The 56,537-nt window shown below is 72.6% G+C and carries 52 protein-coding genes and 2 tRNA genes (2 of these 54 only partly in view); 40 read left to right on the top strand and 14 right to left on the bottom strand.

Features of this window, described 5'->3' with window-relative positions; all coding sequences use genetic code 11:
* Positions 1–563, top strand: the 3' portion of a protein-coding gene (locus ABXS69_RS07510; RefSeq protein WP_366180095.1) for a LysM peptidoglycan-binding domain-containing protein. The gene continues 244 nt to the left of window position 1, outside the view; only the last 563 of its 807 coding nucleotides appear in the window; the start codon falls outside the window, past its left edge; the stop codon is at positions 561–563.
* Between the two features lie 106 nt (positions 564–669).
* Positions 670–1,119 carry a transcriptional regulator NrdR gene (gene nrdR, locus ABXS69_RS07505; protein ID WP_366180094.1) on the top strand — a complete coding sequence of 150 codons (450 nt, stop codon included), beginning with the start codon at positions 670–672 and terminating at the stop codon, positions 1,117–1,119.
* A gap of 66 nt (positions 1,120–1,185) precedes the next feature.
* On the opposite strand, the gene ABXS69_RS07500 is transcribed toward nrdR, so the two are convergent.
* The 3 genes from ABXS69_RS07500 to ABXS69_RS07490 form a co-directional block, all read right to left on the bottom strand.
* The gene (locus ABXS69_RS07500) at positions 1,186–2,325 is read right to left on the bottom strand and encodes a glycosyltransferase family 4 protein (RefSeq protein ID WP_366180093.1); all 1,140 of its coding nucleotides are present in this window, start codon (positions 2,323–2,325) and stop codon (positions 1,186–1,188) included.
* Positions 2,326–2,441: 116 nt separating this feature from the next.
* Positions 2,442–2,606 carry a hypothetical protein gene (locus tag ABXS69_RS07495; RefSeq protein WP_366180092.1) on the bottom strand — a complete coding sequence of 55 codons (165 nt, stop codon included), beginning with the start codon at positions 2,604–2,606 and terminating at the stop codon, positions 2,442–2,444.
* Between the two features lie 12 nt (positions 2,607–2,618).
* Positions 2,619–2,807 (bottom strand): hypothetical protein, encoded by a 189-nt coding sequence (locus ABXS69_RS07490; protein ID WP_366180091.1) that lies wholly within the window; start codon positions 2,805–2,807, stop codon positions 2,619–2,621.
* Positions 2,808–3,003: 196 nt separating this feature from the next.
* Between ABXS69_RS07490 and ABXS69_RS07485 the strand changes: the two genes are divergently transcribed.
* Positions 3,004–3,297, top strand: a complete 294-nt coding sequence (locus ABXS69_RS07485; RefSeq protein WP_366180090.1) for a hypothetical protein — start codon at positions 3,004–3,006, stop codon at positions 3,295–3,297.
* A 104-nt stretch (positions 3,298–3,401) separates the two neighbouring features.
* Here ABXS69_RS07485 and ABXS69_RS07480 read toward each other — a convergent pair whose 3' ends face one another.
* Positions 3,402–4,142, bottom strand: a complete 741-nt coding sequence (locus tag ABXS69_RS07480; protein WP_366180089.1) for an IclR family transcriptional regulator — start codon at positions 4,140–4,142, stop codon at positions 3,402–3,404.
* Between the two features lie 128 nt (positions 4,143–4,270).
* On the opposite strand from ABXS69_RS07480, the gene leuC reads away from it, so the two are divergent.
* The 5 genes from leuC to ABXS69_RS07455 all read left to right on the top strand — a co-directional run bounded on the left by leuC (position 4,271) and on the right by ABXS69_RS07455 (position 9,779).
* The gene (gene leuC, locus ABXS69_RS07475; protein WP_366180088.1) at positions 4,271–5,713 is read left to right on the top strand and encodes a 3-isopropylmalate dehydratase large subunit; all 1,443 of its coding nucleotides are present in this window, start codon (positions 4,271–4,273) and stop codon (positions 5,711–5,713) included.
* Positions 5,714–5,748: 35 nt separating this feature from the next.
* The gene (leuD, locus tag ABXS69_RS07470; protein ID WP_366180087.1) at positions 5,749–6,402 is read left to right on the top strand and encodes a 3-isopropylmalate dehydratase small subunit; all 654 of its coding nucleotides are present in this window, start codon (positions 5,749–5,751) and stop codon (positions 6,400–6,402) included.
* Positions 6,403–6,503: 101 nt separating this feature from the next.
* Positions 6,504–7,826 (top strand): UDP-N-acetylglucosamine 1-carboxyvinyltransferase, encoded by a 1,323-nt coding sequence (murA, locus tag ABXS69_RS07465; RefSeq protein ID WP_366180086.1) that lies wholly within the window; start codon positions 6,504–6,506, stop codon positions 7,824–7,826.
* An 88-nt stretch (positions 7,827–7,914) separates the two neighbouring features.
* Entirely contained in the window at positions 7,915–8,748 is an 834-nt protein-coding gene (locus tag ABXS69_RS07460; RefSeq protein ID WP_366181566.1) for a lysophospholipid acyltransferase family protein, read from the top strand.
* A complete protein-coding gene (locus ABXS69_RS07455) occupies positions 8,745–9,779 on the top strand; it encodes an NAD(P)H-dependent glycerol-3-phosphate dehydrogenase (protein WP_366180085.1) in 1,035 nt (344 codons plus the stop codon). The genes ABXS69_RS07460 and ABXS69_RS07455 overlap by 4 nt, the downstream gene beginning before the upstream one ends.
* A 54-nt stretch (positions 9,780–9,833) precedes the next feature.
* On the opposite strand, the gene ABXS69_RS07450 is transcribed toward ABXS69_RS07455, so the two are convergent.
* Complete coding sequence (locus tag ABXS69_RS07450) at positions 9,834–10,508, bottom strand: hypothetical protein (RefSeq protein ID WP_366180084.1); 675 nt, start codon at positions 10,506–10,508, stop codon at positions 9,834–9,836.
* A 397-nt stretch (positions 10,509–10,905) separates the two neighbouring features.
* Between ABXS69_RS07450 and ABXS69_RS07445 the strand changes: the two genes are divergently transcribed.
* From ABXS69_RS07445 to thiL, 3 genes are read left to right on the top strand one after another with little or no spacing between them, the layout of a single operon-like run.
* Positions 10,906–13,188 (top strand): Ig-like domain-containing protein, encoded by a 2,283-nt coding sequence (locus ABXS69_RS07445; protein ID WP_366180083.1) that lies wholly within the window; start codon positions 10,906–10,908, stop codon positions 13,186–13,188.
* A gap of 37 nt (positions 13,189–13,225) precedes the next feature.
* Positions 13,226–14,437 (top strand): D-alanine--D-alanine ligase family protein, encoded by a 1,212-nt coding sequence (locus ABXS69_RS07440; RefSeq protein ID WP_366180082.1) that lies wholly within the window; start codon positions 13,226–13,228, stop codon positions 14,435–14,437.
* On the top strand, positions 14,424–15,599 hold the full coding sequence (gene thiL / locus ABXS69_RS07435) for a thiamine-phosphate kinase (RefSeq protein WP_366180081.1): 1,176 nt from the start codon (positions 14,424–14,426) through the stop codon (positions 15,597–15,599). The genes ABXS69_RS07440 and thiL overlap by 14 nt, the downstream gene beginning before the upstream one ends.
* Positions 15,600–15,753: 154 nt before the next feature.
* On the opposite strand, the gene rpmB is transcribed toward thiL, so the two are convergent.
* The gene (gene rpmB, locus ABXS69_RS07430) at positions 15,754–15,945 is read right to left on the bottom strand and encodes a 50S ribosomal protein L28 (protein ID WP_017178316.1); all 192 of its coding nucleotides are present in this window, start codon (positions 15,943–15,945) and stop codon (positions 15,754–15,756) included.
* A gap of 228 nt (positions 15,946–16,173) precedes the next feature.
* Between rpmB and ABXS69_RS07425 the strand changes: the two genes are divergently transcribed.
* Together ABXS69_RS07425 and ABXS69_RS07420 are read left to right on the top strand one after the other, a co-directional pair.
* Positions 16,174–18,003 carry a DAK2 domain-containing protein gene (locus ABXS69_RS07425; protein WP_366180080.1) on the top strand — a complete coding sequence of 610 codons (1,830 nt, stop codon included), beginning with the start codon at positions 16,174–16,176 and terminating at the stop codon, positions 18,001–18,003.
* A gap of 108 nt (positions 18,004–18,111) precedes the next feature.
* A complete protein-coding gene (locus ABXS69_RS07420; protein WP_366181565.1) occupies positions 18,112–20,391 on the top strand; it encodes an ATP-dependent DNA helicase RecG in 2,280 nt (759 codons plus the stop codon).
* 200 nt (positions 20,392–20,591) lie between these two features.
* On the opposite strand, the gene rsmD is transcribed toward ABXS69_RS07420, so the two are convergent.
* The gene (rsmD, locus tag ABXS69_RS07415; RefSeq protein WP_366180079.1) at positions 20,592–21,164 is read right to left on the bottom strand and encodes a 16S rRNA (guanine(966)-N(2))-methyltransferase RsmD; all 573 of its coding nucleotides are present in this window, start codon (positions 21,162–21,164) and stop codon (positions 20,592–20,594) included.
* Positions 21,165–21,261: 97 nt separating this feature from the next.
* On the opposite strand from rsmD, the gene coaD reads away from it, so the two are divergent.
* The 6 genes from coaD (at position 21,262) to ABXS69_RS07385 (ending at position 25,636) form a co-directional block, all read left to right on the top strand.
* A complete protein-coding gene (coaD, locus tag ABXS69_RS07410; protein WP_366180078.1) occupies positions 21,262–21,810 on the top strand; it encodes a pantetheine-phosphate adenylyltransferase in 549 nt (182 codons plus the stop codon).
* A 57-nt stretch (positions 21,811–21,867) separates the two neighbouring features.
* Complete coding sequence (locus ABXS69_RS07405; RefSeq protein ID WP_366180077.1) at positions 21,868–22,401, top strand: ATPase; 534 nt, start codon at positions 21,868–21,870, stop codon at positions 22,399–22,401.
* A 106-nt stretch (positions 22,402–22,507) separates the two neighbouring features.
* On the top strand, positions 22,508–23,065 hold the full coding sequence (locus tag ABXS69_RS07400) for a DUF177 domain-containing protein (RefSeq protein WP_366180076.1): 558 nt from the start codon (positions 22,508–22,510) through the stop codon (positions 23,063–23,065).
* Positions 23,062–23,895 carry a ribonuclease III gene (gene rnc / locus ABXS69_RS07395; protein WP_366181564.1) on the top strand — a complete coding sequence of 278 codons (834 nt, stop codon included), beginning with the start codon at positions 23,062–23,064 and terminating at the stop codon, positions 23,893–23,895. The genes ABXS69_RS07400 and rnc overlap by 4 nt, the downstream gene beginning before the upstream one ends.
* A 4-nt stretch (positions 23,896–23,899) precedes the next feature.
* Positions 23,900–24,922 (top strand): bifunctional DNA-formamidopyrimidine glycosylase/DNA-(apurinic or apyrimidinic site) lyase, encoded by a 1,023-nt coding sequence (mutM, locus tag ABXS69_RS07390; RefSeq protein WP_366180075.1) that lies wholly within the window; start codon positions 23,900–23,902, stop codon positions 24,920–24,922.
* 57 nt (positions 24,923–24,979) lie between these two features.
* Positions 24,980–25,636, top strand: coding sequence for a response regulator transcription factor (locus ABXS69_RS07385; protein WP_366180074.1), 657 nt, complete (start codon positions 24,980–24,982; stop codon positions 25,634–25,636).
* Positions 25,637–25,672: 36 nt separating this feature from the next.
* On the opposite strand, the gene ABXS69_RS07380 is transcribed toward ABXS69_RS07385, so the two are convergent.
* From ABXS69_RS07380 to ABXS69_RS07360, 5 genes are all read right to left on the bottom strand, one after another.
* The gene (locus ABXS69_RS07380) at positions 25,673–27,577 is read right to left on the bottom strand and encodes a GAF domain-containing protein (protein ID WP_366180073.1); all 1,905 of its coding nucleotides are present in this window, start codon (positions 27,575–27,577) and stop codon (positions 25,673–25,675) included.
* A complete protein-coding gene (gene cydC, locus ABXS69_RS07375; protein WP_366180072.1) occupies positions 27,570–29,381 on the bottom strand; it encodes a thiol reductant ABC exporter subunit CydC in 1,812 nt (603 codons plus the stop codon). Before cydC ends, ABXS69_RS07380 begins: the two co-directional genes overlap by 8 nt.
* A complete protein-coding gene (gene cydD / locus ABXS69_RS07370) occupies positions 29,378–31,147 on the bottom strand; it encodes a thiol reductant ABC exporter subunit CydD (protein ID WP_366180071.1) in 1,770 nt (589 codons plus the stop codon). Before cydD ends, cydC begins: the two co-directional genes overlap by 4 nt.
* 181 nt (positions 31,148–31,328) lie before the next feature.
* Positions 31,329–32,462: a cytochrome d ubiquinol oxidase subunit II gene (gene cydB / locus ABXS69_RS07365; protein WP_366180070.1), complete on the bottom strand. Its 1,134-nt coding sequence runs from the start codon at positions 32,460–32,462 to the stop codon at positions 31,329–31,331.
* Between the two features lie 23 nt (positions 32,463–32,485).
* The gene (locus tag ABXS69_RS07360; RefSeq protein ID WP_366180069.1) at positions 32,486–34,000 is read right to left on the bottom strand and encodes a cytochrome ubiquinol oxidase subunit I; all 1,515 of its coding nucleotides are present in this window, start codon (positions 33,998–34,000) and stop codon (positions 32,486–32,488) included.
* Positions 34,001–34,515: 515 nt separating this feature from the next.
* Between ABXS69_RS07360 and ABXS69_RS07355 the strand changes: the two genes are divergently transcribed.
* From ABXS69_RS07355 to proB, 13 genes are all read left to right on the top strand, one after another.
* On the top strand, positions 34,516–37,134 hold the full coding sequence (locus tag ABXS69_RS07355; RefSeq protein ID WP_366180068.1) for an Rne/Rng family ribonuclease: 2,619 nt from the start codon (positions 34,516–34,518) through the stop codon (positions 37,132–37,134).
* 191 nt (positions 37,135–37,325) lie between these two features.
* Positions 37,326–37,805 (top strand): cytochrome c nitrite reductase small subunit, encoded by a 480-nt coding sequence (nrfH, locus tag ABXS69_RS07350; RefSeq protein WP_366180067.1) that lies wholly within the window; start codon positions 37,326–37,328, stop codon positions 37,803–37,805.
* A 13-nt stretch (positions 37,806–37,818) separates the two neighbouring features.
* Entirely contained in the window at positions 37,819–38,490 is a 672-nt protein-coding gene (locus ABXS69_RS07345; RefSeq protein WP_366180066.1) for an ammonia-forming cytochrome c nitrite reductase subunit c552, read from the top strand.
* Between the two features lie 4 nt (positions 38,491–38,494).
* The gene (locus tag ABXS69_RS07340; RefSeq protein ID WP_366180065.1) at positions 38,495–39,394 is read left to right on the top strand and encodes an ammonia-forming cytochrome c nitrite reductase subunit c552; all 900 of its coding nucleotides are present in this window, start codon (positions 38,495–38,497) and stop codon (positions 39,392–39,394) included.
* Positions 39,395–39,435: 41 nt separating this feature from the next.
* Positions 39,436–40,317 (top strand): tetratricopeptide repeat protein, encoded by an 882-nt coding sequence (locus tag ABXS69_RS07335; protein ID WP_366180064.1) that lies wholly within the window; start codon positions 39,436–39,438, stop codon positions 40,315–40,317.
* A complete protein-coding gene (locus ABXS69_RS07330) occupies positions 40,314–41,138 on the top strand; it encodes a cytochrome c biogenesis protein CcdA (RefSeq protein ID WP_366180063.1) in 825 nt (274 codons plus the stop codon). The genes ABXS69_RS07335 and ABXS69_RS07330 overlap by 4 nt, the downstream gene beginning before the upstream one ends.
* A 10-nt stretch (positions 41,139–41,148) precedes the next feature.
* Positions 41,149–42,696, top strand: a complete 1,548-nt coding sequence (locus ABXS69_RS07325) for a cytochrome c biogenesis protein ResB (RefSeq protein WP_366180062.1) — start codon at positions 41,149–41,151, stop codon at positions 42,694–42,696.
* On the top strand, positions 42,689–43,633 hold the full coding sequence (gene ccsB / locus ABXS69_RS07320) for a c-type cytochrome biogenesis protein CcsB (protein WP_366180061.1): 945 nt from the start codon (positions 42,689–42,691) through the stop codon (positions 43,631–43,633). The genes ABXS69_RS07325 and ccsB overlap by 8 nt, the downstream gene beginning before the upstream one ends.
* Positions 43,626–44,339, top strand: coding sequence for a TlpA disulfide reductase family protein (locus ABXS69_RS07315; RefSeq protein WP_366180060.1), 714 nt, complete (start codon positions 43,626–43,628; stop codon positions 44,337–44,339). Before ccsB ends, ABXS69_RS07315 begins: the two co-directional genes overlap by 8 nt.
* 182 nt (positions 44,340–44,521) lie before the next feature.
* The gene (gene rplU / locus ABXS69_RS07310; RefSeq protein ID WP_080463079.1) at positions 44,522–44,842 is read left to right on the top strand and encodes a 50S ribosomal protein L21; all 321 of its coding nucleotides are present in this window, start codon (positions 44,522–44,524) and stop codon (positions 44,840–44,842) included.
* A gap of 51 nt (positions 44,843–44,893) precedes the next feature.
* Complete coding sequence (gene rpmA, locus ABXS69_RS07305) at positions 44,894–45,151, top strand: 50S ribosomal protein L27 (protein WP_366180059.1); 258 nt, start codon at positions 44,894–44,896, stop codon at positions 45,149–45,151.
* Positions 45,152–45,279: 128 nt separating this feature from the next.
* Entirely contained in the window at positions 45,280–46,890 is a 1,611-nt protein-coding gene (gene obgE, locus ABXS69_RS07300) for a GTPase ObgE (protein ID WP_366180058.1), read from the top strand.
* On the top strand, positions 46,887–48,017 hold the full coding sequence (proB, locus tag ABXS69_RS07295; RefSeq protein ID WP_366180057.1) for a glutamate 5-kinase: 1,131 nt from the start codon (positions 46,887–46,889) through the stop codon (positions 48,015–48,017). Before obgE ends, proB begins: the two co-directional genes overlap by 4 nt.
* Before the next feature lie 12 nt (positions 48,018–48,029).
* Here proB and ABXS69_RS07290 read toward each other — a convergent pair whose 3' ends face one another.
* Positions 48,030–48,710, bottom strand: a complete 681-nt coding sequence (locus ABXS69_RS07290) for a hypothetical protein (RefSeq protein WP_366180056.1) — start codon at positions 48,708–48,710, stop codon at positions 48,030–48,032.
* Positions 48,711–48,943: 233 nt separating this feature from the next.
* On the opposite strand from ABXS69_RS07290, the gene ABXS69_RS07285 reads away from it, so the two are divergent.
* Positions 48,944–50,275 (top strand): glutamate-5-semialdehyde dehydrogenase, encoded by a 1,332-nt coding sequence (locus tag ABXS69_RS07285; protein ID WP_366180055.1) that lies wholly within the window; start codon positions 48,944–48,946, stop codon positions 50,273–50,275.
* A gap of 6 nt (positions 50,276–50,281) precedes the next feature.
* On the opposite strand, the gene ABXS69_RS07280 is transcribed toward ABXS69_RS07285, so the two are convergent.
* Positions 50,282–51,058, bottom strand: coding sequence for a DeoR/GlpR family DNA-binding transcription regulator (locus ABXS69_RS07280; protein ID WP_366180054.1), 777 nt, complete (start codon positions 51,056–51,058; stop codon positions 50,282–50,284).
* Positions 51,059–51,364: 306 nt separating this feature from the next.
* Between ABXS69_RS07280 and nadD the strand changes: the two genes are divergently transcribed.
* The 7 genes from nadD to ABXS69_RS07245 form a co-directional block, all read left to right on the top strand.
* Positions 51,365–52,087 (top strand): nicotinate-nucleotide adenylyltransferase, encoded by a 723-nt coding sequence (gene nadD, locus ABXS69_RS07275; protein WP_366180053.1) that lies wholly within the window; start codon positions 51,365–51,367, stop codon positions 52,085–52,087.
* Entirely contained in the window at positions 52,068–53,999 is a 1,932-nt protein-coding gene (locus tag ABXS69_RS07270) for a hypothetical protein (RefSeq protein ID WP_366180052.1), read from the top strand. The genes nadD and ABXS69_RS07270 overlap by 20 nt, the downstream gene beginning before the upstream one ends.
* Before the next feature lie 74 nt (positions 54,000–54,073).
* Positions 54,074–54,478, top strand: a complete 405-nt coding sequence (gene rsfS, locus ABXS69_RS07265) for a ribosome silencing factor (RefSeq protein ID WP_366180051.1) — start codon at positions 54,074–54,076, stop codon at positions 54,476–54,478.
* 13 nt (positions 54,479–54,491) lie between these two features.
* The gene (locus ABXS69_RS07260) at positions 54,492–55,271 is read left to right on the top strand and encodes a histidine phosphatase family protein (protein ID WP_366180050.1); all 780 of its coding nucleotides are present in this window, start codon (positions 54,492–54,494) and stop codon (positions 55,269–55,271) included.
* Positions 55,272–55,344: transfer RNA gene (locus ABXS69_RS07255), tRNA-Ala, on the top strand.
* Between the two features lie 35 nt (positions 55,345–55,379).
* Positions 55,380–55,452, top strand: a tRNA-Ala gene (locus ABXS69_RS07250).
* Between the two features lie 367 nt (positions 55,453–55,819).
* Positions 55,820–56,537, top strand: partial view of a hypothetical protein gene (locus ABXS69_RS07245; protein WP_366180049.1) — the 5' portion only. It continues 185 nt past the right edge of the window; the window shows 718 of its 903 coding nt (coding positions 1–718); it begins with the start codon at positions 55,820–55,822; its stop codon lies beyond the right edge, outside the window.

Genomic DNA, 56,537 nt, shown 5'->3' with positions numbered 1-56,537 from the left:
CCCGTCCGCGCCCCGCCTCGGGCGCTCGCCGGACCGCCGCGCCCGGGGCGTCTGAGCCGCGCTCCCGCGTGGGGCTCGCCGAGCTCGCGAGCCTCGCGCCGACCCATCCCTCCATCAGCGGCGCCCAGAGGCGCGCCACCGCGGGGAGGCCGGCCCAGGCCGGGCCCGCGCGGTGGGTGGGGCGGCCAGGGGCCTCCAGGCGGGGCGGGGCCGTCTCGCGCGCCGGGAGTGATGAGCGCGCTGGGGACGCCGCGCGCGCTGCGAGGGGGGCCTCTCGGGGAACGCTCGCCTCGTTGCCGGCGCCGATGCGCCGGGGCGTCGTCTCGATGATGGTCGTCGTCCTACTCGCCCTGGTCGCCGCCGCGGGGATCATCGGCAGTGGCCTCATGGCCCCCGTGGAGACCTCCACGGCAACGGTCCAGGCGGGCCAGTCCCTGTGGGACGTCGCCGCCGCCACAGGCGCCCCGGACGTGTCCAAGGCCGTGGCCCAGATCGTGGACCTCAATGGCCTCGACTCCTCAACGATCCACCCGGGACAGCGCCTCGTCGTCCCCGTCCACTGACGAATCGCCCAGAGGGGCGATCGCTGGGACTGCGGCTCCTTGCGGTGACGGGGATGGGCGCCTAGGCTCCACGTCACAGGCCATGCTTCAACCCCGAGGAGCCCGCGTGCACTGTCCCTTCTGCCGCCACGACGGCTCCCGTGTGGTCGACTCCCGGACCTCCGATGACGGCCTGGCCATCCGGCGCCGCCGAGAGTGCCCCGCCTGCGGTCGGCGCTACACGACCATCGAGACGGCCAGCCTGTCCATCCGCAAGCGCTCCGGCGCCGTCGAGCCCTTCTCCCGGGACAAGGTGATCGTGGGCGTGCGCCGTGCCTGCCAGGGCCGTCCCGTCTCCAATGACGACCTCGCGCTCCTGGCCCACAAGGTGGAGGAGACCATTCGCGCCACCGGGCACGCCATCGTCGACTCCCATGAGATCGGCCTGGCGATCCTCGGGCCGCTGCGCGAGCTCGATGAGGTCGCCTACCTCCGCTTCGCCTCGGTCTACTCCAACTTCAACAGCCTGGAGGACTTCGAGCGGGCCATCGCCGACCTCCGCGCGGCGCACGCCTGAGCCACCAGGAGGGCCCGCGGCTCGCGAGTCGCGATGACGGGCGCGGTCATCGGGCCCGTCCCCGCCTCAGCGCTCGTCGATCGCGCGGACCAGACGCTCGACCAGGGTGGGCCACGTCCAGCGATCGATCATGAGCTCCCTGCCGGCGGTGCCCATCCGGGCGCGCGCATCGGCATCGGAGAGCTGGCGGGCGATCGCTTCCACGAGCGCGTCCTGGTCGCGCCCGTCAACCACGTTCCCGGTCACGCCCTCCACGACGGTCTCGGGCGCGCCACCGCTGGTCCCCGCGATGACGGGCAGTCCCGCCGCGGAGGCCTCGAGGAACACGATCCCAAGCCCCTCGACGTCGAGGCCCCCACCGCGCGTGCGGCAGGGCATGGCGAACACGTCCCCCATGGCCACGTGCCCGGGCAGCTCGTCGTAGGGGACCTTGCCGGTCAGGATGATGGAATCACGGGCGGGGGAGCCCCGCTTGAGGAGCGCCAGGCGGCGCGCGTAGGAGCCCCATCCCACGATGACCAGGCGGGCCCCCGGGACGCGCTCCACCACGCGCGGCCAGGCCTCGATGAGGGAGTCCTGGCCCTTGCGGGCCACGAGCCGGGACACGCACACCACCGTCGGGGCGCCCCCCAGCCGGTAGCGGGCGCGAAGCGCGGAGCGGGCGGCGGGATCGGGACGGAAGCGCTCGACGTCGATTCCGCTAGGAAGATGAGTGGTGAGGGTGCCCGATGGCATGAAGGGACTCAGGCGGCCGAGTGTGTACTCGGAGATGTAGGTGACGACGTCGGCGTCGCGGAGGATGCGGCGCAGGAGCCGGCGGGAGCCGGGCAGCATGGACCAGCCGACCTCGTGCCCGTGGGTGGTGGCGATGACGCGGCTCGCCCCGGCCCGCCTCGCGGCGCGGCCGAGCAGTCCGAGCGGTGCGGCGGCGCCGAACCAGACGGTCTCGATGCCGCGCTCGGCGATGAGCCCCCGCATCCTGCTCCGCACCTCCGGCGTGGGCAGGAGCATGTGGGTGGGCATGCGGACGACGTCGAAGCGCGCCTCGGAGTCGAAGGCCGCGGCTGCCTCGGGGCCCTCGGGGGGAGTGGAGGCCAGGACGGTCAGATCCGAGGGAGGCAGGCGGCGGGTGTAGTCGTCGAGGTAGGACTGGATCCCTCCCACGACGGGCGGGAAGTCGTTCGTGACGAGGAGTGTCCGGCGCATGCCGTGAGTCTAGAAGACCCCTCCGCCGAGACCGGTCGAAAACAGGAGCGAGACCGGTCGATATCAAGAGCGAGACCGGTTCCCCGTCCGCAGGGATGGCTGAGGCGCGCCGAGTGTCACTGGCGGCGCGCAGGTGGTTCCTCCTGCCGCCTGATCCGCGCCACCGACTGGACCAGCACCTGGCGCACGGAGGCGGTGGGCTTGCGGCGCGTCGAGCACGACAGTCCTGCGAGCAGGTCGTGCAGAAAATGCTCGTCATCGAGCCCGCCGACCGCTCTCATTCGCTCTCGCACCTAGTTGTCCAGCTCTCGCGGATGGATCTCCTCGATCGCGACGTGGTCGTACGGATAACGGCGGTAGCCAGTGAGCCCGGCCGGGTCAACGCCCTCCGGCCAGGCGAAGCCGTCCGGGTCGGTGAAGAGCCGCGCGCCGCGGATCAGGGCGCGGATCTGCCGCTTCCTCACGCTTCGGGCCTGCTGCATGCCGAAGTCGTAGCAGACCAGGCTGAGAAGCCTCTCCCGCGCTCGCGGGCCGCCCGCACGGGGATCACGACATCGATCTCGGCGGCGTCGGCGCCAATGAGTCGAATGTGGCGGCGGCGTCCGAGGGACGGTCTGACGGTCTCGCGACCCACTGGCGCGGAGTGAGGACATCCGGACCATCGAGGAGGATGTCGCGTTGCGCGCCTGCCGGCTCGAGAAGCAGATGGAGGCGCGAAGGGCATCGGACGTCGACCTGGAGCAGGGCGGCTCGCTCCGGGAGGATGCTGACGGTGATGCGGACATCCTCCAGGGGTGCCCACTGCTCAGCGCCCCGCTCATCGAGGTCACCGCCACGGGCGTCGACCGGCCGCAGGTGGATGGTCGTGGCGAGGCACAGCCCGGCGACAGGGGCGGCGGACCCATTGCTCAACCGTCCATCTCAGGCGAAGAGCTGCCGCTCGACTCGCTTCGAGCGATGCCTATGCGCTGACGTTGAGCTGTGACCTGAGTCCGGACGGCGTCGCGCGACCGGTCTCGCTCTTGTTTTCGACCGGTCTCGCTCTTGATATCGACCGGTCTCGGCAAGGGGGAGGGCTAGCCCTCGTCGGCGGTGCGCAGGATCTCGGAGAGGCGACGGGCGGCGGCCATGACCACGGCGCCGTGCATGCGGCCCGGCTGGCGGCCCATCCGCTCGATCGGCCCGGAGATCGACACGGCCGCGATCACCTTGCCGCTCGCGCCGCGCACGGGGGCCGAGACCGAGGCGACGCCCGGCTCCCGCTCGCCCACGGACTGCGCCCAGCCGCGCCGGCGCACCGCTGAGAGCATCGTGGCGTTGAAGCGCGCCCCCACCAGACCTCGGTGCAGCCTGTCCGGCTCCTCCCAGGCCAGCAGCACCTGGGCCCCCGAGCCGCCCAGCATGGACATCGTCGCCCCCACCGGGATCGAGTCCCGCAGGCCGATCGGGCGCTCCGCGTTGGCCACGCACACGCGCACGTCCCCCTGGCGGCGGTAGAGCTGGGCGGACTCGTGCGTCTTGTCGCGCAGGGCCGCCAGCACCGGGCCAGCGGCCGTGAGGAGGTGATCCTCGCCGGCGGCGGAGGCGAGCTCGGTCAGGCGCGGGCCGAGGATGAAGCGCCCCTGCGAGTCGCGCGAGACCAGTCGGTGGTACTCCAGGGCGACGGCGATGCGATGGGCCGTCGGCCTGGCCAGGTGCGTGGAGGAGACGAGCTGGGCGAGGGTCGCCGGGCCCGCCTCCAGGGCGCTCATGACGAGGGCCGCCTTGTCGATGACGCCCACACCGCTGCTGGTCTCTGACTCCAAGGCTTCGTCCATACTCTGATACTGCCATCCCGAGGGCTGAGATCTCAAGTAGTGTCGAGGATCCACGGCAACAGTGTGTCGTGAAAGACAGTGGGTGACGCTGAACGACGCCGAGCGACGCTGAGTGAAGGGGTAACGCGATGGGAATGACTCTCGCCGAGAAGGTATGGCGGGACCATGTGGTCAAGAAGGGGGCGGACGGCGCCCCCGACCTGCTCTACATCGACCTCCACCTCGTCCACGAGGTGACCAGCCCTCAGGCCTTCGAGGGGCTGCGCCTGGCCGGGCGCTCGGTCCGTCGCGCGGACCTGACGATCGCCACCGAGGACCACAACACCCCCACTGTCGACATCGACCTGCCGATCGCCGACGTCACCAGCCGCGCCCAGATCGAGACCCTTCGGGCCAACTGCGCCGAGTTCGGGGTCCGCATCCACTCCCTGGGCGACGCCGACCAGGGCATCGTCCACGCCGTCGGTCCCCAGCTGGGCCTCACCCAGCCCGGCATGACGGTGGTCTGCGGGGACTCCCACACCTCCACCCACGGCGCCTTCGGGGCGCTGGCCTTCGGCATCGGAACCAGCCAGGTCGAGCACGTGCTCGCCACCCAGACCCTGCCGGTGGCCCCCTTCAAGACCATGAGCGTGACCATCGACGGAGACCTGCCGTCCGGGTCGGGCGCCAAGGACATCATCCTGGCGATCATCGCGAGAATCGGCACTAACGGCGCCCAGGGGCACGTCATCGAGTACCGGGGCCGTGCCATCGAGGGCCTCTCCATGGAGGCCCGCATGACGATCTGCAACATGAGCATCGAGGGCGGCGCCCGCGCGGGCATGATCGCCCCCGACGAGACCACCTTCGCCTACCTCAAGGACCGCCCCCACGCCCCGCGGGGCGCCGACTGGGACGCCGCGCTCGAGTACTGGCGCACCCTGCGCACCGACGACGGCGCCGTCTTCGATACCGAGGTCGTCCTCACCGCGGCGGACATCGAGCCCTTCGTCACCTGGGGCACCAATCCCGGGCAGGGCCTGCCGATATCCGCGTCCGTCCCCGACCCCGCCGCCATCGCCGACGAGACCGAGCGCCGCGCCGCCGAGCGCGCCCTGGAGTACATGGATCTCACCCCCGGCACTCCGCTGCGGGACATCGCCGTCGACACCGTCTTCCTCGGCTCGTGCACCAACGGGCGCATCGAGGACCTGCGCGCCGCGGCTGACGTCCTGCGCGGACGCGCCAAGGCTGAGGGCGTGCGGATGCTCGTCGTCCCCGCCTCCGCCCGCGTCCGCCTCCAGGCCGAGGCCGAGGGCCTGGACCAGGTCTTCAAGAGCTTCGGCGCTGAGTGGCGCAACGCCGGCTGCTCCATGTGCCTGGGCATGAACCCCGACCAGCTCACCCCCGGAGAGCGCTGCGCCTCGACGTCGAACCGCAACTTCGAGGGCCGCCAGGGCAAGGGCGGGCGCACCCACCTGGTCTCGCCCGTCGTCGCCGCCGCCACGGCCGTGCGCGGGAGGCTGTCCACCCCCGCGGATCTGGAGCCGCTGGACGGGCCGAGCGCCACGGCCGGCCGGGCCGCCTGAGAGACACCGGGACGAGACAGGGAAGCAGGAGCACCATGGACAAGTTCATCCGCCACACCGGTATCGGCGCCCCGCTGCGCCGCAGCGCCGTCGACACCGACCAGATCATCCCCGCCGTCTACCTCAAGCGCATCACCCGCACCGGCTTCGACGACGCCCTCTTCGCCGGCTGGCGCGCCTCCGAGGCCGACTTCGTCCTCAACCAGGACGCCTACAAGCGCGCCTCCGTGCTCGTCGCCGGCCCCGACTTCGGCACCGGCTCCTCGCGCGAGCACGCCGTGTGGGCCCTCAAGGACTACGGCTTCAAGGTGGTCCTCGCCCCCCGCTTCGCGGACATCTTCCGCGGCAACGCCGGCAAGCAGGGCCTGGTCACCGGCATCATCAGCCAGGAGGACGCCGAGCAGCTGTGGAAGATCCTCGAGAACGAGCCCGGAACCGAGATCACCGTGGACCTCGAGGAGCGCTCCGTGACGTGCGCGGGCCTGCGCACCACCTTCGCCATCGACGACTACGTGCGCTGGTGCCTCATGGAGGGCCTCGACGACATCTCGCTGACCCTCACGCACGAGGACGAGATCGGCGCCTACGAGGCCGCGCGTCCCTCCTACAAGCCCGCCACCCTGCCCGCCCGCCACCTGCCCCCCGCCGAGGTCGTTCCCGCCCGCGGTGCGGAGATGCCCACACCCTGAGGGGGCCGGCCGGGCGCCTGGCCTCGCCTATGCTTGGTTGGCCCGCCGTCCCTGCGCCGGGCGGAGCGCGGGCCACGCCGCGCGGCGTTAAGGAGGTACGCATGGTCGACGGTCTTCTTCAGGTTGAGGGCGGCCGCCCGCTCAGCGGTGAGATCACCGTGCGGGGCGCGAAGAACCTCGTCCCCAAGGCGATGGTCGCGGCGCTTCTCGGCACGACGCCGTCGGTGCTCGGCAACGTCCCCCTCATCCGGGACGTCGAGGTGGTCTCCGGACTGCTGACCCTCCACGGCGTCCAGGTGGACTATGACCAGACCGCCGGCATCCTCCGCCTCGACCCCTCCCGTGTGGAGGCGGCCCACGTGGCGGACATCGACGCTCACGCCGGCAGCTCGCGCATCCCGATCCTGTTCTGCGGGCCGCTCCTGCACCGCCTCGGCGAGGCCTTCATCCCCGACCTCGGCGGCTGCCGCATCGGGGACCGCCCGATCGACTTCCACCTCGACATCCTGCGCAGCTTCGGCGCCGTCGTCGACAAGCTCGAGGCCGGCATCCGCCTGACCGCGCCCGATGGACTGCGCGGCACCGTCATCGAGCTGCCCTATCCCAGCGTCGGCGCCACCGAGCAGACGCTGCTCACCGCCGTGCGCGCCGATGGGCGCACCGAGCTGCGCGGCGCCGCCGTCGAGCCCGAGATCATGGACCTGGTGGACGTGCTGCAGAAGATGGGCGCCATCATCTCCGTGGACACCGACCGCATCATCCACATCGAGGGCGTCGAGGAGCTCGCCGGCTACCGCCACACCGCCCTGCCCGACCGCATCGAGACCGCCTCCTGGGCCTCCGCCGCCCTGGCCACCGGCGGCGACGTCTTCGTCCACGGCGCCCACCAGAGTCACATGACGACCTTCCTCAACATCTTCCGGAAGGTCGGCGGCGCCTTCGACGTGCGTGACGACGGCATCCGCTTCTACCACCCCGGCGGGGACCTGCGCTCCATCGTCGTGGAGACCAATGTCCACCCCGGCTTCATGACCGACTGGCAGCAGCCGCTCGTCGTGGCCCTCACCCAGGCCGACGGAGTCTCGATCGTCCACGAGACCGTCTACGAGAACCGCTTCGGCTTCACCAAGGCCCTGTGCAAGATGGGCGCGGCCATCCAGGTCTACCGCGAGTGCCTGGGAGGGACCGCCTGCCGCTTCGGACAGCGCAACTTCTACCACTCCGCCGTCATCTCCGGGCCCACGCCTCTGCGCGGCGCGGATATCGTCGTGCCCGACCTGCGCGGCGGCTTCTCCCACCTCATCGCTGCCCTGGCCGCCCAGGGGACGAGCCGCGTGGAGGGCATCAACCTCATCGACCGCGGCTACGAGCACTTCATGAGCAAGCTGGGCTCGCTGGACGCCAAGGTGGCCCGCCTGGCCTGACGCCCCGCGACACGAGGGCGCCGCGCCCGGCGAGGCGCGCGGCCGGGCCCGATCCGGCTAGAGTCGTGCCGTGCCCCAGAAGCGTCCTATGAGCCTGTTCTACCGCTTCGCCTCGCGCGGAGCGATCATCCCGTTCCTCAAGCTCGTCTCGCGCCAGCGCGTGACCGGTGCCGAGCGCTTCCCCGCCGACGGCGGCTTCATCGCCGTGGCCAACCACCTGTCCAATATCGACGCCCTCACCGCCATGCGCGCGCTCGTGGACGCCGATATCCCCGCCTACTCCCTGGCCAAGGCCAGTCTGTTCAAGATCCCCGTGGTCGGGCGGGTGCTGCGCGCCGGCGGCCAGATCCCCGTTGAGCGCGGCACGGCGAGCGCCTCCGACGCTCTGCGGGAGGCCGAGAGGATCCTCGCCGACGGCGGCGTCATCATGATCTTCCCCGAGGGCACCCTGTCCCGCGACCCCTTGAAGTGGCCGATGGTCGGTAAGACCGGCGCGGCCCGCCTGGCCATGCGCACCGGCGCGCCCGTGGTCCCCATGGCGCAGTGGGGCGGTCAGGACATCATGGACACCTGCACCGACGCCTTCCACCCCTTCCCGCCCAAGCCCGTCACAGTGCGCGTGGGCGAGCCCCTGAGCCTCTCCCGCTTCGGCAGCGACACCGACGACCACGACGCCGTGCGCGCCTGCACCGCTGAGATCATGCGCGCCATCACCGCCGAGCTCGAGGTCATCCGGGGCGAGAGGGCGCCCCGCCCCTTCGACCCGCGCTACGACATCGACCACGGCCCCGGGGCCTACGGCGAGCGCCGGCCCGACCCCGGCCCGGCCCGGGAGGCGACCTCCGGTGAGGCCGCCCGACCCGGGTCCGGGGCCGACGATGCCCCGGGCGGCCGCGGCGAGTCGGAGGGGGCCGGGCAGTGACCGGCCAGGGCGCGCCGGCTCGCGCCGCCATCATCGGATCGGGAGCCTGGGGCACCGCCTTCGCCTCCCTTATCGCCGAGGCCGGCGGCAGCGCCACGATCTGGGCGCGCCGGGCCGAGATCGCTGAGGAGATCAACGCCGGCGCTAACGAGCGCTACCTGCCCGGCCTGCGGCTGCCCGCCGGCGTGCGGGCGACGACGGACATGGTCGCGGCCGCCAGCGGCGCCGACACGGTCGTCGTCGCCGTGCCCTCCCAGGCCGCCCGGGGGATCGTCGCCCCACTGGCGGGGCGCCTCGAGGAGGGCGCCGCCGTCGTCTCCCTCATGAAGGGCATCGAGCTGGGCACCGGGATGCGGATGAGCGAGGTCATGGGCCAGGTCCTCCAGGTGGGGCCCGAGCGCCTCGCCGTCGTCTCCGGCCCCAACCTCGCCGACGAGATCGCCGCGCGGCAGCCCACCGCCACCGTCATCGCCGCGGCGGACGAGGGCCTGGCCGCGCGCGTGGCCGCCGCCTGCGCCACCGCTGCCTTCCGCCCCTACACGAACACCGACGTGCTCGGCGTCGAGCTGTGCGGGGCGGTCAAGAACATCATCGCGCTCGCCGTCGGCATGGCCGCCGGCCGGGGCTACGGCGACAACTCCAAGGCCACGATCATCACCCGGGGCCTGGTGGAGATCACCCGCCTGGGCCTGGTCCTGGGCGCGAGCCCCGAGACCTTCGCGGGCCTGGCCGGGATGGGCGACCTCGTGGCCACCTGCTCCTCACCGCTGAGCCGCAACCAGTCCTTCGGCCGTCACCTCGGCGAGGGCATGAGCGTGGACGAGGCCGCCGCGGCCTCGCGGGGCGTGGCCGAGGGCGCCAAGTCGGCGCGCGCCGTCCTCGACCTCGCCGCCCGGCACGGCGTTGAGATGCCGATCACCGCGGGAGTGGTGGCCGTCGTGGAGGGGGCGGCGAGCGTCGAGGAGGTCAACGACGCGCTCCTGGCTCGCCCTCGCAAGGCCGAGGGCGTCCACGGCGAGCGGATCGACTGAGGGCCCGGCCCCCGCCCCGGGAGCAGGGGGCCGAGCCCGTCCGGGGCGCACCGCTCAGGGATGCTTGACGTCCACGACGAGGCGCGTGGGCGAGCTGAGCGCGAAGACCCGGTAGGACCGCGACGAGGTTCCCAGGACCAGCTGGTACTGGGCCTCGACGGTCGGGTCGTAGTAGACCGAGGCGATCGCGGGCATGCCCAAGTCCGCGCTGAGGGCCTTCTGGGCCGACGCGATCTCCTCAGCGGAGGAGGGCATGCGCGCGCCCGTTCCGAGAACGCGCAGGATGTGGGCGCCGGAGGGATGGATCGGGTCGCCCTTGCCCTGCGTGCCCGCGTCGGCGACCCAGTCCGCGCGCCAGCCGGGCGCCCCCTCCCCGCTCAGGTCGACGACGACGCGGTCGTAGTCCTCATGCGTCCCCGTGCGCACGCCGGTCACCAGGAGGCTCGCCGCGTCGCCGGCCGCCTGCGCGGAGCCCGTCTCCACCCAGGGCGCGTCGGCGCCCGTCTCGGACGACTCCGAGGCGGTGGCGATCGCGGTGGTGGTGGTGGGCAGGGGCTCCCCGGTGGCGGCGGCCCCATCCGCGGCGGCGCTGGTGGCCGGGCCCGCGCCCGAGGCGCTGGGGGCGGAGGGCTCGGGGGCGGCGGCGGGGCCGCAGGAGGCCAGCGCCAGGGAGGACAGGGACGCGAGGCCGGAGGCGGTGAAGATGCGGCGGCTGGGCGCGGTGGTCATGGTTCCTCCTCGTGGGCGGTGGTGGGACGACAATAGCGCCTCGTGTCCCACGGCGCGGCCCGGAGCGCTTACGGGCCGGGCCTGGGAAACGCCTCGCGACCTCGAAGGAGAGGGAAGATCGTCCGTCCAGTGGGATGAACGGGGACGATGCGCAACAATGCTATCTATTTTCGGTCTCTTTGCGGTAACTCCGCCAATACTGGCGTCGACCGGCAGTATATTCTCGATCGGCGTTTAATATGCCCATTCCCCTGGGGTGTCTGCATGCCTCCCCTGTCGGACTGGAACTGAAAGATGTGGAGGAATGCTCGTGCCGTCCCAATCCCATGGCCGGATGCCGCGCCATCGCCTAGGCCGAATGGTGTCGAGAGCGTCGATGATCCTGATCATCGTCGCCATGGCGTCATTGTTGCTCGCGCTCCCGGTGCTCCCCGGCGCGCTGCCCCGCGCGTCGGCCGTCAACTCCTGCGCCGGCAGCCTGTCCGAGTTCGCCTGGCAGCCGGGTCCCAATGTCACTCAAATCGATGGTGAGAGCACGTACCGGAGCAGGGGCGGTCAGCTGGCCCGCCTCCAGTGGAAATGGACGGTCGACGCCAACGCCAATCCAGGCGACACCATCACGATGAAGCTGCCTGATCTCGTCGAGGTCTACCCCCTCCTGAAGCCTTTCGATGTCTATGACGGCGCGGGTGAAAAGGTCGGCACTGTCACCTGGGGCGCCGGCGGGGGCGCCACGGTCACGCTCACCCTCGGTGACTACGTGAGCAACCACGGATCGGTCTCGGGGTCCGCGTTCATCAACATCGTGTGGACGCAGGGGGCGGCTGTCGGCAAGCACGACCTCCTCTTCAAGGGGTGCAGGGGTGAGGCGACGCTGAAGTCCGAGCTCCTGCCCGAGCCCCCGGCCGGCATATTCGCCATCAGCTCCAAGTACGGCCAGGTCGACTCGGCGAGGAATCAAGTTGTCTGGAGCTTCGGCCTTGGCAGCGCCACGAAGCAGAACTACTCCGAGGAGCAGCCGGTGATCGAGGACCCGGGCGGCGATGGTTATACTCTCACCTGTGATAAATTGACCATAGACAACATCACGCCGCGCCCGTACGACAAGGTGGTGTACAACAAGAACTTTCTTGACAAGAGCAGGTACAACTGCGAGAAATTCGGTGAGCGCGGCATCAGGGTGACGATCAACAAGAACGCGGACGGCAACTACATCGATCGCTATGAGTCGTACTTCATGAGGATGTACGGCGATCTCGATCCCAACTACAAGGACTACGAGAAGCTCCACAACACCCTGCAGGTCAAGAACGGACCCGATGCCCAGAACGGCCCTGATTATGAGGTGTCCGGCGACGCGGAGGTCCCCGACGCCGGCGGAGCGGGCTCCGGCAAGCAGGTCAAGTTCTCCATCCAGAAGGAAGTGAGCGGGCCCGCCCCCGACGGGGCCAAGTACTCCTTCGAGTACAAGTGCCTGGGAGACCGGTTCGCCCCACTGGCCCCCGTGGCCTCCGGCGAGACGACCAGCAGCGCCACAACCAAGTCCTCGGCCGCGTGCACGATCAGGGAGAAGGATGTCCCCAGAGGCGTGACGGTGTCCTATGAGCTCCTGAATCCCGAGTCAGGGGCGACGCTGACCCCGGGCCCGGATGGTGAGACCACCCTGACGTTCAAGCTGGATTCCCAGGCGGATGTCAAGATCAAGGCGACCAACGCCTTCCCCGCTGAGCTCCCCGCTTTCGCGGTGAAGAAGGAGACCTCTGACGGCGGCTTCGTCGTCGGCTCCACCGCGAGCTCCCTGCGCCGCTCCTACAGCGTGACGGTGACGAACACGGGAACGGGGCGGGGGACGTCCCCGGAGGTCGTCGACATCCCCTCGGCTCCCCGAGGATTCTCGATCGACAGGGTCGAGGTCGACGGCGCCAAGGTGGAGAAGGATCAGGCCGGGTACTACGTGACCCGGGGCGATGAGCTCGACGTCAACGCCTCCAAGACCCATGAAGTGGTCATCACGTACAGCGTCGATCCAGCGGCCATGGACTCGGGGAGCCTTGAGCTCCTCGGCGAGTGCCAGACGGGCGGGGCCGCCGCCGACTCGACGAAGGGCCTGTACAACAAGGTCACCATGGAGCAGGACTCCGATGGTGATGCCAACAACGATGCCTGCACCACTGGTGAGGACCGGCGGGGGCGGGTCACATGGACCAAGATCGACGCCGACACCCGCCAGGCCCTGGCTGGATCCGAGTGGGAGATGAGCGGCGAGGGGATCCCCGCCGGCACGGTCATCACCGACTGCGTCGCCGATAGCGCGGAGTCGTGCGCCCCTCAGGGCGGCCACGACCCGGCGGCTCTCTACGACCACGATCCGAAGCCGGGCGCTTTCGACGTCCAGAACCTCCCCCTGGCGAACTCCTGGCGGAAGCTCAAGGAGTCCAAGGCTCCCGCGGGATATCTGACCGACAAGCGGGCGAAGAACTTCATCACCCACCCCGGCGCCCCTCATCACAATTTCGAGAAGCCTTTCGAGAACTCCAAATCACCGGTGCCGATGCTCCCGCTCACCGGAGGGATGGGATCGGATGCCTTCCTCATCAGCGGAGGCGTCGTCTTCCTCCTGGGGGTCGCCTGGGAGGCGGCCCGCAGGGCCCGATCCAGGAGGCTGCCCGCGGCCCTATGAGTCCGTGGTGTGAGTGAGCGGCGGGTAGCCTGGGCCCATGTCTGAGACCCTGGAACCCGCCGCTCCTGCCGCAGAACCCGCCGTCGACGCCTCCGGGGCGCCCGCCGCCCGAGCCCTGCCGGCGCCCGGCAGGCGCGCTCGCGTCGCCGTGGTCTTCGGGGGGCGCAGTGGGGAGCACGCGATCTCCTGCGCCACCGCCGCCGGGGTCCTGTCCGCCATCGACCGGGATCGCTACGAGGTCGTGCCCATCGGCATCACCATGGAGGGGCAGTGGGTCCTCGTCGACGACGATCCCGCCGCCCTGGAGCTCCGGGACGACGCCCCGCCCGTGCGGGTCACCGCCGAGGGCATGGGGCGCGGCGAGCTCGCCATGCGCCTGGGAGGGGGAGCGCCGGTGACCCTGACCCAGGCCGGCCCGAGCGTCCTGGAGGCCATCGACGTCGTCCTGCCCCTCCTGCACGGCCCCTACGGCGAGGACGGCACCATCCAGGGAATGCTCGAGATGATGGGCCTGCCCTATGTGGGCTGCGGGGTCCTGGCCTCCGCGGTGGGCATGGACAAGCAGGTCACCAAGGTCCTCCTCGCTGACGCCGGGATCCCCACCGCGCCGCACGTCGTCGTCGGCCCTCACGCCTGGAAGCGCGACCCTGAGGCGATCCTCACCGCCTGTCAGGACCTCTCCTACCCGCTCTTCGTCAAGCCCGCCCGCGCGGGCTCCTCCCTGGGCATCACGAGGGTGGAGTCCCCCGATCGCCTGCGCGCCGCCATCGAGGCCGCCCGCGAGGTGGACCCCAAGGCGCTCGTGGAGTCCGGGATCGAGGGCCGCGAGATCGAGGTCGCCGTCCTGGGGGGCCGCGGCGACGACGCCCCGCGCGTGGCCGAGCCCGGCGAGATCAGCATGGACGCCGCCCACGGTGCCGGCGAGTTCTACGACTACGAGACCAAGTACCTGGCGCACGACGCCGTCGCCATGCTCTGCCCGGCGCCCATCTCCGCCCAGGAGCGCGAGCTGCTCATGGACACCGCCGCCCGCGCCTTCGAGGCGATCGGCGCCGAGGGCCTGGCGCGCGTGGACTTCTTCCTGACCCCCGACGGGCGCGCGATCGTCAACGAGGTCAACACGATGCCCGGCTTCACGCCCTTCTCCATGTACCCCTACATGTGGCGCGAGAGCGGCATGACCTACCCCGAGCTCGTCACCGAGCTCATCGAGCTGGCCCTGGCCCGTCCCGCGGATGTCAACCGCTGAGGGCCCGGGCGCGCGGGTCCCCACCCCCCAGGGGCGGGAGCGCACCGCCCTGACGGTCGCGGACCTCGGCGAGGAGTGCCTGCTGGCCCGCCTCGCCCCGCTACTGCCCCACGCGGCGGGCGAGGTCGTCGGCACGGGCGACGACTGCGCCGTCCTCGCCGCGCCGGACGGCCACTGCGCCGTGAGCACCGACGTGCTCGTCGAGGGCCTGCACTTCCGACTCGATTGGTCCACGCCGGAGCAGGTGGGCAGGCGCGCCGCCGCTCAGAACCTCGCCGATGCCGCCGCCATGGGAGCCCTCCCCACGGCGCTGACCGTGGGGCTCGCCATGCCCGGGACGACGCCGGTCGCCTGGGTGGAGGGGATGGCCGCCGGCCTGGGCGAGGCCTGCCGCGAGTGCGGGGCCGGCGTGGTCGGCGGGGACCTCGTGGGTGGTCGCTCCATCGTCATCTCCGTGACCGTCCTGGGCGATCTCCAGGGCCGCGCCCCCGTGCTCCGCTCCGGGGCGCGGCCCGGGGACGCGATCGTCCACGTGGGCGCCCCGGGACGCAGCGCCGCGGGACTGGCCCTGCTCAGCGCTGGGATCGGGGACGGGGACGCACCGGTCCTCCAGGGGCGGGACCAGGATCCCGCGCTCGCGGGATCACCCCGCGCCCTCGGCGTCGCCGCGACCAGCGCTGAGGCGCGGGCCTGCCTGGAGGCCTTCCGCGCGCCCCGCCCGCCCCTGGAGGCAGGCCCCGCCCTGGCGCGGTCCGGCGCGAGCGCGATGATGGACGTCTCGGACTCCCTGCTGCGCGATGGCGACAGGATCGCCCGCGCGAGCGGCGTCATCCTCGACATCGACGAGCCCGCTCGGGGAGGCGGCGCGCTCGCGGGCGCGATGGCCTCGCTCATGCCGGTGGCGCGCCTGCTCGCCGATGACGAGGCCGCCGCCGCGGTGATCGCCCGCGCGTGGGTGCTCACCGGGGGAGAGGACCACGGGATGCTGGCAACGGTGCCCGCGGAGAACCTGGGCGCGCTCGTGGGCGGCGCGCACGGGCTCCCGGACGGGGCGCGGGTCATCGGCCGCGTGCGCGAGGCGGGCGACGGCGAGCCGCCGGGCGTGCGCGTGGGAGGGCGTGCCCCCGAGGCCGGCCTCGGCTGGGACCACTTCGGCGGGTGAGGCCCTCGCGGGGCGCGCGGTCCGCCCCGGCGCCGATCACCGCGTCACGCCGGCGGGCATGAGCGTCGACCACGACATGAGCCCGATCATGACGAAGGCTGCCGCCCCATGGGGCGGCAGCCTCGACGTTGGGCCTCGGCGGGCGGGCGCGCGCTCAGACGTTGCGCGTGACCTTGCCGGCCTTGAGGCAGGACGTGCACACGTTGAGGCGCTTGGGGGCGCCCTTCACGAGCGCGCGCACGCGCTGGATGTTCGGGTTCCACCGGCGGTTGGTCCGCACGTGGGAGTGCGAGACGCTCTTGCCGAAGATGGGGCCCTTGCCGCAGACGTCGCACACAGCAGCCACGGATCTCTCCTGATCTTCCTTGCTTCAACGCTGGGGCCTCCTCGGCCCCGCGCCAGGTCTTACCGCCCGAGGCCGCGCCTCAGGCAACCAGGACACAATAGCGGAACCCCGCGCCGCGCCCCAACCAGCGTCGGCGTGGGCTCAGGCACACGGCGACGGTACCCTGTCCCCAGGCGCGCCGCCGATCGGGCGCGCGCATCATGATGAGCGACAGGGGAGGACGCCGCCATGGGACCACGCGCGATCAGCGACCCCGGCCCAGCCCCCCGCCTGGACGCCCCGGCCCTGCGCCGCTGGCTCGCCCTGGCCGCCTCCGTCGCCGAGCGCTCCCGGAACCTGGTGGACTCCCTCAACGTCTTCCCCATCCCTGACGCCGACACCGGAACCAACGTCCTGCTCACCCTGCGCTCCGCCCTCGACGCCGCCGGCCTCCTGCCCCCCGGCGCCGATGCCGCCCAGACCGCTCGGGCCATCGCCGACGGCGCCATCCGCGGCGCGCGCGGCAACTCCGGGCTCCTCGTCTCCCAGGCCCTCGCCGCGCTGGCCGAGGCCTGCGCGAGCGCCCCCGATCCCGCCGGTCTGCGCCCCGTCGAGCTCGTCCACGCCCTGGAGCGGATGGCCTCCAGCACCTGGGCGGCCGTCTCCCGGCCCGTCACCGGCACCCTGCTCACCGTGGCCGCCGACGCCGCATCGGCCGCCCGCGACGCCCTCGCCGCCGCCGGCCCCGAGCAGCCCGCCACCCCGGTCCTCATCGCCACTGCCGCCGCCCTCGGCGCCCAGGAGAGCGTCGTCGAGACCGGGGGGCTCGGGCACGGTCCCGTCGACGCCGGCGGCGCCGCCCTCATGCTGCTGCTCACCAGCCTCGCCGACACTCTCGACACCGCCGCCCTCCCAGCCCCGGGCCCCGTCCCCAGCCCCGCCACCGACGTGTCCCTCCAGATGCTCACCGATCTCGCCGCCGGCGGCGCCCCCCACCAGGGCGCGGGCGCGCAGGCCGAGGACGTGTCCACCGGCGAGTTCGAGGTCATGTACCTCCTGGAGGCCACCAGCGCCCAGGCCTCCCGCCTGCGGACCGCCCTGGAGCGGATCGGCGACTCCGTGGGCGTCGTCGGCACCCCCGACGCCCTCGGCGTGGGCCTCTTCCAAGTCCACGTCCACACCGACACCCCCCGTGCCGCCCTGCCCCGGGTCGGCCGCGCCCGCCAGATCTGCGTCCACCATCTCGCCCCCACCCAGCTCATCGCCGGGGCCGACGAGCCCCCCGCCCCCTGGCTGGAGGCCGGCGGGGGCGACAGCCGCGTCGTCTCCTTCGAGCGGCTCGCCGCGCGCCGCGCCCGCCGGGGCGCCGGTGGGCCGGTCCCGCGCCCCGCCCACCCGCGCCCCGCCTCGCGCGTCGGCGTCATCGCCTGCACCCGCGCCCCCGGCCTCATCGAGCAGCTCGCTCGCGCCGGCGCCGCTGTCGTCCTCGATCCTAGGCGCGAGGGCATCACCCGCGCCGCCGGGGACCTGGGCGCCGACGAGGTCATCGTCCTGCCCTGCGACGACGCCGCCACCGCCGCCGCTCACGAGGCCGCCCGGGCCCTGGCGGCCCGCGCTGCCAGCGCGGCCCCCGGCGGGGGAGAGGGCACCCACCTGACCATCGGCGACACCGACGACGAGGCCCAGGTCCTCGCCGCCACCGTCGCCCTGGCAGGCCAGGCCGAGCGCGAGGGCGCCCAGATCGGCGATCTCGCCCGCCGCGCCTGGCGCGCCGCCGCCCACGTGCGCACCACCGCGCTCAACGGGGCCGCCGCCGAACCCGACGCCGTCGCTCGTGCCGTCACCGCCTCCCTGCGCGCTGACGACGAGATCCTCACCGTCATCCTGGGCCGCTCCGCCCTCCCCGACGTCGGCTTCATGGCCCGTGAGGCGGCCGAGCGCCCCACCTGGACCGTCGCCGACCCCTATGGCGGGGAGGACGACGGCGGCGCCAGCGCCGTGGACGGCGCGGACGCCGTCGAGGTCATCGTCCTCGCCGGCGACCAGCCCACCCCCGACGTGCTCCTCGCATTCGAATGACGCGGTGAGGAAGCGTCCATGAGCCCGAGCCCGCCCCACGGCCCAGCCGCTGGCGCTCCCGGCGCCACGAGCCGCCCGCCCGGCTCCGTCCCCTTCCTGCTCCGCCCGCTGGACAAGGTCCTGGGCAAGCGCGCCGCCGATCAGCTCGCCAAGCAGGGCGCCACCACCGTGGCCGGGCTGCTGCGCCTCCTGCCGCGCCGCTACGACACCTGGGGCGAGCTCACCGACCTCGCCACCCTCGCCGAGGGGGAGCAGGCCACCCTCCAGGCCGAGGTCGTCCGCTCGGCGGCCCGCCGCACGCGCTCCGGCCGCCCGCCCGCCATCCTCGAGGCCACCGTCACCGACGGCTCTGGCCTCATGGACGTCGTCCTCTTCGGCGCCGCTGGGCTCATGAGCGCCTACGCGGCCCAACTCGCCCCCGGCTCGACCGTCCTGCTCAGCGGCAAGGTCGGCATGAGACAGGGCCGTCGTCAGCTCGCCAGCCCCCGCTTCCAGGTCCTCACCGATCTCGACGACGCCGAGCGAGATGCCCTCCTGGCCCGTCCCGTCCCCATCTACCCGGCCACTGACGCCCTGCCCTCCTGGCGGGTCGCCAAGGCCGTGCGCGCCGTCCTCGACCAGCTCGCCCCCGAGGACGTCCCCGACCCCGTCCCCGCCGATCTGCGCGACTCCGAGGGCCTTATCGACGCCCTCACCGCCTACCGGTGGGTCCACGTGCCGGAAGACTCCTCCCAGTGGAAGGCCGCCAGGGCTCGCCTGCGCCATGAGGAGGCTCTTATCACCCAGACCGCGCTGGCGCAGCGGCGGGCCGAGCATTCCGCGACCCGCACCGCCGTCGCCTGGCCCGAGCCGGAGGCCAGCGGGAGCCTGCGGGCCGCCCTCGACTCATCCCTGCCCTTCTCGCTCACCGAGGGCCAGAGGCGCGTCGGCGACGAGCTCGCCGCGGCTCTGGCCTCCGCCACCCCCATGCAGCGCCTCCTCCAGGGCGACGTCGGCTCAGGCAAGACCCTCGTCGCCCTGCGCGCCATGGCCCAGGTGGTCGGCGGCGGAGGGCAGGCCGCCCTCCTCGCCCCCACCGAGGTCCTGGCCGCCCAGCACCGCGACTCCCTCGTCGCGCTGCTCGGCCCCCTGGCCAGCGCCGGGACCCTTGAGTCCTCCCTGCTCACCGCGCCCGGTCAGGCGCCCGCCCCCACGACAGCGCTCCACCTGCTCACCGGCTCCACCCCCGCCCCCGAGCGGCGCCGCATCCTCGCCGCGCTGGCCGGGGGGGAGCCCGGAATCGTCGTCGGCACCCACGCCCTGCTCTCCGAGACTGTCCGGATGCCCTTCCTCGGGCTCGTCGTCGTCGACGAGCAGCACCGCTTCGGCGTGGCCCAGCGCGACGCCCTGCGCGAGCGCCCCGGCATCACCGACCCCGCCACCGGCCAGGTCCGCGCCCCCCACCTGCTCGTCATGACCGCCACCCCCATCCCGCGCACCATCGCCATGACCGTCTTCGGGGACCTCGCCACGAGCGTCCTGGACGAGCTGCCCGCCGGGCGAGGCCCCGTGGAGACCTTCCTCGTGCCCTGGGAGCGCCAGGGCTGGGTGGAGGGGCTGTGGCGCCGCGCCGCCACCGAGATCGCCGGCGGCGGGCGGGTCTACGTGGTCTGCCCGCGCATCGAGGCCGGCGACGACGCCACGACGGGGGAGGAGGCCCCCGAGCCCCCCGCTGCCGGGGCGGACCCGCTCGATGGCGTCGCCGGGGGAGCGGGGGACGGCGCCCCCGCCCGGGCGCTCGCCGCCGTCGAGGACTGGGCCGGGCGCCTCGCCTCCGAGCCGGCCCTGGGCGGGGCCGGGGTCGGCGCCCTGACCGGTCGCATGACCTCGGCGGAGAAGGACGCCGCCATGCGGGCCTTCGCCTCTGGAACCGCCCCCGTTCTCGTGGCCACCACCGTCATCGAGGTCGGGGTCGACGTCCCCGAGGCCACCATGATGGTCATCCTCGACGCAGACCGCTTCGGCCTGTCCCAGCTCCACCAGCTGCGCGGGCGCGTGGGCCGGGGCGGAAGGCCCTCGGTGTGCATGGCTGTCACCGGGGCCGAGGTCGGCTCCCCCGCCTACCACCGGCTGCGCGCCTTCGCCTCCACCCTTGACGGCTTCGCGCTGGCCGAGGCCGACCTCGATCTGCGCAGCGAGGGCAATGTCCTGGGCGCCGCCCAATCCGGGCGCCGCAGTGATCTCGACCTGCTGCGGGTGCGGCGCGACGCCGCCCTCATCGAGCGCGCCCGCGCCCAGGGGGAGGCCATCATCGCCGCCGACCCGGCGCTGGCCGAGCACCGCGCGCTCGCGGCCGCCATCGCCGACCGGCTCGACGACGAGGCCCGCGCCTACCTCGAGCGCTCCTGAGCGCCGTCGCTCATGGGGGAAGCGGCCGTCCGACGGTGGCGCCCACCCGCTCGCATCCGCCGTCGCCCCGCCCGGCGCGCGATCGTGGAAGAGGGGCGAGCGCCCCGCGACCGCCGCCGACGGGCTCGGGTCCGTCCACCGATGACCGCAGGCCGCCCGGGGCACCGACACGGCCTGCCAGCACGGGCGATCAGTCGCGATCAGTCGGCGCCGGGGGCGGGCTCGGCGAACCAGACCGTGGTCTCGCCGTACCTCTTCGAGGCGAAGCGGCGCAGGCCCGCGGGCCACTCCGGCTCGCCCGAGCGCGCGGCTCGCTCGACGACGACCACCGAGGCCTCGGCCAGCCACGGGTCCTCCTCGCGCGCCAGCGGGGCGAGGATCGCGTCGAGGCCCGCTGCGTCCATGCCGTAGGGCGGGTCGATGAGCACCAGGTCCACTGGCGCTCCCGCGACGCCGGCCAGGTACCCCGCGGCGCTCGCCCTGACCGCCCGCACGCCCGCCAACCCCAGTGAGCACGCGTTGCGCCGGCACGCGGTCACCGCGCCTCTCGCGGAATCCACGAGCACCACCTCGACGGCCCCCCGGCTCGCCGCCTCCAGTCCCAGGGCCCCCGAGCCCGCGCACAGGTCCAGCACGCGAGCGCCCTCGACCACCCCCAGGTGCTCCAGGCGGGAGAACAGGGCCTCGCGTACGCGCTCGGAGGTGGGGCGCGTCCCCGACACCGGCACCTCGAGCCGCCGGCCGCCGGCACTGCCCGCCACGATCCTCGTCATGGGCCGGAGCCTACGCGACCCCGCGCCGTAGGGGCCCACCCGGCTCCCTCCGGCGCGCGTCCCGCACGCGCGCCAGCCTCGCCGCTAGCGTGGAGCCATGCCCATGTCGTCCGAGCCCGCCCCGCCGTCCCCGCCGACAGCGCCCCCCGCGAGCGCCCTGGCGGTCTACCCGGGCAGCTTCGACCCCATCACCCTGGGCCACATGGACATCATCCGCCGTGCGGTCGCCCTCTTCGACGAGGTCATCCTCGGCATCGCCCACAACCCCGCCAAGGCCGGGCGCCACCTGCTCGACATCGACACCCGCGTGCGACTCGCCCGCGACGCCGTCGAGGGCATCGAGGGCGCGCGCGTCGAGATCATCCCCGGGCTGCTAGCCGACTTCTGCCGGGAGCGCGGGGCCAGGGCCATCGTCAAGGGCCTGCGCAACGGCGCCGACCTCGACGCCGAGGCCCCCATGGCACTGGCCAACCGGGAGCTCGGCGGGCCCGAGACACTCCTGCTCATCGCCTCCCCGGCCCACGCCCACGTCTCCTCCTCCCTGGTCAAGGACATCGCCTCCCACGGCGGCGACATCGCCCCCTACGTCCCGCCCGCCGTCGCCACCGCGCTCTCCCAGCGCCTGGCCTCCACTCCCGGGCCCTGACCGCCCGCGCCCGGGCCCTCAGACCACTTCACCCGCACCCTCCTGAAGGAGTCAGCCGTGACCAAGCCGCACGACGCGTCAGACGACCTCCTCGACATCCTCGACGCCCTCGACGAGCTCATCGCCACCGCGCGCTCCATGCCGATGAGCGCCTCGGCGATCGTCAACCGGGACGACGCCCTCGACCTCATCGACCGCGCCCGCCGCTCCGTGCCCACCGCCATCCACCGCGCCCAGGCGATCGTCGCCGACGCCGACGCCGTCCTGGCCCGCAGCCACGACGAGGCCGAGCGCATCGTGGTCCACGCCCACGAGGAGGCCGAGCAGATCGTGGCGGGGGAGAACATCGTGCGCATGTCCAACGACCGCGCCGACGAGATCATCGCCGCCGCCGAGGAGCGCGCCTCCTCCCTGCGCAGGGGCGCCGATGAGTACTCCGACCGCTCCCTGGCCACCTTGGAGGCCGAGATCGCCAAGATCTCCGAGCAGATCCGCTCCGGGCGCGAGGTCCTCGCCTCCCGCCTGGGCGCCTGGGACGGCATCATCGGTGGCCAGGCCGACTCCGCCGACTCCCAGCGCTCATCGTGGTGACACCACCGGCGCGAGGGGTCCTTCTCACGACGGCGCGCGCCATGAGAGCGCGCGCGGGGCGCCGCCCAGCGAGTACATTCGGCGCGTTCGCACTCCTGGAGGGATCATGACCGGACTCGTCGTCGACATCCTCGACCTGCCACCGACCATCGGCGCCACCAAGCAGATCCACCTCGACCTGGCCGCGCCCGAGGACCTGGGCACCGAGGTCATCGGAGCGGAGCCCGGCAGCCCGCTCGTCGTCGACGCCGCCCTGGTCTCGATGGAGGACGGCGTGCTCGTGCGCGGCAGCGCCCAGGCGCGCATCCACGGCGAGTGCGTGCGCTGCCTGACCGGCATCGACGAGGATCGGGAGATCGCCTTCGATGAGCTCTACCTCCTGCCCGACAAGGCCGCCGAGGCCCGCGCTGACGAGGAGGACGAGGAGGCCGACGACCTCTTCGTCGCCGGGGAGACCACCATCGACCTCGAGCCGGCCCTGCGGGACGCCCTCATCCTCGGCCTGCCCACGCGCCCCCTGTGCCGCCCCGACTGCGCCGGCCTGTGCTCGCAGTGCGGGGAGCGGCTCGACGACCTGCCCGCCGACCATCACCACGACTCCATCGACCCCCGCTGGGCCGCCCTGTCCGAGCTGCTGCCCGGCTCCGACGAGGAGCAGGACTGATGGGGCGCCGCACCCCGCCCCCCGCTCGCGACGACGTCCAGACGCTCCTGTACCGCTGGGGCGAGCAGATCGACCCCGAGCTGCTGGACCTCGCCCTGACCCACCGCTCCTGGGCCCATGAGAACGGCGGCCTGCCCACCAATGAGCGGCTGGAGTTCCTCGGCGATTCCGTGCTCGGCATCGTCGTCACCGAGCGGCTCTTCCGCTCCCACCCCGATTCCCCGGAGGGCCAGCTCGCCAAGATGCGCGCCGCCACCGTCTCCGAGCCGGCCCTGGCCGCCGTGGCCCGCGACCTGGGCCTGGGGGAGTTCATCAAGCTCGGCAAGGGGGAGGCCCTCTCCGGGGGGAGGGACCGCGCCTCCATCCTCTCCGACACCGTCGAGGCCCTCATCGGCGCCACCTACCTGACGGCCGGGCTGGAGCCCACGCGCGCCGTCGTCGAGAGGATCGTCTCCCGCTTCCTGGCCACCGCCCGCACCCGCGGCGCCGGACTGGACTGGAAGACCAGCCTCCAAGAGCTCGCGGCCGCCCACTCCATGGGCCTGCCCTCCTTCGCGGTCGACGGCGTCGGCCCGGACCACGACCGCTCCTTCTCCGCCCGCGCCATCATCGACGGCGAGGTGATGGGCGAGGGCGAGGGCCGCTCCAAGAAGATCGCCGAGCACGCCGCCGCTGAGGCCGCCTACGCCGCGATCCTCGCCGTCAAGGGCGATGGCGGACTCGATCTGCCCGGCGTCAACGAGGCCCTCAGGCAGGACCTGGCCGACCACTCGCGGCGCGCGGTCTCCTCGTCCGCTCCCGCGCGGACGGCCACGGGCCCACGGGGCTGAGCCCGTGCCTGAGCTCCCCGAGGTCGAGGCCGTCCGCGCGGGCCTCGCCCGGCACCTGACGGGACGGCGGATCGCCGACGTCGAGATCCTCAACTCCCGGCCCCTGCGCCGCCAGGACGGCGGACCGGAGGCCTTCGTCCGGGAACTGCGCGGGCGCGCCATCACCGGCGCCGCGCGCCGGGGAAAGTTCCTGTGGCTCCTCCTTGACGACGGGCGGGCCCTGTCGGCTCACCTCGGCATGAGCGGCCAGCTCCTCGTGCGCGGAACCGCCGCCCCAGCGGTCGCCGCCGTGCCCGGCGCCCATCTCAGCCCTCCAGGCGAGTCGCCGCCGGACCTGACCGCCACTCGCGCCCCGAGCCTCGTGCGCGATCTGTCCTCCCACCCCCGGCACCTGCGCATCCGGCTGCTCCTGGCCCCCGAGCCCGGGGACGCCCCCGGTGGCGCGGCCCTGGACCTCGTCGACCAGCGGATGCTCGGCGGGATGCGCGTCACCGGCCTCGTCCCCACTCCCGACGGCGCCCCGGGCGGGAAGGGCTCGCCAGAACCGCTCGTGCCCGCCGATGCCGCCCACATCGCCCGCGACCTCCTCGACCCGGCCCTGGACTGGACGGCCGCCGTCACCAGGGCCCGATCCTCGCGCCGCGCCATCAAGGCCGTCCTGCTCGACCAGGGCATCATCTCCGGGATCGGCAATATCTACGCCGACGAGGGCCTGTGGCACGGGGGAGTCCACGGCCTGCGACCGGCGGCCTCGCTGAGCCGGCGGGCGGTGGAGCGCGTCCTGAGGGCCACGGGGAGCGTCATGGAGCGGGCCCTGGCCGTGGGAGGCACCAGCTTCGACGCGCTGTACGTCGATGCCGAGGGCGCCCCCGGCTATTTCGCGCGGTCGCTGGCCGTCTACGGACGGGCGGGCCGCGAGTGCCGGCGCTGCGGGGCCCTCCTGCGCTCCGAGGTGATCAGCGGTCGCTCCCACACGTCGTGCCCCCGCTGCCAGACGCGCCCCCGGGCGCTCAGGACGCGCGGATGAGCCCGGGCGGGGCGACCTTTGTGACGCAGGTCCTCAGACGCTGCTAGTGTCAGGCGCATGCCGAATGCTGCAACGCCCGGGACGGTCCGCGTCATGATCGTGGACGACCACGAGATCGTCCGCCGCGGGATCGCCGAGATCATCGACCGAGCGGACGGCATGGAGGTCGTGGCCGAGGCGGCCTCGAAGGCGGAGGCCGTGCGCCGCGCCGAGCTCGTGCGCCCCGACGTCATGCTCGTCGACCTCCAGCTGCCCGACGGCACCGGCATCGAGGTCATGCGGGAGATCCGAGACTCCGTGCCCACCGCCCTGCCGATCGTCCTGACCTCCTTCGACGACGACGAGGCCCTCGCCGAGGCGCTTGAGCTCGGGGCCCGCGCCTACCTGCTCAAGACCGTGCACGGCGCGGAGATCAGCGACGTCGTGCGCGCGGTGGCCTCCGGGCGCGTCCTGCTGGATGAGCGCACGGTCACGCGCCGCCGCGCCGACCACGATGACCCCACCGCCGAGCTCACCAACGCCGAGCGCAAGGTCCTCGAGCTTATCGGCGACGGCCTGTCCAACAGGGAGATCGGCGAGAGGCTGGGCGTGGCGGAGAAGACCGTCAAGAACCACATCACCTCGCTGCTGGCCAAGATGGGCCTCCAGCGCCGCACGCAGGTGGCCGCGTGGGTCGCGGGGCAGCGGGCCTCTGGCTGGCGCAACAACAGCTGAGACCCGGCCCCGGCCGGGCTGGCCGCGGCCCCGGGGCTAGGCGTGGTCCAGCGGCACGATCCAGGTGAAGATCGTCCCCCGTCGGGGCCCGTCCGAGCGCGCCCTGGGCCCGATGGAGAAGCTGCCGCCGTGGCGCCTGGCCCTCTCGGCCATATTGGCGGTGCCGGAGCGGCGCGTGACCGCGGGGTCGACCCCGATGCCGTCGTCGCGGCAGGCGATCGCGGCGAGCGGCCCGGTCATGCCCGCCCAGTTCTCCTCCACGCGCTCGGAGGCGGGCAGCACCCCGTTGATCCGCACGTGGATCGTCGCCGAGGAGGCCCGGGCGTGGCGGGCCACGTTGCTCAGCCCCTCCCTGACCACGGCCACCATGTCATCCGCGACGTCGTCATCCACGGAGGCGGCGATCGCCCCGGACAGCTCGTGGGAGGCGTCCGCGCCCTCCTCGGTGAGGGCCTGGCCGTCGACGGTGATGAGCAGGGAGGGCGCGAAGCCGAGGGAGGTGCGCGCCAGGGAGGCCTCACGCCGCAGCCGTTCGACGAGCCCGACCTCCTCGTCGCGGTAGCGCAGGGAGTGGACGATAGTGCGGATCTGGCTCACCGAGTCGTCGACGGCGGATAGCACCGAGTCCAGGATGTCGCGCATCGCCTCGCAGTCGGCGTCGCCCTCGCGCAGGCGGTCCCGGGCGGCCGTGACCCGCATCCCGCTGGCGAAGAGCTGCTGGATCGCCAGGTCGTGGAGGTCCCGCCCGATGCGGGCGCGCTCATCGAGGAGGGTGGCCATCTCCTCGGCGTGCTGGGCGTCAGCGAGCTCGAAGGCCATGGTCGCCTGGCCCGCCACGAGCTCGGCGATCTCCAGGTCCTGCTGGGTGAAGGGGGCCTCCCCGGGCTCGCGCAGCAGCAGCATGACGCCGACTCCCCGGTCGCGGTGGATCATCGGAGCGTAGAGCGCCGGGCCGAAGCGCGCCAGCGCCTCCACCTTGAGGTCCTCCGCTCCCCACGCCTCGATGAGGGAGGGAACGATCAGGCCGGTGCGCTGCGCGAGAGTGGACATGGCGCGCCCGCTGGGAGGGAAGTAGGTGCCGACGAGCTCGTCGGCATGGTGCCCGTCGGCGATCTCGCAGATCCAGGTGTCGCCCACGCTGGGCAGGATGAGCGCGGAGGTACCGGCGTGGGCCACCTCCCGCACGCGCCGCGCGATGAGGGTGAGGGCGTCACCCTGCTCGGCTCCGGACAGCAGGAGGGTCGTGATCTCCTGGGACAGGGCCATCCACTGCTCGCGGTCCCGGGCCTGGCGGTACAGGCGGGCGTTCTCGACGGCGATGGCGGCCGCCTCGGCGAGTGTCACCACGGCGTCGATGTCGGGGCGCCCGAAGCCCCCCGGGCGGTCACCCAGGTAGAGGCGGCCGAAGAGCCTCCCGTGGGCGCGAACCGGCACCGACAGCATCGAGCCGGACTCCTCGCCCTCGATGGCCCCGGTGAACGCGGTGGTGCCCGAGAGGTCGTTGACGACGACGACCCCCTGGGGGAGGCCGTTGGCGGGCGCGCCGTCCACGACGCCGGGGGCGTCCGGAGCGCCGGAGGCGGGGCCCCCGCCGAGGAACCGCTGGAGGATCTCGGGCTGGTCCCCGATGAGGGTGGGGACATTGCCCGTGGAGGGGGCGGCTGCTGCCTCGGGCTCGACGACGGCGTCCTTGCTCACGGCGATCGTGCCCCACGTGGCGCCGGTGATCGAGCAGGCCGAGTCCACCAGGCGCCGCAGCGCCTCGGTGACCCGCAGGGAGCTGGTCAGGCGCAGCGCCGCCTGGATGACGTCGGCCGCGCGCTCCCAGGGCGGCTCATCGCCACGGGACGCCCCGGTCCCCGCCGGCGCCTGGCGGGCGTGAACGGCGTAGGCCAGGGGGCCGCCCGGGCCTGGTCCCCGCGTCTCCTCGTGGTCAGGCATCGGCGTCCTCCTGGGAGAGCGACCAGCGGTAGGTCTGAGAGCTCCTCATGAGCTCATCATGCGTGCCGCGCGCCAGGACGGTGGCGGGCTCGCCGGAATCGCGCGCTGATCCTCCCCGGCGGCCCAGCACGAGGACCTCGTCGGCGCCCGCCAGGGCGCTCAGCCGGTGCGTGACGAGCAGGACGCCTCGTTCCCGGCTCCCGGCGTCCAGCAGGTCGGCCACGAGCCGGTCGGCCGTGACGGCGTCGAGGTGCTCCCCGGGCTCGTCGATGAGGAGCAGCAGCGCGGGGCTGGCCAGCGCGCGGGCGAGGAGCAGGCGGCGCCGCTCCCCGCCGGAGATCCCCGTGGCCCCGGCGCCCAGCTGGGTGTCGAGCCCCGCGGGAAGGGAGCCGAGCCAGGCGCTCAGTCCCGCCCTCTCGAGGAGCGTGGTGGCGCGCTCGGGCGTGAGAGCGCCGTCGGCGACCCTGAGGTTCTCCAGGACGCTGGTGTCGAAGACATGGGCGTCCTCCGCGGTGAGCGTGAGCCGGACGGCCACGTCCCGCCGCTCGGCGCCCCAGGGCGGGGCGCCGTCGATGGTGACCCGCCCCGCCCTGGGCTCGATGAGCCCGGCGAGGGTGAGCAGCAGAGTCGTCTTACCGATGCCGGACGGCCCGACGATCGCCAGGCGGCGCCCGGGAGCCAGGTCCAGGTCGATGCCCGAGGCGACGATCGGCCCCGCGGGCCAGCCGACGGCCAGGCCCCGGGCGCGCAGCACCGGTCCTCCCTCGGAGACCCGCGGGAGGGGCGACGGCTCGGGCACGCGGGCCGCGGAGGCCTCCGCGGCCTCGACGAGCTCGACGACGCGCCGGGCGGCCCCCGCCGAGCGGACGAGCTGCACGCTGGCCGGGCCGAGCGCGGACACCGCCTCGAAGGCGGACAGGGGCACCAGGACGATGACGGCCAGCATCACCGGCGCGAGCCGCCCACTGCTCACCGCGGGTATCCCCGTCAGGAGGGCGCCGATGACGGCCAGCCCCAGGGCGGTGGCATCCAGCGCGGCGGCCACCGCCGCTGGCCAGGCTCCCGCGTCACGGGAGGCGGCGAGGCGCTTCTCGGCGCGCGCCACCTCCTCCATGAGCCGCGGCATGCGCCCCGAGACGCTGAGCTCGGCTCCGGACTCGATGGCGGTGAGCGCGTGGGCGGACAGGTCCGTCGCCTGCTCCTGGCGCGCCAACTCGGCCGCCCGGGCCGAGCGGATGGTGATGGCCGGCCCGACGATCCCTGACAGGAGGAGGCAGGCGGCGAGGATGAGACCCGCGGGCCAGTGGACGATCATGATCCCCGCCACGGTCCCCGTGCTCACGGCGATGGCGATCGCCACGGGCAGGTAGGCGCGGATGACGAGGTCCCCGACGGCGTCGATATCCGCTCCCACGCGGGCCAGGACGTCGCCGCGGCGCAGTCCGGCCACTGTGTCGGTGCGAGAGCCGGCCAGGGTCTCATAGAGGCGGGCGCGCAGCGCGCTCATCCCGCGCAGGGCGGTGGAGTGCGAGACGAGGCGCTCGCAGTAGCGCAGGGCCGAGCGCGAGATGCCGAAGAGCCGCACGGCGACGGGCGCCACGCCGAGCGCAGCGACATCGGGGATCTCGGCCGCTCGCGCGATGAGCCATGCGGCCACCGCGCCTAGGCTGACGGCGCTGCCCAGGCCCAGGGCCCCGGCGATGACGGACATGGTGAACCGGCGGCGGTCGAGCCCGAGCAGGTCGACGGCGCGCCTCAGCGTCCGTCGCTCGTCGGCGGTGAGGGGGGACGGGAGCATGCTCATCGCCCGTCACCGGTCCTAGCGGGGGCGCTCGCGGCGATCGCCTCGCCGGGCACGGTGCTCGCCGCGTCGAGATCGTGGGCCGAGCGGACCTCGATGACGTCGTCGGCGATGGTGATGAGGGCCTGGCGGTGGGCGATGACGATGATCGTCCGCCCAATGGCCCGCAGCGCCTCGACGGCCCGGAGCACATGGGCCTCGCTGGCGGCGTCGAGGTGGGCCGTGGGCTCATCGAGCACGACGAGGGGCCTGGGCGCCACGAGGGCGCGGGTGAGCGCGAGGCGCTGGCGCTGGCCGACGCTCAGGCCGACCCCGCCCTGGCCGATCGGGGTCAGCCAACCACGCTCCAGGGAGGCGATGACCTCATCGAGCCCGGTCTGGGCCGCGGCCCGCTCGACCGACCCGGGGACGGGGGCCCCGGCGGCCTCGAGCGCGGCGGCCTCGTCCTCGCCCAGGACGTGGTCGAGGATCGTCCCCGGCAGGATGGCGGGGCGCTGTGGCACCCAGGAGATCTGCTCCCACCAGCTGGCGGGGTCGATGTCCGCCAGGTCGGTGTCGGCGAGCGCCTCGGGGGAGTCGCCGGGCGGGGCGCTGATGAGCACGCGGCCGCGGTCGGCGGGCAGGAGACCGAGGAGGACCTGGGCGGTGGTGGTCTTGCCGGCCCCGGAGTCACCGGTGAGCGCGACGAGCCGACCGGGGCGGATGACGGCGGTGAGGCCGTGGGGCGCCCAGGCGCCCCGGGCGGCGACGGACAGGTCCTCGATGCGGATGGTCGCGGTGGCCAGGGAGGGCGCCGCAGTGGTGCCGCGCTCCGGGACGGGGGTCTTGAGGATGGAGAAGACGGCCTCGGCGGCGGCCACCCCGTTGGCGGAGGCGTGGAAGTGGAAGCCCACTTGGCGCAGGGGGCTGAAGATCTCCGGGGCGATCATGATGACGAGGAGGCCGGTGGCCAGGTCGAGGTCGCCGTACAGGAGCCGGAAGCCGACCTCGACGGCGATGATCGCGACCGACAGCGTGGTGATGAACTCGAGGACCGCGCCGGACAGGAAGGCGACGCGCAGGGTAGACATCGTGGTGGCGTTGTAGGCCTCGCCCAGCGCCCGCACGCGCTTGGCCGGCCCGATCTCGCGGCCCAGGGCCTTGAGCGTCGGCAGGCCAGCGATGAGGTCGAGCACCTGGGATCCCAGCTGCTCCATGGCGGCAAGGCGCTGCGTGGAGTACTTCTGGGTCAGACGGCCGATGAGGATCATGAACACCGGGATGAGGGGGATCGTGAGCACGACGGCGATGGTCGACGGGATGTCGGCTGCGAACATCACGGCGCCGGTCATCGGGGTGACGGTGGCGGCCAGGAGGAGCTGGGGCAGGTAGCGGACGAAGTAGGGCTCGAGGTCGTCCAGCCCCCTGGTGAAGAGGGTCGTGGTGTCGGCGCCGTGGGCGGACTGCCACCGGGGGCCGAGCACCGCCGCGCGGGCCAGGACGAGGCGCCGCAGCTCGATGATCGTGGAGGTGGCGGCCCGGTGGGCCCGGCTCTCTTGAACGAGCACGACCAGCGCGCGCGCTGCCGCCACGCCGACCAGCGCCGCGACGAGGCCGCCCTGCTCGCCCAGGCGGGCCCGGCCGAGGATGACGGGGGAGATGGTCTGGGAGATGAGCCAGGCCTGCGCGACCACGAGAACTGCCGTGAGGACGCCTGTCACGGCGGTCAGGACCACGTAGCGCCTGGCGGAGCGCGCGTAGCGCATGAGACGTGGGTCAAGGGGTTTCACGAGGCCCATCCTATGGGGAAGGCTCTTGAACGCCGGTTCATGGGGGTAGGCCGTATCACAGGCCGGGTTCATGGCACGACGACGATCGCCGCCCGGCCTCGATGGGCCGAGCGGCGATCGTCGTGCGCGGTGGGCGGGGTCCTCCCCGCAGAGAGCCCTCGCCGGCGCGGGTGGGAGGGGCTCAGTAGCCGATGACGGCCTCGGGCTGGGCGGAGTCGCGCACCTTCGTGGGATGCAGGCCGCCCACGCCGGGGCTGATGGCCTCGACGTTGACGCGCCCGGCGAACACCTTGTACGACCAGATCGTGTAGAACAGCACGACCGGGACGAACGCGACGGCCGCCACCGTCATGATCAGCAGGGTGACATCAGCGGAGGCCGCCTGCTGGATCGTCAGGGAGTAGGCCGGGTTGATGGACGAGCGCATGACATCGGGCGCCATGGCGGAGAAGATGAACGCCACGGCGAAGGCGATTCCCGCGAAGTGCAGCCCGAACGCCATCCCGAAGCGGCCGCGGTGGCTCATGAGCAGGGAGCCGACGAGGCCGGCGGCGGCGGCGACGAGCGGCAGCCAGGCCAAGGCGTTGGGGGAGTGGGCCACCTGCGCCCAGAGGGCCCACACCGCGGTGAGCGCCGTGGAGACGGCGCCGGAGCGCACGGCGAAGGACTCGGCGCGCTCGCGAAGCGTCCCGGTGGTCTTCAGGGCGGTGAACAGCGCGCCGTGGGTGAGGAAGAGCAGGCAGGTCACCGCGCCGCCCAGAAGGGTGAACGGGGTGAGCAGCGAGAAGAATCCTCCGGTGAGCTGATGCGAGGCGCCGCGCACGAGCGAGCCGGCTGGGACGAGTGACGGGTCCACGGCCGCCCCGCTCGCCGTCTCGATGACCTCGATCCTCATGCCCTGCACCAGGTTGGCGAAGGCCACGCCCCACAGCACGGCGGGCACCCACGCGCTGATCGTGTGGGCCCAGTCCCACCAGTCCCGCCAGCGCTGGGAGTTGATCTTGATGCGCCACTCGATGGCGCAGACCCGCACGATCAGGCACAGCAGGATGAGGAGCAGCGGCAGGTAAGCGCCGGAGAAGAGGGTGCCGTACCACTCCGGGAAGGCGGCGAAGGTCGCTCCGCCGGCGGTGAGCAGCCAGACCTCGTTGCCGTCCCAGTGGGGCCCGATCGTCCCCATCATGGCGCGGCGCTCGCGCTCGTCGCGGCCGAGAATCCTCAGGAGCATGCCGACTCCGAAGTCGAACCCCTCCAGGGCGAGGTAGCCGGTCCACAGGACGGCGATAAGGATGAACCAGAGAGCCGAGAGCGTCATGGTCGTGTTCTTCCTTCCCGACTTCAGTACTCGAAGGACAGCAGGGCGGGGGCGCCCGCGGTCCTCATTGACTCACCCGGCCCGGAGGCCTTGGACTCGGAGGCGGTCGCCGGGTCGACCGGGGTGCGCACGCCCTCGTGGATGTAGCGGCGCAGGAGGTAGAACCAGACGGCCCCCAGGACCGCGTAGAGGACGGTGAAGAGCACCATGGAGGCCAGGACGGTTCCCGAGGAGACCACGGTGGAGACCCCGTCGGCGGTGCGCATGTAGACCTGGGAGACCGGGTCGGCCAGGTTGGGGGCGATGACCCAGGGCTGGCGGCCAATCTCCGTGAAGATCCAGCCGAAGGAGCAGGCGATGAAGGGCAGCCACATCGTCCACAGGGCCGCCTTGCCCAGGGCCGGGCTGCCGATGAGCCGGTCGCGCCGGGTGAGCCACAGCGCGAGGGCGCCGATGGCCACGGAGATCATGCCGAGCCCGATCATGAGGCGGAAGGTCCAGAAGGTGATCGTCTCGTTGGGCGTGTAGTCGCCCGGGCCGAACCTCTGCTCGTACATGGCCTGGGCGTCGTTGAGGCCCATGACCCTGGCCTGCGCGTCGTTGGTCGCCATGAAGGAGTAGACGCCGGGGATCGTCAGGATGTGCGACGCCGTGCCGTCGGCGCACGAGCCGAAGCCCGCGATGGTGAACCCGGCTCCCTTCTGGGTGTCGCACAGCAGCTCGGCGGCGGCCATCTTGGCGGGCTGGACCTCCGTGATGATCTGCCCCTGGGCGTGGCCCGAGGCGGCGCACAGCAGTCCGGAGACGACCATGGTGACCGCCCCGAAGCGGGTGAGCCGCCGCCACAGCTGCCGGGCCTCGAAGTCCTGGCCGGCCCGCGCGGCGCGGGTCATCCACCACACGGCCACGCCCAGGATGACGGCCCCCGCCACGAGGAAGGCGCTGGAGACGGTGTGGGCCAGGGTGGTCCACAGCAGCGGGCTGCCCAGCACCTTGAGGAACCCGTTGACGCCGTCGAGCTCGGCGCGCCCGGTCTCCGGGTTGAGGACGGCGCCCACGGGGTGCTGCATCCAGGAGTTGGCCGCCAGGATGAAGAACGCCGAGAAGTTGGTGCCCAGGGCGACCATCCACATGCACAGGTTGTGCAGCTTGGGGGACAGGCGGTCCCATCCGAAGATCCACAGGCCCAGGAAGGTCGACTCCATGAAGAAGGCCAGGAGCGCCTCGAAGGCCAGGGGGGCGCCGAAGATGTTGCCGACGAACCGCGAGTACTCCGACCAGTTCATCCCGAACTGGAACTCCTGGACGATGCCGGTGGCCACGCCCAGGGCGAAGTTGATGAGCAGGATCTTGCCGAAGAACTTAGTGGTGACCTTCCACTGCTCATTGCCGGTGCGCAGGTAGATGGTCTCCATGAGGGCGACGAGCGGGGACAGGCCGATCGTCAGGGGGACCAGGATGAAGTGGTAGACCGTGGTGATGCCGAACTGCCATCGAGCCAGGTCGAGGGAGTCCAGCGCCATCGGCGCGAGGGTCATGATCGCACCTTTCGGAAGAGGTGAACGGAAATATAGGTGACGCCATTGGGCGTGGTGGCGACGTATAGACGTATAGGGGCGGGGTCGGGGCAAGTGTAGGGCACGGGTTGACGCTGTGTCGCGATTTCGATGGCGCGCGAGGACTCGTATCTCAATCGCATGCGGCGGGCCGGCCCCGCGGCGCCCCTGGGCGTAGCCGCCGCGGAGGCCGACGTGCGCTACGCCTCGGGCGTGATCGGCCCGGCCGCGCCGTCGGGAGCCGGGAGGTGTGGAATACTCTGACCCGGCTTCGAGCGCCCTCGTACAGGCGGTCGGGGTCCGAGCCTCGTCGGCTACCCCGGCAGTGGAGACTTGCGCCGCATCGCGCGCCGCCGCACTTCAGCGCCGAGCGGGTGCCCCGACGAGTCGGCGCCTCACGGCGCAGACACAGACTTTCTCCGCCCCTCACCCCGGGGCTGACAGCGCCCCGGCGCCGCGAGTACGGGCGGCGCGCGGGCATCCGGAGAGTGCACACGATGCCACGAGCCAAGAAGACCAACGAAGCCGCGACCGAGGCCGTCGAGCCTATGAGCGCCGTCGAGCCGGAGGAGGCTCCCGCCGCGCCCCCGCGCCGGCGCCGCAAGGCGACCGCCGCCGCGACGGCCCCCCAGGCCGCCCCCGAGTCCCGGGTGGAGAAGCAGGTGGAGAAGGGCCCCCGGCGCGCCCCGGCGGCCGACGGGGCTGAGCCTTATGAGACCGAGCGGGACGGTGCCGCGCAGGAGGCCCAGCCGATGCTGCCCGTCGCCTCCCTCCTCTTCCAGGCGCCCGACCCCGCCCGTGCGAGGCGCCGTCGCCGGGCCACCTCGGCGACGACGACGCCGCAGGAGGCGCCCGCCGCCGAGCAGCCCGCCGCCCGCGGGCGGGGCGCCGATGATGATGCCTCCGGGGCCGGCGGGCCGCAGGGCCCCGACACTGCCCCTGAGACCGCCACCGCGCCCGCGGGAAAGGGGCGCCGCCGTCGCAAGGCGACGGCCCCGGTCTCCGCGCCCGAGCACGTGGAGGAGGCGGCCCCCGGTCGTCGCCGCTCGCGCAAGAAGAAGGCGGCGGACGCCCCAGCCGAGGCCGAGGGGCCCGACTCCCAGGAGAGCCCGGTTCTCGTCGAGGATGATCCTGCCGAGCCCTCTGACGGCGCGGATGAGCCGGATGCCGCCGATGACGCCTCGGAGTCCGAGTCGGGTCAGGGCAGGCGCAAGCGTCGTCGCGGGGGCCGGGGGCGGCGCTCCCGCGGGCAGTCCGCCCAGGACGGCTCCAGCGACGACGCCTCCGGCGCTGAGGACGCCGACGACGCCGAGCCCGCAGGCCGAGCCGGGGGCGCTCCGGCGGAGGGGGCGGAGGGCTCCGACGGCGCCGAGGGCGAGGAGGACGGCGGTTCCTCGCGCCGCCGCCGTCGCCGCTCGCGCACCCGCTCCGACCGCGAGGCCCGGGAGGGCCGCGGCAAGGACGTCCGCGACGAGGTCACCGCCCTCAAGGGCTCCACGCGCCTGGAGGCCAAGCGCCAGCGGCGCCGGGAGGGCCGTGCCGCCGGCCGTCGTCGCCCGATCGTCACCGAGGCCGAGTTCCTGGCCCGGCGCGAGAGCGTCGACCGGCGCATGATCGTGCGCGAGCAGGATGGGCTCAACCAGATCGCGGTGCTGGAGGACGGCCTGCTCGTGGAGCACTACGTCGCCCGCCACACGCAGGCCTCGATGGTCGGGAACATCTACATCGGCCGCGTGCAGAACGTCCTGCCCTCGATGGAGGCCGCCTTCGTCGATCTCGGCAAGGGCCGCAACGCCGTGCTCTACGCCGGCGAGGTCAACTGGGACGCCGCGGGCATGGAGGGCAAGCCCCGCCGGATCGAGGACGCCCTCTCCAGCGGTGACACCGTCCTCGTGCAGGTCACCAAGGACCCTATCGGCCACAAGGGGGCGCGCCTGACCAGCCAGGTCACCCTGGCCGGCCGCTACCTCGTCCTCGTGCCGGGCGGTACGATGACCGGAATCTCGCGCAAGCTGCCCGACACCGAGCGGGCCCGCCTCAAGAAGATCCTCAAGCGTGTCGTCCCTGACTCCGCCGGCGTCATCGTGCGAACCGCCGCCGAGGGCGCCTCGGAGGAGCAGCTCGCCGCTGACGTCAAGCGCCTCGCGGACCAGTGGGCCGCGATCGACAAGCACGCCAAGGCCATCCTGGGTGGTTCGGGGAAGGCCCCGGTCCTCCTCAAGGGCGAGCCGGAGCTCGCGCTGAGGGTCGTGCGCGACGTGTTCAACGAGGACTTCCGCCAGCTCGTCGTGGCGGGACGGGACGCCTGGCGCACCATCTCCGAGTACGTCACCGAGCTCAGCCCCGATCTCGCCGATCGGCTCCAGCACTGGGTGGAGCCGGAGGACGTGTTCACCGCCCATCGCGTCGACGAGCAGCTCGCCAAGGGCTTCGACCGCAAGGTCTGGCTGCCCAGCGGCGGCACTCTCGTCATCGACCGGACGGAGGCCATGACGGTCATCGATGTCAACACCGGCCGCTACACCGGAGCCGGCGGCACCCTGGAGGAGACGGTCACCCGCAACAACCTCGAGGCGGCCGAGGAGATCGTCCGCCAGCTGCGCCTGCGGGACATCGGCGGCATGGTCGTTATCGACTTCGTCGACATGGTCCTGGAGTCCAACCGCGACCTCGTCCTGCGCCGCCTCGTGGAGTGCCTGGGCCGGGACCGCACCCGCCACCAGGTCACGGAGGTCACCTCCCTCGGCCTGGTGCAGATGACGCGCAAGCGCGTCGGCCAGGGACTGGTCGAGGCCTTCTCCACGCCCTGCGACTGCTGCGGGGGCCGGGGCTTCATCGTCCATGAGAGCCCCGTCGAGAACCAGCAGGCGGACCTGTCCGCCTCGGGGTCCCGCTCATCGGGCCGCAAGGGGCGCAAGGGCAAGGAGGGGTCAGCGAAGTCCTCCGAGCGCGCCTCGGGCAAGACCGGCTCCAACCGCTCCGATCAGGCGGAGGACGCCGGCGGCGACGAGGCGGCGCGCGCTGCCGTCCGTGGGGCCCTCGCCCAGATCGCCGCCGCCGCCGGGCACGCGCACGAGCAGTCGCAGGACGCCCCCGCGGCGACGGACGGCGACTGATCGGGGCTGGGTGGGCCCAACGTCCCGCCGCCTGGGCGCATCCCTGGGCTCGACGCGGAGAACGCCTGATCCAGCCCCTGATTATCAAGACGGATCCCTGAGCACCCCCGTAGCATGGGATGTGATGACGCAATGCCATCAACCGGGGGGATGGTCCCCCGGCACCGCCCGCGGAGTCATGGGGAGGGGTCATGGCGGCGGCCACCGTCAGGAGGATCGGGATCGCCGCGGTCCTGCGCTGGATCGTGGCATTCGCGATCGGCATCCTCATCGGGCTGATGGCCTACACCTTCGTGTACGCCAAGGGGTTCTCCTACCTCAGCAATGACCCGAAGGCCTGCGTCAACTGCCATGTGATGGAGGACCAGTACAAGTCCTGGCAGGCGGGGCACCACCGGCACAGCGCCACCTGCGGGGACTGCCACCTGCCGCACGACAACATCATCCACAAGTACTGGGTGAAGGCTGAGGACGGCTTCCTCCACGGCTTGAAATTCACCACCGGCGACTACCCCGAGAACATCGTCATCCGCGACGTCAACATGGACGTCGCCAACGAGGCCTGCGTGCACTGCCACGCTGGCGTGACCGATGACATGCGCCACGGGGCGCTTAACCGCAACGAGGTCTACGACTGCGTTCACTGCCATTCCGGGATTGGCCATGAGTAGAGAGGATCAGGCCATGGACACCGCCGACCAGAGCCCCAAGGGGCCCGCAGCGGAGGCTGACCGCGACAGCGCCACGAGCCCGGCGAAGGACGAGGGCCGCGGCAGGGTCGCGGCGAGGCACAAGCGCTCCTTCTTCAGGGGGCCCGTGTTCATGGTGCTGCTCATGGCGCTGGTCGCTGGAGCGACCTTCGTCGTGACCATGCTGCTCATGAGCATCAACAACCACCAGGCCGAGGGCTCGCGCGCCTTCCACAACGTCGCGGAGCTCGATGAGACCTCCTACGACCCCGCCATCTGGGGCCAGAACTACCCCGTCCAGTACGCGGACTTCAAGAGGACGGCGGAGTTCACCCCCGCCGAGCACGCCGGCAAGATGGTGCCGCACTCGGTGGAGGGGGACCCCCGCACCGAGGTCAAGTCCCAGAAGTTGGAGGAGGACCCCCGACTGGTCAAGATGTGGTCCGGGTACGCCTTCGCCGTGGACTACCGGCACGCCCGCGGGCACGCGTACACCGCGGTGGACCAGCAGCACACGCTGCGCAACGCCAAGGACCAGCAGCCCGGCACCTGCGCGAACTGCCACGTCTCGGCCCCGGCCCTCTATGACAAGCTCGGCAACGGCGATCGTGAGGCGGGCTTCGAGGCCACTGGCACGATGAAGCTTCTCCCAGGTCCTCTCCGATGACTCGGTGGCCCACCCGGTGGCCTGCATCGACTGCCACGACCCCAAGACCATGGGGCTGCGGGTCACCCGCCCGGCCTTCATGCGCGGCATCAAGGCCCTCAAGGCCAGCCAGGGCGTGAAGGAGTTCGAGGTCAACAAGGACGCCACCCCGCAGGAGATGCGCACGTACGTGTGCGCCCAGTGCCACGTGGAGTACTACTTCAAGGGCGAGAACAAGGTCCTGACCTTCCCCTGGGACAAGGGCATCGACATCGACAACATCTACTCCTACTACGAGGAGCAGGGATTCACCGACTGGACCCATGAGAAGACCGGGGCGCCCATGCTCAAGGCCCAGCACCCCGAGTTCGACATCTGGTCCAACTCGGTCCACGCCGCCAACGGGGTCGGCTGCGCCGACTGCCACATGAACTACAAGCGCGTGGGCGCCGGCAAGGTCTCCAACCACCATGTCACCACGCCGATGACGGATGTCAACGCCTCCTGCGGCACCTGCCACAAGACCGGCGACGGCGTCATCGAGAAGCGGGTGCGCACGATCCAGGCAAACTTCATCTCCTCGCGCGACCGCGCCTTCGACGCCCTGGTCGGCCTCATCTCCGACCTGGAGGCGGCCAAGACCAATGGCACCTCGACCGAGCAGATCGCCCTGGCCCAGCAGTACCAGCGCAAGGCGAGCTTCTACCTCGACTACGTCTACTCCGAGAACTCCTACGGCTTCCACGCCCCGGACTACGAGCAGCGGATCATCAACCAGGCGGAGAACGCCGCGCAGAACGGCCGCCTGGCACTGACGGGCAAGACCGCCGAGGAGCTCAAGGCCTCGGACGTCTCGACCGCCAATGCCGAGCACTACCCCTCGGACAAGGCGGCGAGCGGCGCCTCCCAAGGCAGCGGCCACTGATGGCGGGCGCTGAGGGCAGGGACGCGCGGGGGGATGCCCCAGTGCCGGTTGACGACCGCCTCAGGCGAGTCCGCGAGCTTCTCGATGAGCTGAGCCCGAAGGAGCGCCAGGAGCTCCTGCGGGCGGCGGGAGAGGTCGCGGGGCCAGGGGGCGCTGAGGAGGCCGCCGAGGGCGCCGCCAAGGGAACGGAGGCCGGCAGCGCCGACGCCGCCGATTCGGAGGAGCAGGACGAGTCCGAGGCCTTCTACGCTGGCCTGGAGGAGGACGACGACCTCATCGGCTCCAGGCTCGCCTCGCGCCGCGCCAAGCGGGGTGAGGGCGAGCGCCGGGAGTCGGCTGGCTCGACGTCGAGGCGGCGCGCGCCGTTGTCGAGCGCGGAGCGCATCGCGCTCGTCGCCGCCCTCATCCTCGGCATCGCCGCCGCGATCTGGTACAGCAATGTGGGGGGAGTCTCCTCCGGCTCTCCCCACGGGGGCGCCATGGCCAGCGCTGGAGCGCAGGGCGACGCCTCCAAGCCGGGCACCGAGCAGTGGGCGGCGGAGGTCTCCACCATCCAGTCGCAGATCCAGGCCGATCCTGCGAATATCGATCTGAAGATCCGGCTCGGGCGCGCCTACGCCGGCCTCGGGGACTACGACAGGGCGATCGAGACCCTCACCGGCGTCACCGATGAGGACCCGGCCCAGGCGGAGGCCTGGTACTACCTCGGTTTCATCCACATGAGCGCCAAACCGCCGGACGAGGCGGCCGCCCGGGCCGCCTGGCAGAAGGTCATCGACCTCGCCCCCGACTCGGAGATGGCCGGCAAGGCGCGCTCGCACATGGTCAACCTGGGATCGCCGGGCGGCACGGCCGGGCCCCAGGGGGCGCCCGCCGCCCCCACTGGAAGCGCGAGCGCCACTGCCGAGGCGGCGCCCCGATGACGCCCGTGTCCGTCCCCGTCGCGCTCCTGGCGGGTCTCATGGCCTTCGCCTCGCCCTGCTTCCTGCCCCTGGTGCCCGCGCTCCTCGCCCACCTTGCCGGGCGCGGGAGCGCCGCCGCGGCGGAGATCCCCTCGCTGCGCCGCGCCCCCGTGCTCACCAGGGGCGACCTCGGGCCGGTGAGGGGAAGCGGCGCGGCCATCCCCCTGAGGGCCCCGGCCGTCGGCGGGGCCGCGCGCCCCGCCCCGCCCCGCGTCGTGCTCAACGCCACCGCCTTCGTGCTCGGCTTCTCCGCCGTGTTCGTCGGGCTGTGGGCGCTCATCGTGTCCGGCGCCGTCGCCCTGGGCGCGCACCGCCGGGCCCTGCGCCTCGTGGGCGGCGCCCTTCTCGTCGTGATGGGCCTGCACGCCGTTGGACTGCTGCGGATCAGGGCGCTGGACCGCGCCCTCGGCGGTGGGCTCGGCGATGCCGGCCGCCCGGGCGGGGGAGCGACTCCTCTCAGCTCGCTGCTCATGGGCATCGGCTTCGCCCTGGGGTGGTCGCCCTGTATCGGCCCAGTGCTCGGCGCGATCATCGCGCTCGCCTCCCAAGCGGCTTCCGCCTGGCAGGGCTTCGCGCTCATGGTCGTGTTCTGCGCCGGGCTCGGTGCGCCGGTGATCGTCCTGGCCCTGGGCATTGACCGTGCGGCGGCCAGAACAGCGTGGCTGCGCGCCCACGGCCGCGCCATCCGGATCGCCTCGGGAGTCCTGCTCATCGCCGTCGGGGCGCTGATGACCATGGATCTGCTGGCCCCGCTCTCCGGTCTCGTGAGCACCCCACTATGAGGAGGACTCCATGACAGACAAGGCGCCCAAGGCTGCTCCAGGCCCTGAAGGGCCCGACTCGGCCGCCGAGGTCACCGCCCCCGACATCAGCGGCGGGGAGAGGGACGTGCCGGTGGTCGAGCTGTTCCTCTGGCTCTACCGGCTCTTCTACTCCAAGACGCTCGGCCTGACAGTCATCCTCCTGCTCGCCCTGTACGCCTTCATCGGCTCGCTCCTGCCCCAGGCCACGAAGGAGGTCCTGGCCGACCCGTGGGCCAAGGAGGCCTTCCTCAACGCCAGGCGCCCCGCCCTGGGGCGGATGACGACGGCCCTCGACGCCCTGGGCCTCTTCCACGTCTTCACCTCCATCGGCTTCTACGCGGTGGTCTCGCTCCTGGCCCTGAGCATCATCGCCTGCACGGTCCACCGCGTCCCCGAGCTGGTCAAGCGCGAGAGGGAGCCCCGGGCGCACGTCGCCCCCCGGTTCTTCGACAAGGCGCGCTACCGCGCGCGCGTCCCCAGCCCCGAGGGCGTCCCGGCGTCGCTGGAGGCGACCCGGGAGGCGCTGCGCAAGGCCCGCTGGCGGGTCATCACGGATGACCGCGACCCCGAGCACTGCCTCTACGCCGACCGCAACGCGCGCTCGGGCATCGGCACCGTGCTGGCGCACACGGCCTTCGTCCTCATCCTGGGCGCCTTCGTCGTCTCCTCCGCCTGGGGCATCGAAGAGGGCCTGACCGTTCCCGTCGGCTCCAGCGTCGAGATCGGCCACGGAACGGGGCTGAGCGTGCGCGCCAACTCCTTCACCGATTCCCGCACCGACACCGGGCAGCCCGTGGACTACGTGTCCGACCTGTCCGTCCTGCGGGGGGAGACCGAGGTCGCCCGCCAGGAGGTGCGGGTCAACTCGCCGATGGCCATCGACGGCTACAGGCTCCACCAGGCCTCCTACGGCACATCCGCGGATGTCACCATCGCCGACGCCGCCGGGACCGTCCTCGCCCGGCGCAGCGTCCCCCTCCAGTGGCAGACCCCGAGGAAGACCGAGGTCTACGGGCGGGTCGACTTGCCCGATGGCAGGGTCGTCTACGTCTTCCTGCCCGCCTCAGGGCAGGCGGTGTCCCAGATAGCGCCAGGAACCGCTGTCTTCGGCCTGGCCCCCGACGGCCACACCGACCCGCGGGCCGAGCAGCGGGCCGAGGCCGGGACCGCGGCCCAGTTCGAGGACCTCACCGTCACCTTCGAACGGGAGCGCCAGTACACGGGGCTCACGCTTCGGAGGGACCCGGGCACCCCGATCATGTGGGTCGCCTCGGCGCTGCTGATGATCGGCATGTCGATCACCTTCCTCATGCCCTACCGGCGCCTATGGGTGCGCGTGGAGCCCGACGAGAACGGCGCCGGGAGCGTCATCCGCCTCGGGTCGGTCTCTCGCCTCGACATCACCTTCGAGCGCATGTTCGCCGCGCTCGTCGGGCGCATCGAGGCCGCCGTCGGGCCCCAGGACGGCCCCGAGGTCCCTGATGCCGCCACCACCGCCAAGGAGAGCAAGGAGAAGGAGCCCAGCGACCATGAATAACGTCCTCAGCATCGGCCAGTTCCTCTTGACCTCGGCCATGGCGATCCTCGTCCTGGCCGTCGTCTGCGACGCCGTCGTCCTCACCGGGCGCGGAGCCCGGGCCCAGGCCGTCCCGGCCCCGGCGGGCCCGGGCGGGGCTCACGGCGGCAAGGCCCCCGACGACGCGGCGCGGAGCCGGGCGAGCCACTCGGCCCACTGGGCGCGCGCCTCGCGCGCCGGCCTGCCCAGGGGGCTGGCTCTGTACGCCACCGGCTTCACCGCCATCGCCCTTGCCCTCATCACCGCCTACCTGGCTCTGCGCGCCAGCGCCACCGGGTACAGCCCGTTCGCCAACCAGCATGAGTTCGCGGTGTCCTTCACCTTCGGCATCCTGCTCATGTACCTCATCGCCGAGTTCCGCTACCGCGTGCGCTGGCTGTCCATCGTGGTCCTCCCGGTGGTCATCGCCCTGCTCATCTACGCCGACGGCCAGGACAAGGCGATCAAGCCGCTCGTCCCGGCCCTGCGCAACTCCCTCATGCTGACCCTCCACGTGTTCTTCGCGGTACTGGCCTACGGGGCGGCCTGCGTGTCCTTCGCCGCTGCGGTCTTCTACCTCCTCCACCCCCATCTGAGGAGATTCCGGTCCCTCCCCTCGCGCGAGGTGCTCGACGACGTCGGCTACAAGTCCGCCACCGCCACCTTCCCGCTGCTGACCATGATGACCGTGCTGGGCGCCGTCTGGGCGAACACCGCGTGGGGCCGCTACTGGGGCTGGGATCCCAAGGAGACCGCGGCCCTCGTGACCTGGTTGGTCTACGGCGCCTACCTGCATGCCCGGGTGACCAGGGGCTGGCAGGGGTCGCGCAGCGCCTGGCTCCTCATCCTCGGGTTCGCCGCGGTGCTCTTCGCCTATTTCGGGAACCACTTCTTCGGGGGGCTGCACTCCTATGGCTGACAGTGAGGAGATGGACGACGAGGCCATCCTGGACGAGCGCGGGGCGAGCCCCGCCCTGTCGACGGAGCCCGACGGCGGCGCAGGGGGCGCCGGGCCGGGCGCCCGCCCCCACCGCCGCATCCCCGTGTGGCTGAGCAACATCCTCGTCCTGGCAGCGGCCACGTCGCTCATCCTGGGCGGCGTGTGGCTGACGGGCTCGTGGCGCGCTGAGGGCTCCGCCGCCCCGGCCTCCGGCCAGGGCGACGGCGGGGTGACGATGCTGTCGACGGGCGCCCCCAGCGGCGCCGCCCCCCAGGTGGGCCAGGAGGCTCCCGCCTTCAGCGCCACGGACATCAACGGCGCCCCGGTGGACCTGACCGATCTGCGGGGCAGGCCCGTGTGGCTGCTCTTCGGCGCCACCTGGTGCGCCGAGTGCCGCACCGAGGCCCCCGACGTCCAGGCGATCTCCCAGGAGTACGGGGATCGACTGACGATCATCGCCGTCCACGTCCAGGACAACGCCCGGACCGTCGCCGACTACGTCCAGCGCCTGGGACTGACCTACACCACCGTGGTGGACGCCGAGGACGCGATCTCCTCGGCCTACGGCGTCTACGGGATCCCCGCCCACTGGTTCATCGACGCCGATGGCTCGATAGCGGCCACGCGGGTCGGCGCGATGTCCCCGGACCAGATGCGGGCGCAGGCGCGGGCCCTCATCGGCTAGCCCGGCCCGCGGGGACTGCCCGTGCCGAAGAACACAGGCGCGTCGCACCCCTGGGCTTGGAGCCCCGGGAGCATTTCACCTAAAGTAGTCAGCCGGTGCGTGTCGCACCGCTTGCCCAGGAGAGCGCCCTCCCGGTGCGGGCCGGTCAGGCCCACCGGAGGCGCTCCGCAGAATCGGAAGAGATGAGCATTCCCGTGGTCTACGCGATCGTCAAGGCTGGTGGCCGTCAGGAGAAGGTCTCCGTCGGCGACGTCGTGGTCGTCGACAAGCTTGCCGGTGAGATCGGCGACGAGGTCACCCTCGCCCCCGTCATGCTGGTGGATGGCGACAAGGTGACCGCCTCCGCCGCTGACCTTGCCACGTCCTCCGTCAAGGCCGAGATCGTCGGCGACGAGAAGGGCCCCAAGATCAACATCCTCAAGTTCAAGAACAAGACCGGCTTCCGCAAGCGCCAGGGCCACCGCGCCCAGCTGACGGCCGTCAAGGTCACCGCGATCAAGTGACGCCCGGCGCCACCGAAGAATCGCACCAGTCAAGAGAGAGAGAAGCCTGAGATGGCACACAAGAAGGGTCTTGGTTCCTCCCGCAACGGCCGTGACTCGAACGCCCAGCGCCTCGGCGTGAAGCGCTACGGCGGCCAGTTCGTCAAGGCTGGCGAGATCATCGTCCGCCAGCGTGGCACCCACTTCCACCCCGGCGACAACGTGGGCCGCGGCAACGACGACACGCTTTTCGCCACCGCGGCCGGCAACGTCCAGTTCGGCACCCGGCGCGGCCGCCGGGTGGTCAACGTCGTGCTCCCCGAGGCCTGAGCCTCGCGCACCCGGACTCTCGCGAGGGCGAACGGCTTCGGCCGTCCGCCCTCGCGCTTTTCCCAGGGCCGGGTCGTGGCGCCCGTCCCAGCCCCAACCGGCCCCGGCCCCATCCATGAGGAGAGACCATGCCCAGCTTTATCGACCGAGTGGTCCTCCACGTCGCCGGGGGCGACGGCGGTGATGGCTGCACCTCCATCCACCGGGAGAAGTTCAAGCCTCTAGCCGGCCCTGACGGCGGCGATGGCGGCCACGGCGGTGACGTCATCCTCGCCGTCGACCCCCGGACCACCACCCTGCTCAGCTATCACCGCTCCCCGCACCGCAGCGCCGGGAAGGGCACCCCGGGCATGGGCGACTGGCGCCGCGGCGTCGACGGCAAGGACGTCGTCCTTCCCGTGCCCGAGGGCACGGTGGTCAAGGACGACGAGGGTCGCGTCCTGGCTGACCTCGTGGGCGCGGACGCCCGCGTCGTCGTCGCCCAGGGCGGCACCGGCGGGCGCGGCAACTTCTCTCTCGCCTCCTCCAAGCGCCGCGCCCCCGGCTTCCACCTCCTGGGCGAGCCCGGCCAGGTCCGCGACATCACCCTGGAGCTCAAGACCATCGCTGACGTCGCGCTCGTCGGCTACCCCAGCGCCGGCAAGTCCTCGCTCATCGCCGCCATGAGCGCGGCCCGCCCCAAGATCGCCGACTACCCCTTCACCACCCTCGTCCCCAACCTCGGCGTCGTCGAGGCCGGCATGACCCGCTACACGATCGCCGACGTCCCCGGCCTCATCCCCGGCGCCAGCGAGGGCAAGGGGCTCGGCCTGGAGTTCCTCCGCCATATCGAGCGCTGCTCCGTCATCGTGCACGTCCTGGACTGCGCCACCCTGGAGCCCGGTCGTGATCCTCTGAGCGACCTGGACATCATCGAGGCCGAGCTGGCCGCCTACTCCGAGCGCATCGGCGATGACAACGACCCTCTCCTCACCGGTCGCGCGCCGCTGATGGAGCGGCCGCGCGTCGTCGTGCTCAACAAGGCGGACGTCCCCGATGCCGCCGAGCTCGCCGAGTTCGTCACCGACGACATCGCCGCCCGTGGGCTGCCGGTCTTCACGATCTCCGCCGTGGCCCACACCGGTCTGCGCGAGCTCTCCTTCGCCTTGGCCGAGCGTGTGGGCGCCGCCAGGGCGGCCCGGCCCGCCTCCGCCGCCGAGCTCGCCCAGCAGCGCGAGGCCGCCCGCCCCGTCGTCCGGCCGGCCGCCGTCGGACGGCGCGGCAAGGAGGACATCGCCGTCGTGCGGCCCATCAACCACCCCACCGAGGGGCGCGTGTACCAGGTGCGGGGGGAGAAGCCCGAGCGCTGGATCCTCCAGACCGACTTCTCCAACAACGAGGCGGTCGGCTACCTCGCCGACCGGCTCGCCACCGGGGGAGTCGAGGACCTGCTCGTCAAGGCCGGCGCGCGCGCCGGGGACGCCGTGCTCATCGGCGCGGTCGACGGCGGCATCCTGTTCACCTGGGAGCCCACGATGACCACCGGCGCCGAGCTCCTCGGGGCGCGGGGGACGGACACGCGCGTCGAGGACTACCACCGGCGCACCAACGCCGAGCGCCGCGCGCGTTACCACGAGCGCATGGACGCCAAGGAGGCCGCCCGTCAGGAGCTGCGGGACGAGGCCGCCGAGGGTATCTGGACCGACGCCTCCTCCTGGTCCCGCGGGGGCGGCGACGATGATGGCGGGGCGGAGTCGTGAGCGCGCGCCCCGCAGCGCTGCCCGAGGGATCCCGCGTCGTCATCAAAGTGGGTTCCTCCTCGCTGACCCGCGATGACGGCGGGCTCGACCTCAACCGCATCGATGTGCTCGCCAGGCTCGTGGCGGGCATGAGGCGGCGCGGCCACGACGTCGTGCTCGTGTCCTCTGGCGCGGTCGCGGCGGGCCTTCCCCCATTGGGGATCGAGCGCCGCCCGGACGACCTCAGCATGCTCGCGGCGGCGGCCTCCGTGGGCCAGGGCCACCTCATGGCGCGCTGGCAGGCGGCTATGAGCAACCACGGGGTGGTCATCGCCCAAGTGCTCCTCACCGCGCAGGACGTGGCCGTGCGCAGCCACTACCGGACCGTTCGCGCCACCTTCGACACCCTGCTCGGCCTGGGCGCGGTGCCGATCATCAACGAGAACGACGCCGTGGCCACGACGGAGTTCAACCTGGGGGACAACGACCACCTGGCCGCGCTCGTCGCCCACCTGGTGACGGCGGACGTCCTCATCCTCCTCACGGATGTGGACGGCATGTGGACCGCCCGCCCTGGCACGCCCGGAGCCGCTCCCATCCGCTACGTGCCCGGGGGCGGGAGCCTGGAGAACGTCGACGTCACCGGCTCGGGATCGGCCCTGGGCACAGGTGGGATGCGCACGAAGGCCCAGGCCGCCACGATCGCCCGCGCCTCCGGGACCGCCACGATCATCGCCTCGGCGGACGACGCCGCCCGCCTGCTCGGGCCCGGGGGAGTGCCGGCCGACCTCGGCACCTGGTTCGAGCCGACCGGCCCCCACCGGCCCAGTCGGCGGTTGTGGATGGCCCACGCCTCCCGGGTCGAGGGACGCGTGCTCATCGACGCCGGGGCGGCCGACGCCCTCACCGTGGGCAAGAAGTCCCTCCTCCTGCCCGGCGTGGTGGGGGTCAACGGCGAGTTCGAGTCCGGCTCCGTCATCGAGATCATCGGACCCAGGGGCCCCGTGGCCCGCGGGATCTGCCGCTACGCCTCGACCGAGATCGAGGAGGTCCTCGACGCCCGCGGCAGTGGGGCGCCGATGCCCGACCACCTCGCGCCCGTCGTGCACCGCGACGACCTCGCCGAGCTCCCGCGCCTGGCGGGCTGAATCACCGCTGAGTCACTTCGGGGTCAGGGTGAGGGTCCCGTCGGAGCGCTCCAGGACGATGGAGCCATCGGCCGAGCGGGTGACGGAGCGCGCCACGAAGAGGCTCCCGTCGCGGTTCGTGATCGTGTAGCCGTGCGAGTCCTGGCCGATCTCCCAGCCGTCGTACTCGGGCAGACAGGGCGTCGGCGCGCTCGCGACGGCGGATCCGACATAGGTGTGGTCGGCGTTGAACGTGGCCTCGAGCCCGACGCACTCGGGCGCGGAGGCCTGGGAGATCGTGAAGGTGGCGCCGCTGAGCGCGGACTCCAGGGCGCCCTTCTCCGAGCTCATCGAGGCCTCGGTCGACGCGCGGTTCTCCGTGGCCTGGGCGGAGGGAAGCGGTGATGCCTGCTCGGTGGGGGAGGGGAGGGCGGTGGAGGCGGAGTCGTCGGGGCCCGCGCCGGCGCCCACCGCGGTCGGGGTCGTCTCCGGCTGAATCGGCGTCGGCGAGTGGTCGGCGCCCGGGGTCCGGCCGGGCTGTCGGGCGGGACCGCCGCCGCCGGCGGCGCCCGGGGGCACGACGATCGTCGGCTCTGGGGAGCCCGACGCCTCGCCGGGGCGCCCGTCGTCGGCGGGCGCGCTCTGGCAGGCAGCCAGCGTCGCGAGGATCGCGAGCGCCATGGCGCGCAGCGGCGCGCGACTGCGAGGTCTCATGTGCTGACTCCTCAGGACACTGGTGCTTCCGCCCCATCGCGCCGTCAGCGGTGGAGACGGCACGGGCTGGAACGCCGGAAGACGCCATGGGCGCCACCGCGCGACCAGGCGTCTTGGCAGTCTACCGCGACGAGGGCCCCGTGCCCAGGGCGGGCAACATCCGGGGCCCGCTCCTCGACTCCCTCGACCGCCCCGTCGAGGCTGGCGCCTCCAGGGCGACGTAGGCTGGTCCCATGACGACGACGCGGTCCACCCAGTCCAGCACCATCGCGGCCGACGCCCCCGCCGAGGCCCTCGTCCGCGAGGCGGCCCTCGCGGCGCGGACGGCCCAGCGCGAGTTCGCCGGGGCGACACGGGCGGTCAAGGACGCCGCCCTGCTCGCCATGGCCTCGGCCCTGCGTGCCCAGAGCGGGAGCATCCGCGCGGCCAATGAGGAGGACCTGGCGGCCGCCCGCGAGGCCGGCATGAAGGAGGGGCTCGTCGACCGCCTGGCCCTTGACGAGGCCCGGATCGAGCGGATCGCCGCCTCCGTGGAGGAGATCGCCGCCCTGCCCGACCCCGTGGGTCAGGTCGTCGACGGCTCCACCATGCCCAATGGGCTGCGGGTGCGCAGGCTCCGCACCCCCATGGGCGTCGTCGGCATGATCTACGAGGCGCGCCCCAATGTCACCGTCGATGTGGCCGCGCTCGCCGTGAAGTCGGGCAACGCCGTCGTCCTGCGCGGCGGCAGCGCCGCCGGGCGGAGCAACGCCGCGATCGTGGCCGCGCTCCGGGCCTCCCTCGCCGATCAGGGGCTTCCCGCGGATCTCGTGACCACCATCGATCCCGCCGGGCGCGAGGGCGCGCAGGCGCTCATGCGTGCCCGCGGCCTCGTCGACGTGCTCGTGCCCAGGGGCGGCGCCGGGCTCATCCGCGCCGTCGTCGAGAGCTCCTCCGTCCCGGTCATCGAGACCGGCTCGGGCAACTGCCACGTGTACGTCGACGCCAGCGCCGACCGCGAGGCGGCCGTGGGCATCATCGTCAACGCCAAGACCCAGCGCGTCGGGGTGTGCAACGCCGCCGAGACCCTGCTCGTCCACCAGGACGTCGCCCGGGAGTACCTCCCCGCTGCCGCCCGGGCGCTCTGGGAGCACGGGACCGTCCTTCACGCCGACGAGGCCTCCCGCGCCATTCTCGCCGATCCCGCTGCTGAGGAGGGCGCCGAGCGCCACCTCGTCGCGGCGGTCGAGGAGGACTGGGGCGCTGAGTACGGCTCGTTGGACCTGGCCGTGCGGGTCGTCGACGACCTCGAGGCGGCGATCAGCCACATCCGCCGCTACACCACCGGTCACACTGAGGCGGTCCTCGCCCAGGACGCGGCGGTCATCAACCGCTTCATCGCCGGCATGGACTCAGCGGCGGTCATGGTCAACGCCTCCACCAGGTTCACCGACGGCGGCCAGCTGGGCCTGGGCGCCGAGCTCGGGATCTCGACCCAGAAGCTCCACGCCCGCGGCCCCATGGGCCTGGCTGAGCTGACGACGACCACCTGGGTGGTGGAGGGCGATGGGCATGTGAGGCCCTGAGCCTTCTCACACAGTGATGACCTCGATGCCGGCCTGCCGCAGTGGCCCGAGCTGCTCGGGGGTCGCGCCGGAGTCGGTGAGCAGCGCGTCGATGCGATCGGCCCGGCAGATCAGCGCGAAGGCGGCCGCGCCCAGCTTCGTGTGATCGGTGACGATGACGACCCTGCGCGCGCGGCGCACGAACGCGGCGCCGACCGCCGCCTCGCCCTCGTGCTGCGCGTAGGCGCCCAGGGCGTCGATCCCCTCGACGCCGAGGAACAGCGTGCCGATGGTGATCTGGGGGAGGATGAGCTCGGCCAGTGGGCCGGTGAGTTCGTAGGAGCGCGCCCGTGCCACGCCGCCGGTGACCACCACGCGTACGCCCTGGCGCACGGTGAGCTCGGAGGCGATGTTCACCGTGTTGGTCACCACGGTGACCGGATGATCGGGGTCGGCCGCGCCCTCCAGGAGGGCGATCTCGCGCGCCACCTCCGTCGTCGTGGTCCCGCCATTGAGGCCGACGGTGTCGCCGGCGGAGACCATCGCCGCCGCCGCGCGGGCGATCCTGGTCTTCTCATCGGCCATCCGGGAGCTGCGGTAGCGAAGAGGGAGCTGCGCGGAGGTCGGGTTCGCTGAGGCCCCGCCGCGCGTTCGGGTGACGAGCTGCTGATCCGCCAGCAGGTCGAGATCGCGCCGCGCGGTGGCCGCCGAGACGCCGAGGCGCGAGACGATGTCGTCGATATGGACTCCGCCCTCCTCGACGATGATTCCCAGGATCGCTGAGAGTCGTTCATGCCTGGACATGAGGGCTCCTCCTCGTCTCGTCAGGCCCCGGCGGGCCGCGCGGGCCCGGCCGGGGGCGCCTCCCCGGCCGGTCGCGGGAGGCGCTGCGCCGCGACCGCGTGGAGCCGGCCCAGGAGTCGTCTCAGGGCAGGAATATGACAAATGATGGCACTTCGAGGCCCTCGGCGCGCGGGAGCCACGCGGCTCAAGGCTTGAGGGGGAGTTCGCGAGACGCGCTGGCGCGTGTGGCAAGGCCCCGAAGCGCGCGCGTCATGGCAGGATGGTGGCACCCCGTGCGCGCGCGCGGGACCGACCGGAGGAGTATTCGTGCCCAAGAGTGCTGGTGAGGCGGACGTGGTGCTAGGAGCGCCGCGCCAGTTGCGCATCGGCATCATGGGCGGCACCTTCGATCCCATTCACCACGGGCACCTGGTGGCGGCGAGCGAGGTCCAGCACGCCTTCGACCTCGATGAGGTGATCTTCGTCCCGACGGCGACGCAGCCCTTCAAGAAGGACCGCCGGGTCTCTCCCGCGGAGCACCGCTACCTCATGACGGTCATCGCCACTGCCTCGAACCCGCGGTTCACCGTGTCCCGGGTCGATATCGACCGCGGTGGCACCACGTACACGATCGACACCCTGCATGACATCGCCGCGAAATACCCTGGCGCCGCGCTCTACTTCATCACCGGGGCCGACGCGCTCGCGCAGATCCTCACATGGAAGGACAACGAAGAGATCTTTGAGCTCGCTCAACTCGTGGGCGTGACCCGGCCGGGCCACGTTCTGACGGATATGGGCCTGCCTGAGGACAGGGTCTCCCTCATGGAGGTCCCCGCGATGAGCATCTCATCAACGGACTGCCGTGAGCGAGTGAGCGACGGGGGGCCCGTGTGGTACCTCGTGCCCGACGGGGTGGTTCAGTACATTCGCAAGTACGGCCTCTACCGTAGGGCCGGGCGGGCATCATCGACGACGTCGATGACCGCACGCGTCGCGCGAGAGCAGTCGCTCAGGAAGGAGAACGACGGTGAGCCCGGAGCCCACTGACGCCACGACATCCGATTCGACAAGCGACCCCCATCACCACAGCCGTCGATCCATCCGGCAGGCGGAGCGCGAGGCGGAGCGCGAGGCCATCCTCACCGGTCAGCAGCCCCTCCTGACCCGGCGGGAGATGAAGCGCCTGCGCGAGGAGGCCGAGGCGTTGCGCGCCGCCGTCGCGGCGGGCGAGATCACCATCGAGCAGGCGCGGGCGCTCCAGGACCCGCTGGCCGATGAGCACAGCATCGTGCTCTCCTCGGCCGCGCCATCGTCCTCAGCCGAACCCTCAGCCTCAGCCGAACCCTCAGCCTCAGCCGAGCCCTCAGCCTCGGCCGAGCCATCGCCCGCGTCCTCAGCCTCGGCTGAGGACGATGGCGGCTCCCACGACTACTCCGCCTCGGAGGGCGCGCTCGGCGTCGGTCACGGTCCCGGGCCCGGGGGCCCCGACGAGCCCGTCGCGACCCCCGGTGGCGGCGTCGTCGCCGAGCCCGCCCAGACCGAGGCGGAGGGGACCTCCTCAACGGGGAGCGACTCCCGGCAGGACGACTCCGCGCCGCCCGTGGGACGCGCCGGGGACTCATCCGATCACTCGGCGCCGGCTGATGAGCGTCACGGCCGCACGAGCCATGCGGCGGCCCCCCGGGCCGAGGAGCCCGCGGTCGGCCATGACGACGGCCGCTCCGAGGACATGGAGCCCCCGCGGGCGCGGGCCGGGCACGCCAGTCACCAGGTCGCACCTCCCGGCGCCTCCTCCACCGCCGTGAGCGGGTCGGCTGATCCGGCGCCCCGTCCTGTGGGCGAGGCCAGTGAGGCCTCCGGCTCCGCCGCGTCGGCGCCCGCCTCCCACACGCCCCCGCTCGCCCAGGACGGGCAGGCGGGGCGCGAGCAGCAGATCGGCTCCGCCTCCTCGCTGAGCGCCGACCAGGTCGTCGAGATCTCCGGGTTCGAGACCGGGATCCTCCCCTCAGCCGACCTCCCGCTCGCCCAAGACGGCCCGCGCTCCGCCGATGGCGGCACTCCCTCAGCGTCGACCTCTGGAGGGCCGGGCGCAGGCGGCCCTGGCCTGCATGGCCCGTCGGCCGCCCCCTCACGGCGCTCGCTCAAGGAGCGGGGCGCGCAGGCCGACTCCCCGGCCACCACCCAGCAGTCCGCGTCGCCCCAGACGCATCGCGGCTGGCAGCCCCCTCAGGACGACCAGAGGGCCGACCGGGGCTACGAGCCCACCTGGCGGACGGCCGCGCGAGACGAATCCGCGCTCGGAGCCCCGCAGGCCGAGGCCTCACCGGTATCGGAGGAGGGGAACGGCCCTGACCCCCAGCCCGGCAGCACGATGGCGGAGCCCTCGGCCCCCAGCGCGATCCGCCGGCCGATCGTGCGCATCCCCGCGGCCGCGCAGGGCGTTCGCACGATGAACGCCAGCACCGGCGAGCTCGGTTCCGTCCAGCCCGTCGATGAGGACTTCGATGGGATCGACTCCCCGCAATGGCGCGCGCTGCGCTCCGGGGACGAGGCCCCGCTCGAGGCCGAGGCCCCCGCTGCCGCCGACACCGTGGTGACCAGAGTGCCTGCGGACCTCAGGGACGATCCGGCGGGAGACCCCGGTTATGTGGTCTCCTCGCCCTATGGCTCCTACGCCGGTTACAACGAGCCGGCCGCGCCATCGGCGCCCGCCGTGGCTGAGCCGAGGACCGGCCACGCCCCCCTCGGAGCCCGGACCTCCGCTGAGTCATGGGAGGACGTGACGCGCTCGGGCAAGGATTCCTCGGGATCAAAGGCCACCCGCCGGACACTCGCCATCCTCCTCGCCTTCGTCCTCGCCGCTGTCGTCCTGATCATCATCTGGGTCATCATGTCGCAGCTCGGGGGATCCTCCGTCAACGCCGGGGCGGTGCCCGACTGGACCCCCCTCCTGACCTGACCGGGCGATGGCCGCAGGGCCGTCGCGTGGTCGATCAGGCCAATGTCAATCCGTCCCTCCCCAGAAGGAGCCCCATGGCCGCGACCGAACGCGCCGTCGAGCTGACCATCGCCGCCGCGCGCGCGGCCGCTGAGAAGAAGGCGGAGGAGATCATCGCGATCGACGTCTCCGAGCGCCTGGCGCTCACCGACGTCTTCCTCGTGCTCTCCGGCGGCAATGACCGGCAGGTGCGGGCGATCGTCGACGCCGTCGAGGAGGCCATGACGCGCGCGGGCGCCAAGCGCCGGATGCGCGAGGGCGTCGAGGAGGCCCATTGGGTGCTCCTGGACTACGACGAGATCATGATCCACGTCCAGCAGGCCGAGGACCGGGAGTACTACGCGCTGGAGCGGCTCTGGAAGGACTGCCCCGTCATCGGCCTGCCCTTGGCGCCCGCCGGGGCCGCCCAGGCGGCTGGGGCCCCCGAGGCCGGCGACTGATCCCGGAGCCATCATGACCGACGTCATCCTCTGGCGCCACGGGCAGACTGACTACAACGTGGGGGGCCGCGTCCAAGGCCGGGTCGACATTCCCCTCAACGCCACCGGCAGGGCCCAGGCCGAGGCCGGCGCCGGGCGACTCCAGGACGTCCTGCGCTCCCTCATCGGCGCGCGCGAGCCGGGAGCCGGGCAGACGGCCGCGTGCCGGATCGTCTCCTCGCCACTGGCCAGGGCCCGCGCCACGGCGCAGGCCCTGGCCGTGCGCCTCGCGGTCGAGGTGACCACGCATCCCGGCCTCGCCGAGCGCGACTTCGGGCGCTGGGAGGGACTCACAGCCGATGAGATCAGGGCGGGTTGGCCCGATGCCTATGCCGTGTGGCGCACCGGCCAAGACCCCCAGGGGGTCGATGTGGAGCCCCGCCGCGCCGTGGGCCAGCGCTTCAGCGAGGCCGTCAGGAGCCTCGCGGGCGCCGCGGGGGAGGGGCCGCTCATCATCGTCGCGCACGGATCGGCCATCACCCAGGGAACGACGGCGCTGCTCGGCATGGACGCCTCCCACTGGTTCGGGCTGCGGGGCCTGGACAACGCCCACTGGGCGAGGCTGCGCTCCTCCCATCGCGTTCCCGGATGGGAAGCTCCAGGCCTGGAACGACGGCGCCGAGCCGACGGCGCTGCTGCCCTGACACCCCGCGTCTCCGAGCGTTTCGGTGAGCCAGCACACGCGCGGAGGATTTGCCCAGGAGCCCGCGAGTCCATAGAGTTATCCGCGTCGCCCAGCGGGTGGCGCCCGTGAGGGGCTATGGCGCAGTTGGTAGCGCGCTTCCATGGCATGGAAGAGGTCGGGGGTTCGAATCCCCCTAGCTCCACGATCCGACCGGCTCAGCCGGGCGGGTGTCCCTTCGGGGCTATGGCGCAGTTGGTAGCGCGCTTCCATGGCATGGAAGAGGTCGGGGGTTCGAATCCCCCTAGCTCCACCCCCTCGCACAAGGTCCGAGCCCCCGCCATCGTCGATGGTCTTGGTTCGGGCCTTGTGCGCGTGCTGGGCCCAGATGGGGGCTTCGGCGTCGGGCTGCTCTCGATGAGTGCCGCGGCGTGTGAGACGGGATGCCGCGGGCGGGCGGTGAACCGCTTGGCCAGTCCGAGGTCCAGTGAGGCCTTCGCTCCCCGGGCCGATCGCGCGCCAGGGTGCCTCTCATGCCAGGCGCTGCCCGCCCCAGCTCTTTCGCGGCCCCCTTCATCCGCGCGCGGGCTCGACACACCCCCACCCCCTGAGGGTAGCCTCACCTATGGCGTGAGGGCGCTTGGGAGCGCCCCGCCCGATCGCCTGATGAAGGAGACGGCATGAGTCCTGCCCACGAGCACCAGAGCACTGGGGTGCCAGGGATCGACGAGCGCGCGCGCCGCATGGCCCGCAGACTCCTCGCGGGCGCCGGAAGCGCCGCCGTGAGCGCCTACCGGCTCGATCCGTCCGTGGGCGGCGCCTACGTCGCCCACGCGCTCGACGTCGAAGGCCTCATCCTCATCGCCATCCGCCCCCAGCCCGGCACGCCCCTGGCCGACGCCCCGGATGACCGCCTCGTCGACGTCCGCCTCGACATCGTGCTTGACGCCTCCGAGCCCGGCATCCGCGTCACCGCCGCCAGCGCCCATGTCCTGGGTACCCTCCGCTGGGTCCCCGCCAACTGGGTTGAGACCGTCCTCGCCGAGAGCGCCACTCCCGCGTGCCACTGCGCCGTCACGGGGGAGGACCCCCTCGGTCGCGTCAGCGAGCTCGCTCGTACCCCTGGCGCGCGCCTCGCGCTGGTCCAGGGCAGCCGCGTCATCCTCCACGGCCCCGATGGGGTCTCCCGCCATATGGTGGAGGACCTCGCCGGTCAGGGTGATGAGGAGGCCGTGGCCGCCCGGACCGCCTGGTCGCCCCTGGACGTCCTTGACGCGCATGAGGCCGTGCGATCCGTCGGCGATCTGTCCCTGCGCGCCCTGTGCGAGGCCGTCATCGCCGATGAGGCCCCGGGCTCGCTGCACTCGAGGCGGCCCAGCGCCGGGGTGGCCCGGAGCC

Source organism: Actinomyces timonensis (assembly GCF_040702965.1).
GTDB lineage: Bacteria > Actinomycetota > Actinomycetes > Actinomycetales > Actinomycetaceae > Actinomyces > Actinomyces timonensis_A.
The sequence above is the reverse complement of the archived record's forward strand: the minus strand, read 5'-3'. Positions and strand labels throughout refer to the sequence as shown.

Coding starts and splice junctions, on each gene's coding strand:
- rplU (WP_080463079.1), top strand. CDS start 44,522: ATGAGCATTCCCGTGGTCTACGCGATCGTCAAGGCTGGTGGCCGTCAG.
- cydC (WP_366180072.1), bottom strand. CDS start 29,381: ATGAGCATGCTCCCGTCCCCCCTCACCGCCGACGAGCGACGGACGCTG.
- ABXS69_RS07490 (WP_366180091.1), bottom strand. CDS start 2,807: ATGCAGCAGGCCCGAAGCGTGAGGAAGCGGCAGATCCGCGCCCTGATC.
- ABXS69_RS07425 (WP_366180080.1), top strand. CDS start 16,174: ATGGGACCACGCGCGATCAGCGACCCCGGCCCAGCCCCCCGCCTGGAC.
- rpmA (WP_366180059.1), top strand. CDS start 44,894: ATGGCACACAAGAAGGGTCTTGGTTCCTCCCGCAACGGCCGTGACTCG.
- murA (WP_366180086.1), top strand. CDS start 6,504: ATGGTCGACGGTCTTCTTCAGGTTGAGGGCGGCCGCCCGCTCAGCGGT.
- ABXS69_RS07385 (WP_366180074.1), top strand. CDS start 24,980: ATGCCGAATGCTGCAACGCCCGGGACGGTCCGCGTCATGATCGTGGAC.
- ABXS69_RS07355 (WP_366180068.1), top strand. CDS start 34,516: ATGCCACGAGCCAAGAAGACCAACGAAGCCGCGACCGAGGCCGTCGAG.
- cydB (WP_366180070.1), bottom strand. CDS start 32,462: ATGACGCTCTCGGCTCTCTGGTTCATCCTTATCGCCGTCCTGTGGACC.
- ABXS69_RS07440 (WP_366180082.1), top strand. CDS start 13,226: ATGTCTGAGACCCTGGAACCCGCCGCTCCTGCCGCAGAACCCGCCGTC.
- ABXS69_RS07380 (WP_366180073.1), bottom strand. CDS start 27,577: ATGCCTGACCACGAGGAGACGCGGGGACCAGGCCCGGGCGGCCCCCTG.
- ABXS69_RS07500 (WP_366180093.1), bottom strand. CDS start 2,325: ATGCGCCGGACACTCCTCGTCACGAACGACTTCCCGCCCGTCGTGGGA.
- ABXS69_RS07480 (WP_366180089.1), bottom strand. CDS start 4,142: ATGGACGAAGCCTTGGAGTCAGAGACCAGCAGCGGTGTGGGCGTCATC.
- ABXS69_RS07345 (WP_366180066.1), top strand. CDS start 37,819: ATGGACACCGCCGACCAGAGCCCCAAGGGGCCCGCAGCGGAGGCTGAC.
- ccsB (WP_366180061.1), top strand. CDS start 42,689: ATGAATAACGTCCTCAGCATCGGCCAGTTCCTCTTGACCTCGGCCATG.
- leuC (WP_366180088.1), top strand. CDS start 4,271: ATGGGAATGACTCTCGCCGAGAAGGTATGGCGGGACCATGTGGTCAAG.
- rsfS (WP_366180051.1), top strand. CDS start 54,074: ATGGCCGCGACCGAACGCGCCGTCGAGCTGACCATCGCCGCCGCGCGC.
- ABXS69_RS07260 (WP_366180050.1), top strand. CDS start 54,492: ATGACCGACGTCATCCTCTGGCGCCACGGGCAGACTGACTACAACGTG.
- ABXS69_RS07285 (WP_366180055.1), top strand. CDS start 48,944: ATGACGACGACGCGGTCCACCCAGTCCAGCACCATCGCGGCCGACGCC.
- ABXS69_RS07290 (WP_366180056.1), bottom strand. CDS start 48,710: ATGAGACCTCGCAGTCGCGCGCCGCTGCGCGCCATGGCGCTCGCGATC.
- ABXS69_RS07330 (WP_366180063.1), top strand. CDS start 40,314: ATGACGCCCGTGTCCGTCCCCGTCGCGCTCCTGGCGGGTCTCATGGCC.
- ABXS69_RS07400 (WP_366180076.1), top strand. CDS start 22,508: ATGACCGGACTCGTCGTCGACATCCTCGACCTGCCACCGACCATCGGC.
- ABXS69_RS07495 (WP_366180092.1), bottom strand. CDS start 2,606: ATGAGAGCGGTCGGCGGGCTCGATGACGAGCATTTTCTGCACGACCTG.
- leuD (WP_366180087.1), top strand. CDS start 5,749: ATGGACAAGTTCATCCGCCACACCGGTATCGGCGCCCCGCTGCGCCGC.
- rsmD (WP_366180079.1), bottom strand. CDS start 21,164: ATGACGAGGATCGTGGCGGGCAGTGCCGGCGGCCGGCGGCTCGAGGTG.
- coaD (WP_366180078.1), top strand. CDS start 21,262: ATGCCCATGTCGTCCGAGCCCGCCCCGCCGTCCCCGCCGACAGCGCCC.
- ABXS69_RS07460 (WP_366181566.1), top strand. CDS start 7,915: ATGAGCCTGTTCTACCGCTTCGCCTCGCGCGGAGCGATCATCCCGTTC.
- ABXS69_RS07280 (WP_366180054.1), bottom strand. CDS start 51,058: ATGTCCAGGCATGAACGACTCTCAGCGATCCTGGGAATCATCGTCGAG.
- ABXS69_RS07360 (WP_366180069.1), bottom strand. CDS start 34,000: ATGACCCTCGCGCCGATGGCGCTGGACTCCCTCGACCTGGCTCGATGG.
- nrfH (WP_366180067.1), top strand. CDS start 37,326: ATGGCGGCGGCCACCGTCAGGAGGATCGGGATCGCCGCGGTCCTGCGC.
- ABXS69_RS07445 (WP_366180083.1), top strand. CDS start 10,906: ATGGCGTCATTGTTGCTCGCGCTCCCGGTGCTCCCCGGCGCGCTGCCC.
- obgE (WP_366180058.1), top strand. CDS start 45,280: ATGCCCAGCTTTATCGACCGAGTGGTCCTCCACGTCGCCGGGGGCGAC.
- thiL (WP_366180081.1), top strand. CDS start 14,424: ATGTCAACCGCTGAGGGCCCGGGCGCGCGGGTCCCCACCCCCCAGGGG.
- ABXS69_RS07325 (WP_366180062.1), top strand. CDS start 41,149: ATGACAGACAAGGCGCCCAAGGCTGCTCCAGGCCCTGAAGGGCCCGAC.
- ABXS69_RS07315 (WP_366180060.1), top strand. CDS start 43,626: ATGGCTGACAGTGAGGAGATGGACGACGAGGCCATCCTGGACGAGCGC.
- ABXS69_RS07450 (WP_366180084.1), bottom strand. CDS start 10,508: ATGACCACCGCGCCCAGCCGCCGCATCTTCACCGCCTCCGGCCTCGCG.